The sequence below is a fragment of the Mycobacterium sp. NGS54 genome (assembly GCF_059812465.1).
On sequence record NZ_JCALCS010000008.1, the window covers coordinates 395406 to 446538 of the forward strand.

The window sequence follows — 51133 nt, forward strand, 5'->3', positions numbered from 1 at the left end:
TCACCGGCGACCAGTTCACCTCGAAAAGCCGGTCCGGGCCCGCGCCGGACACCGCCGCGCGCAGCTGCTGCTCGCTGACCGGACGGGCCGCCATCGCCCGCACCGAAAGCACCGGCAACCCCAGGCCGTCGGCCAGCTCGATGGACACCGATGAAGCGCCCGCCGGCGCGATGCGCGCGCGCACCGACGACGCGCCCGCAGCGTGCAGCGACACGCCCTCCCAGGAGAACGGCAACACGACTTCGTCTGTGCGGCCGGCGATTTGGTGGGCCATCACCAGCGCGTGCATCGCCGCATCGAGTAACGCGGGGTGCACACCGAACCCGTTGACGCCGCCGGCGGCGTCGGGCAGCCGCACCTCGGCGAACACCTCGTCGCCGCGGAGCCACGCCGCGGTCAGGCCCCGGAACGCCGGGCCGTAGCCGTAGCCACGCGCCGCCAACCGTTCGTAGCCGTCGGCCGGGTCGGCCGCGACGGCCCCCGCCGGCGGCCACACCGAAAGGTCCGCGGCCGGCTCGACCGACCCCTTGCCGAGGATGCCCTCGGCGTGGCACACCCAGCCGGAGCCGGTGTCGTGCCGCGAGAAGATCGACACGCCGCGCCGGCCGCTCTCGTCCTCGGCCCCCACCACCACCTGCACGGCGACCGAGCCCGAGCCGGAATCCTTGGCGGGCAACATCAGTGGGGCCTGCAGCGTCAGTTCGTCGACCGTCGAGCAGCCGACCTCGTCACCGGCACGGATCGCCAACTCGACGAACCCCGCGCCGGGGAACACCGCCACACCGGAGAGCGCGTGGTCGGCCAGCCATCCCTGCAGGCCGGGTGACAGCCGGCCCGTCAGCAGCACTCCGCCGGCGGACGGCAGCTCCACGACCGCGCTCAGCAGCGCGTGCTCGCTGGTGCCCAGCCCCAGGCCGGTGGCGTCGGCCGCGACGCCTTCCCCGGACAGCCAAAACCGGCGCCGGTCAAAGGCGTAGGTCGGCAACTCCACGAAGCCCGCCCCGTCCAGCGCGCCGCGCCAGTCCACACTCACTCCCGCGACGAAAGCGGTGGCGGCCGACGTCAGGAACCTCGCGAGCCCGCCGTCGTCGCGGCCCAGCGTTGGAACTACGATCGCCTCGCCGTCGCCGCCGCAGCTGTTGGCGGTGTCTTCGATCCCGGCGATCAACGCGGGGTGCGGGCTGGATTCGATGAACGTTCGGAACCCGTGCTCGCACGCGCTGCGCACCGCCTGGTCGAACTGAACGGTCTGCCGGATGTTGCGGTACCAGTAGTCGGCGTCCAATCCCGCCGTGTCCAACCGGTTTCCGGTCACCGTCGAGAAGAAGGCGGTGCGAGAAGACCGCGGTTCAAGCCCGGTCAGCACCCCGGCGAGCTCCCCCCGGATCACCTCGACCTCAACCGAATGCGAGGCGTAGTCGACGTCGATCCGCCGGGTGCGCAGCTCCAGGTCGGCGCAGAATCCGACGAGTTCGTCCAGCGCGGCCCCGTCGCCGGATACCACGACGGCGGAGCGGCCGTTGACGGCGGCGATGCTGACGCGATTCCCGTAGGGCGCCAACAGTTCCCGGGCCCGTTCGGTGCTGCACGCGATGGACAGCATGCCGCCGGGGCCGGCCAGTGAACGCAGCAGCTTGCTGCGCAACGTGACCACCCGCGCGGCGTCGGCCAACGACAGCGCACCGGCGACGTAGGCGGCCGCGATCTCGCCCTGCGAGTGCCCGATCACCGCGTCGGGGCTGACCCCGACCGACTTCCACAGTTCGGCCAGCGACACCATCACCGCAAACAGCACCGGCTGCACCACGTCCACGCGGTCCATGCCCGGGGCGTCGGGCGCACCGCGCAGGACATCGGTCAGCGACCAGTCGACGAACTCGGCGAAGGCCTCCTCGCACGCCCGGATGTGTTGCGCGAATACCGGTGCGGTGTCCAGTAATTCGACGCCCATGCCCAGCCATTGCGAACCCTGGCCGGGGAAGACGAAGACGGTCTTGCCCGCGGCAGACGCGGTGCCGCGGACCACTGACATGGGCTCGTCACGGGCCAGTTCGTCCAGCCCGGCCAGCAACCGGTCCCGATCGCCGCCCACGATGACCGCGCGATGCTCGAACGTCGAGCGGCCGGCCAGCGACCACCCCACGTCGGCGACGTCGAGCTCCGGGTGCGCACCGAGATGCTCGGCCAACCGGGAGGCCTGTAGCTGCAACGCCCTTGCGGACTTCGCCGAGACCACCCACGGCACCACGGCCGGTGTCGGGCCGACCTCCCGCGGCTCGGCGGCGGGCACCGCCTCCACGATCACGTGCGCGTTGGTGCCGCTGATCCCGAACGACGACACGCCCGCGCGGCGCGCGCGACTCGCCGGCCACGGCTTGGCCTCGGTGAGCAGTGACACCGAGCCCGCCGACCAATCCACGTGTGGGCTGGGCACATCGACATGCAGCGTCGCGGGCAGCGTCTCGTGGCGCATCGCCTGCACCATCTTGATCACCCCGGCGACGCCGGCGCCGGCCTGTGTGTGGCCCATGTTCGACTTGATCGAGCCCAGCCACAGCGGCTCGTCGCGGTCTTGGCCGTAGGTGGCCAACAACGCCTGCGCCTCAATCGGATCGCCCAGCGTGGTCCCGGTGCCGTGGCCCTCGACGACGTCCACGTCGGCGGCGGCGAGCCCGGCATTGGCCAGCGCGGCGCGCACCACCCGCTGCTGCGACGGGCCGTTGGGCGCGGTCAGCCCGTTCGACGCACCGTCCTGATTGACGGCCGAACCGCGCACCACCGCCAGCACCGGATGCCCCAGCCGTCGCGCATCCGACAACCGCTCGACGACCAGCATGGCCCCGCCCTCGGACCAGCCGACGCCATCGGCGGCGCCCGCATAGGCCTTGCAGCGGCCGTCCGGTGCCAGCCCGCGGTGCCGGCTGAACTCGACGAAGACCGTGGGCGTGGCGTTGACGGTCGCGCCGCCGGCCAGGGCCAGGTCGCACTCGCCCGAGCGCAGCGACTGCACCGCCATGTGCAGGGCCACCAACGACGACGAGCACGCCGTGTCCACCGACACCGCCGGGCCCTCCAGCCCGAGCACGTACGACACCCGGCCGGACGCGACGCTGGAGGTCATGCCGGTGAGCCGGTAACCCTCGATCTCCTCGGCCAACATGCCGTAGCCCTGAACGATAAGCCCGGCGAAGACGCCGGTGGCGCTGCCGCGAAGGCCGCCGGGATCGATACCCGCCCGCTCCAGCGCCTCCCAGGACAGCTCCAGCAGCATCCGGTGCTGGGGGTCCATCGCCAGCGCCTCACTGGGCGCGATGCCGAAGAACGCGGCGTCGAAATCCGCCACGCCCTCGACGAAGCCGCCGGTGCGGGCGTAAGTCTTGTGGCGCGCGTCGGGATCGGGGTCGAACAGCCCCGCCACGTCCCAGCCGCGATCGGCGGGAAAGTCCGTGATCACGTCGCGGCCGTCGGCCGCCATCCGCCAGAGGTCCTCGGGGGTCTCGACCCCGCCGGGGAAGCGGCACGACATCCCGACGATGGCGATCGGCTCGCTCGACCGCTCCAGCAACGCACGGTTGGTGCGCTTCAGGCGTTCCACCTGGACCAGCGCTTTGCGCAGCGCTTCGGTCGCATGCTGGAGTTGATCCATCACTAACCTCGCCTAACCCTCACCTGGCAGGTGGGCCGTCTGGTAGCCGCCGGATGCGGCATTTGCCGAGCGCCCTTGCCGGTCACAGGAGTTGCTGCACGAATCGGTCTCGTGGATTTTTCGACCAGCCCCGACAAGCTTCGCGCTGCTCTCCGACCCAAGAATGTCGCTCGTGAGTATGGCCAACTCCGGCAGGATTTCAAAACGTCCGATGCTCCCGGCTGCGAAAACAGCATCGGCGCCGGGGTGTACACCCGAGTACGAATGGCCCGCCGCCCATGGCGCGACTGTACTCGGCAACCCATCGCTGGTGGTCAAAGCCGGGTTAGACGCCCGCCCGGCGCCAGCCGTCGGCGGCGCGGGCGGCCCGGATCAGCACGTCGCACAGTTCCCGTAGTTCGGCCGCGGCGGCCCCCTCGTCGAGCGCCGTGGCGACGTCCTCCGCTGCGCATCGCACCTGGTAAACGCGATCCGAGAGGTCGGCGGCGTCCTCGGCCGACAGCACCACCGCGTCGGCCGGCAAGGCTATTGCATCCCCCCGATTCAAAGAGGCGCGTTGCTCGTAGGCGCGTTGCCGGCAGGACTGCCGGCAGTACTGGCGGCGACGGCCCATCCCGGCGTCGGTCACGTCCCGACCGCACCACCGGCACGGCTGGGGGCGGGCGCGGCGGGTCACGCCTGCCGAGGATAGTCGGCCGTGATCGGCAATCCCGTATCATTGAATGTCGCGTCGCGTATGCCGCGTGTCGGCCTGGGAACTACGCGGGCCGTCGTTACGTTTGCTAAGCGGAAATTGCACCACAGCCCACAGGATCTATAAGGAGTAGCACCCATGGCCGATCGCGTCCTGAGAGGCAGTCGCCTTGGAGCCGTGAGCTACGAGACCGACCGCAACCACGACCTCGCACCGCGTCAGATCGCGCGGTACCGCACCGAGAACGGCGAGGAGTTCGAGGTCCCCTTCGCCGACGACGCCGACATCCCCGGCACCTGGCTGTGCCGCAACGGCATGGAGGGCACCCTCATCGAGGGCGACCTGCCCGAGCCGAAGAAGGTCAAGCCGCCGCGCACGCACTGGGACATGTTGCTGGAGCGCCGCTCGGTCGAAGAGCTCGAAGAGCTGCTCAAGGAGCGACTCGACCTGATCCGGTCGCGCCGCCGCGGCTAACCGCGATTATTGGCCCGGATCGCGCGGGGGCGCGACGATCGCCCCTCGATGCCCCACCGGGTGACTTTGACCAGCGCCTCGCGGATGTTGGATCCGCTCATCTTGGAGACGCCGAGTTCGCGCTCCGTGAAGGTGATCGGCACCTCGGCGATGGTGAACCCGTTGCAGACGGTGCGCCAGGTCAAGTCGATCTGGAAGCAATAGCCCTTGGAGTCCACGCCGTCCAGGCCGATCGTCTCGAGCACTTCGCGGCGGTAGGCCCGGTAGCCGGCGGTGATGTCGTGCACGCCGACACCGAGGGCGACCCGCGCGTAGGTGTTGGCCGTCCACGACAGCGCCCAGCGCCGCCACGGCCAATTCCGAACCGCTCCCCCCTCGACATAGCGCGAACCGATCGCCAGATCGGCGCCGGCGTCGACCGCGTCGAGCAGCAGGTGCAGCTGTTCGGGCGCGTGGCTGCCGTCGGCGTCCATTTCGACGAGCACCGAATAGTCCCGGCTCAGACCCCAGGCGAAACCGGCCAGGTAGGCCGCGCCCAGCCCGTCCTTGGCGGTGCGGTGCATCACGTGGACGCGGTCGGGGTCGGCCGCCGCGAGCTCGTCGGCGAGCTGTCCGGTGCCGTCTGGGCTGTTGTCGTCGACGATCAGCAGGTGCGCGTTGGGGCACGCGGCCGTCAACCGCCGGTGAATCACCGGCAGGTTCTCCCGCTCGTTGAACGTCGGGATGATCACCAGGACGCGCTCGCTGGGACGCTCGCCCGGGACCCGGGGCGCCGACTTGCCGGTGGTCATGTAGCTCCTCTGTCTCGCCCGAAATCAGGTGGGCCGCCCTGCTCGGGCGGTGTGTCGTCATCGCCGCCCTCGGCCGGCGCAGTGTGTTGCGCTCTCTCCGCGTCGCCCTCGTCGGGCGGGGGTTCGCCCAGGGGCGTACCGGCGTCTTCCGATTCATCGAGAGGCCTGGACCTCCGACGAATCGGACGCGCGAACCATCCATTGTGCCGTATCCCGACCAGAATGGCCGCTCCGGCCGCTGCGACCAAAACCCACTGCAGGATCGGGCCCCACCGGGTCGCCGGCGTCAGCTTGGTCTTGAGTCGCACCTGCATGTCCAGGTAGGCGGGCTCGAAGAAATCGGTGCGGACCAGGTCGGCGCCGTCGGGGGCGACCACCGCGCTGATCCCGGTGGTTCCGGCGACGACGACGTAGCGGTCGTGCTCCACCGCCCGGACCTTGGCGAACGCCAGCTGTTGTTCGCTCATCGTCTTGTTGAAGGTCGCGTTGTTGGCGGGCACGGCCAGCAGCTGGGCGCCGCTCAGCACCGCCTTTCGCGGCGCCCGGTCGAAGATGACTTCCCAGCACGTGGACACCCCGAGGGGTACCCCGGCGATGTGCACGACCCCACTGCTTCGGCCGGGCACCATGTGTCCGGCCCGATTGGCGTAGCCGGAGAGGTGCTTGAACAGCCACGGCATCGGCAGGTACTCCCCGAACGGCTGCACGATTTCCTTGTCGTGGCGGTCGGCCGGCCCGCTGACCGGATTCCACACGATCACCGTGTTGGTGTACTGCGCATTGTCCGGGGCGCGGCCGGGCACATCGAGCACCGTGCCGACCAATATCGGCGCGCCGATCGCCGCGACGGCCCGCGCGACCTGCTCGGCGGCGTCGGGATTGGCCAGCGGGTCGATGTCCGAGGAGTCCTCCGGCCAGATCACGAACTGCGGTTGTGGGGCCAGCCCCGCGCGCACGTCCTCGGCCAGCTGCTGGGTCTCGCGGACGTGGTTGTCCAGCACCGCCCGGCGTTGCGCGTTGAAGTCCAGACCCAGCCGCGGCACGTTGCCCTGCACGACGGCGACGGTGACCGAGGGTTCGCCGCCCGCTCCCGCGCCGGCGTGCCGCACCTGCGGCCAGATGATGACGGCGGCGAACAACACCAGGCAGATGCAGACGCCCGGCAGCACGACGGCCGGCGGCGGTGCGGGCTCATTCGTGGCTGCTGCGCCGGCCGGGTGCCCGGTTTTCCACCACTTCGCGATCTCCAGCGCGATCGCGGTCGCGCTGAACCCCACCAGCACGACGGCCATGGACAGCAGCGCGACCCCGCCGATTTGGACCAACGGCAGCAACGGACCCTGGGCTTGGCCGAAGGCGACCGCGCCCCAGGGAAAGCCGCCGAACGGGAAGATCGACTTCAGCCACTCCTGGGCCGCCCACAGCAGCGCGAACCAGATCGGCCAGCCCGGCAGCCGTCGCACGATGACGGCGCACAGGCCGAAGATCCCGGGAAACAGCGCGCAGGTGGCCGCCAGCACCAGCCAGGGCGCGGCGCCCACCAGCGAGCTGATCCACGGCAACAGCGGCACGTAGAAGGCCAGCCCGAACAGGAACCCGTAGCCGAACCCGCCTACCGGTGTCGTCGCCGGATGCTGCAGCACCCAGGCCAGCAACGCGGCGGCGACGACGGCGGCCCACCACCAGTTCACGGCGGGGAAGCTGGCGAACAGCAGCAAGCCGCCCGCGATGGCGAGCGCCAGTCGCGCCAACCGTGGCAGCAGCGCGGCCCAAACGCCCGGGAGCCGTGCGAGCGCCGCCGCGCCAAGCCCGGCGAGCGCGCCGCGCGTCGCGGCGCCCGGCTGGGCGGGCGGGCCGGCCGCGTCTTCCGGCTCCGGTTCGGGTTCCGCTTCCAGTGCCGGCTCGTCGGCGGTCGGGGGCTCGTCGGCGCGGATCTCGGCGGCGTCTTCGTCCCGCTCCGATTCGGCTTCGTCGCTTATCGGGTCCTGGTCGGGGGGCTGCAGGCCGCCGAACCACTCCCTAGCCATGGATGACAGCGCCTCGATGCACGGTTCGGCGGCAACTCGGCAGCGGGTCGTTGGGGCCCAGGGGCGGCAGCGCGGGCACCCGGGAGCGGGGATCGGTGGACCAGCGCTGAACGGCGTCGCGCGGCGCCTGGACGTCGAGGGCCCCGGCGTCCCACACGGCGTAGGAAGCGGGCGCGCCCGGCACCAGCGTTCCCGCCTGGCCGTCACGCGCGCCACCCGCCCGCCAACCGCCGCGGGTGGCGGCCGCGAACGCGGCCCGCGCCGACACCGCGCTGCCCGGGGTGTGGTGATTGACCGCAGCGCGCACGCTCGCCCACGGGTCGATGCCCGTGACGGGGGCGTCGGAACCGAGCGCGAGGGGCACGCCTTGGGATGCTAACAGCGCAAGGGGGTTCAGTCGGCTGCCTCGTTCGGCGCCGAGCCGCCGGGCGTACATGCCGTCGGCACCACCCCACAGCGCATCGAAATTGGGCTGCACGCTGGCGATGACGCCCCACGCGCCCAGTTTGGCGGCCTGGTCGGCGGTGACCATCTCCAGGTGCTCCAGGCGGTGCCCGCAGCGGGCGACGGCGGCCACCCCAAGGTCCGCGACGACCCGTTCCAACGCCGCGACCGCCGCCGAGACCGCGGCGTCGCCGATGACGTGGAAACCGGCCGTCACCTCCGCCTCGGTGCACGCCCGCAGGTGGGCTTGGATGGCGCCGGGATCCAGGTAGCAGGTTCCGGCGCGGTCCGGGGCGTCGGCGTACGGCTCGTGCAGCCAGGCGGTGCGCGACCCGAGCGCCCCGTCGACGAACAGGTCGCCGGCCAGCCCGCGGGCGCCCGTCTGGTCCCGCAACGCCCGCGCCTCGGCGGCCTTCGTGACGGCCTGGCCCCAGTAGCCGACGATCTCGACGCCTTCATCGATGTCCCGGAGCCGCAGCCAGTCTTCGAGCCCGCCGATCTCGGGACCCGCGCATTCGTGCACCGCGACGATGCCGGCCGCGGCGGCGGCCCGCAGCGCGGCCGCCCGGGCCTCGGCCAGCTGCTGGGGTGTCAGCAGGTCGCGGGCGACGGCGCGCACCAGGTGATGGGCGTCGCCGACCAGTGGCCGCTCCGGGTCGAAACCGGCCGCCGCGGGCAGCTCCGCGACCTGCCGACGCAGCGCCGTGGAGGCCAGCGCGGAGTGGACGTCGACGCGGGTCAGGTAGGCGGGCCGGTCACCCACGACGGCATCCAGGTCGGCGGTGCTCGGCGGCGCGTTCTCGGGCCACGACGATTCGTCCCAGCCGTGCCCCCACACCGGCCGGCCCGGGTGGGCGGCCGCGTGGTCGGCGATCATCCGCAGACACTCGGCGCGCGACGCGGCGGGTTGCAGGTTCAGGCCGCTGAGCGTCAGGCCGGTCGCGGTGAGGTGGATGTGGCTGTCCACGAACCCCGGCGCCACGAAGCCGCCGTCCAGGTCCTCGACCAGGGCGTCGGGGAATTGGCTTCGCCCGACGTCGTCGCTACCCAGCCAGGCGACGACGCCGCCGCGGACCGCCATGGCGGTGGCTTCGGGATGGCTCGGGCTGTGCACCCGCCCGTTGACCAGCAGCGTGGTGGGCATGTCGGTCACAGGCCAAAACTACGTGTGGCGGCCTTCAGATCAATCCCAGGCGGGGTTTCCGGGATATCCGCCCCGCATCTCGCTGGGCAGGGCGGGCGCCCGGAAGTCCCGCACGTCCACGACCTCGCCGTCGATGTAGTCACGGCCGTCGGTTTCGGCCCCGAAAAGCGTCGCCTCGGCGATCAGCGGCACCCGCCGCCGAAAGGCGCGCATCAGTCCTGCGCCGGCGACCCTTCGTATCGGGGGGACCAGCAGCAACAGCCCCAAAGCCGTGGTGACCAGGCCCGGGACGAGGACCAGCGCGATGGCCAAGGTGACCAGCGCCCCGTCGCCCGCCGCGTTGCGCGGCTCGGCCAGCCCGGAGCGCAATTGCCCGATCTGCCGGATGAGCTGCGAACCGGCCATCGGCGCCAGCACGACCCACCCGATCACGAATGTGGCCAGCAGCGCCAGCAGCGTCCAGCCCCACCCGACCGACGAGACCAGCGCGATGACCGCCGCGAGCTCGACGACGGCGTAGATGAGGAACAGCCGCGACATCATGTGAGGCCAACGTCCGCGGGCCACCATGGAGTTCCCCTGGTGTCGCCCGACACGGCTGCAGTTAGATGACGCTATGGCAACGATTCAGATCGACACCCCGGACGGATCGATTGACGCGCTGTTGAACGTTCCCGACGGTCAGGGCCCGTGGCCCGGCGTGGTGGTGATCCACGACGCGTTCGGCTACGGGCGGGACAAGCAGGCGACCAACGAGCGCATCGCGCGGGGCGGGTACGTGGCGCTCACGCCGAACATGTACGCCCGCGGCGGCCGGGTCCGCTGCATCACCCGGGTCATGCGCGAGATGCAGACGCAGCGGGGGCGCGCCCTCGACGACATTCTGGCGACGCGCGATCACCTCAAGGCCATGCCGGAGTGTTCCGGGCAGGTCGGCATCGCGGGGTTCTGCATGGGCGGCCACTTTGCGCTCGTCATGTCGCCCAAGGGTTTTGGCGCTTCGGCGCCGTTCTACGGGACTCCCCTGCCGCGCAACCTCGACAAGACCCTGGACGGGGCGTGCCCGATCGTGGCGAGCTTCGGCGGCCGTGACCCGCTGGGCCGGGGCGCGCCCGAGAAATTCCGAGCCGTGACCGAGGCCAAGCAGATCACCACGGACACCAAGGTCTACCCCGGCGTCGGGCACAGCTTCGCGAACACCCTTCCCGCCCAGCCGCTGCTTCGCATCACCGGTTTCGGCTACGACGAGGCCGCCACCGACGACGCGTGGAACCGCGTCTTCTCCTTCTTCGGCGAGCACCTGAAGGCGGGCTGAAACCCGTTGTATCACTTCAGCTTCCGTGACACGACCGTCGCGAACGTGTGCGTGTCGCCGGGCCAGCGCGCCGACACGTAGCTGCCGTCGTCGACGACGAACGCGGGCCGCGAATCGGTGGCGGTGTCGCGCACCATCCCCGACGACTTCAGCAACCGGTGCGGCGTGTCGCTGCCGACGTCTTGGAAATCCGTCGGATCCTTAAGGGCGCGAGTGACTTCCGACTGCACGGACATGTAGCCGGTGGGCTGTCCGGGCTGCTCGGTATAGGTTCGGTAGTAATCGCGATCCCATAATCGGGTCATCCGGGTGAGCCGCCAGGCCAGGCCTTCCATCGCCCATGTCAGCGCCGTGGTCTTGCGCCCGTAGAGCACCGAGCGACCGGTGGCGGGATCAACGCTGCGCGCGGCGAGCAGCACGCCGTGACAGATCGCGCCCACGAGCAACCCTCGGCCGAAGGCGTCCACGACGAGCCGCTGCAGGATGTCGCTGTCGACGTAACTGCGCATTCCCCGGGCGCGATGGCCGCCGGGCAGCAGCAGCGCGTCGATGCCGTCGAGGCTCGCCTGCGACCAGCTGACCGGATGCTGAAATTCCGCCGAGCGCAGCATGTCCCGATACGCCTGGCGGCCGTCCTTGTTGGCCCGCAGCATCAGCCCGAGGACCGGGACGCTGCCCAGCAGCGGCAGCGCGGACCAGATGTCCAACCCGCGGCCGGTCACCATGATGTCGTCGGCGATGCCGGGTCCGCCGCTTTCGGTGGCGAACACCACCCGGTGCCCGTTGTGCGTCAGGACCCGCCAGCTGACGGCGACCTCGGTCGGGTCGAAGTCGCGGTCCGGGATCGGGATGAGGACTGTCCCCATTGGCCTTAGCCTGGCGCCACTTTCAGCTCGAGGCCGACGTTGTTGTCCATGCCGCCGCGCAGCTTGCTGAAGAAGTTGAAGACCTTGCCGACAATGCCGTACCGGCCGCCGATGGCGTCGTAGACGGCGGCGGTCTGCGACTTGTCGAGGATCGCCGCGGTGCCCTCGACCGCCTCGCTGGTCGGCCGGCCCTGCATGGTGCAGGTGGCCAGCGTGACGCGCGGGGTGTTGCGGATCCGCTTGACCTTCCACGACTTTTCCTGGGTGATGACCAGCAGCCGGTCGCCGTCGGCCGCGGCCCAGATCGGCACCGGCTTGGGCCGCCCGTCCTTGGTGAAGGTGGTCAACAGGAGGTATTGCGCCTTGGCGAGGTCGGCAAAGGTCGGGGTCACGGTGTCAACCTACGCCCGTAGACCCGCTCGTGCCGAGTGTGCGGCCAGCCGCACGTTGGGTGCCGAGTGTGCGGCCAGCCGCACGCTCGCGCAGGCTGTTAGCCCTCCAGGTCGCCCTCGGTTTCGAGTAGCGCCTGGCGCAGCCCGTCGACGGTGTCCGGCTGCGGTTCCGCCCACATGCCGCGGCCGGCGGCCTCCAGCAGGCGTTCGGCCATGCCGTGCAGCGCCCACGGGTTGGATTCGGCCATGAACTTGCGGTTCTCGGGGTCCAGCACGTAGCGCTCGGTCAGTTGCTCGTACATCCAGTCGGCCATCACGCCCGCGGTGGCGTCGTAGCCGAACAGGTAGTCCACGGTCGCCGCCATCTCGAACGCGCCCTTGTAGCCGTGCCGGCGCATCGCCGCCATCCAGCGTGGGTTGACCACGCGGGCGCGAAAGACCCGGGTGGTCTCCTCCGACAGGGTCCGAGTGCGGATCGCGTCGGGCCGGGTGTTGTCGCCGATGTAGGCGGCGGGCGCCTGCCCGGTCAGCGCGCGCACCGTGGCGACCATGCCGCCGTGGTACTGGAAGTAGTCGTCGGAGTCGGCGATGTCGTGCTCGCGGGTGTCGGTGTTCTTGGCGGCCACCGCGATGCGCCGGTACTGGCGCTTCATGTCGTCGGTCGCGGGGCGTCCGTCCAGACCGCGCCCGTAGGCGAACCCGCCCCAGGCCGTGTACACCTGCGCAAGATCGGCGTCGTCGCGCCAGTTGCGGCTGTCGATCAGCTGCAGCAGCCCGGCGCCGTAAGTTCCCGGTTTGGATCCGAAAATCCTTGTGGTGGAACGGCGCTCGTCGCCGTGCTGGGCCAGGTCGGCGCGGGCGTGGGCGCGCACGTAGTTGTCGTCGGCCGGCTCGTCGAGGTCGGCGACCAACCGGACCGCGTCGTCGAGCATGGTCACGACGTGCGGGAAGGCATCCCGGAAGAACCCGGAGATCCGCACCGTCACGTCGATGCGGGGCCGGCCCAGCTCGGCCAGCGGAATCGGCGTCAGGCCGACGACGCGGCGCGACGCATCGTCCCAGACCGGTCGAACGCCCAACAGCGCGAGGACTTCGCCGATGTCGTCGCCGGCGGTGCGCATCGCCGAGGTTCCCCACACCGACAGCCCGACCGATTGCGGCCACTGCCCGTGGTCGGACCGGTACCGGGTCAACAGCGAATCCGCCAGCGCCACACCGGCTTCCCACGCCAGCCGGGACGGCACCGCTTTCGGGTCGACGGAGTAGAAGTTGCGCCCGGTGGGGAGCACGTTGACGAGGCCGCGCAGCGGCGATCCGGACGGGCCGGAGGAAATGAACCGGCCGTCCAACGCCCTGAGCACCTGGTCGATTTCGGACGACGTGCCCGCCAGCCGGGGCACCACCTCGGTGGCCGCGAACCGCAGCACCGCCGCGACGTCGGCGTTATCGGTCAGCGTTTCGGCAGCGTCGGGGTCCCAGCCGCCGGCCTGCAACGCCGCCACCAATTCGCGTGCCGCAGCCTCGGTTTGGTCGACCGCTACGCGATCGTCGGTGCCGTCCTCGGCCAAGCCCAGCGCCTGGCGCAGGCCTGGGATGGCGTGCTCGCCGCCGAACAGCTGGCGTGCGCGCAGGATGGCCAGCACCAGGTCGAGTTCGGCCTCGCCGGTGGGCCGTTGGCCCAGGACGTGCAGCCCGTCGCGGATCTGGACGTCCTTGATCTCGCAGAGCCACCCGTCGACGTGCAGGATCATGTCGTCGAACGCGTCCTCGGCGGGCCGTTCGGTCAGCCCCAGGTCGTGGTCCATCTTGGCGGCCCGGATCAGCGTCCAGATCTGCTGGCGGATGGCGGGCAGCTTGCCGGGATCCAGCGCCGCGACGTTGGCGTGCTCGTCGAGCAGCTGCTCCAAACGCGCGATGTCGCCGTAGGTTTCGGCGCGAGCCATCGGCGGGATGAGATGGTCGACGAGGACGGCGTGCGCCCGCCGTTTGGCCTGGGTGCCCTCGCCGGGGTCGTTGACGAGGAACGGGTAGATCAGCGGCAGGTTGCCCAGCGCGGCATCGGATCCGCAGGCCGCCGACATGCCAAGGGTCTTGCCCGGCAGCCATTCCAGGTTGCCGTGCTTGCCGAGATGCACCACCGCGTCGGCTTTGAAACCGGTGTCCAGCCAGCGGTAGGCGGCCAGGTAGTGATGGCTCGGCGGCAGGTCCGGGTCGTGATAGATGGCGACCGGGTTCTCCCCGAACCCGCGGGGCGGCTGGACCATCAGGACGAGGTTGCCCGCTTGCATTGCGGCGATGACGATTTCGCCGTCGGGGTCTGCCGTGCGGTCGACGAAGAGGTCGCCGGGCGGCGGGCCCCAGTGCTCGACGACGGCGTCGGCGAGGTCGGCGGGCAGGGTCGCGAACCAATCGCGATAGTCGTTGGCGGACACCCGAATCGGGTTGCCGGCCAGCTGCCCTTCGGTGAGCCAGTCGGCGTCTTGTCCCCCGCGTTCGATCAGCGCGTGGATCAGGGCATCGCCGTCGTCGGCCTCGACGCCGGGCAGATCGCCCACCCGATACCCGCGTTCGCGCATCGCGCGCAGCAGGGCGACCGCGCTGGCCGGCGTATCCAGCCCGACCGCGTTGCCGATGCGGGCGTGCTTGGTCGGGTAGGCCGAAAACACCAGCGCCACCCGCTTATCGGCCACCGGGACGTGGCGCAGCCGCGCGTGCCGGATGGCCAGGCCAGCGACCCGCGCGCAGCGTTCGGGATCGGCGACATAGGAGATCAGCCCGTCGTCGTCGATCTCCTTGAACGAGAACGGGACCGTGATGATGCGGCCGTCGAACTCGGGCACCGCGACCTGGGTGGCCACGTCGAGGGGGCTCAGGCCGTCGTCGTTGTCGCGCCATTGGTCGCGGGGGCTGGTCAGGCACAAGCCCTGCAGGATCGGGATGTCCAGCGCGGCCAGGTGTTCGACGTTCCAGCTGTCATCGTCACCGCCGGCGGACACCGTGGCGGGCTTGAGGCCCCCGGCGGCCAGCACGGTAACCACCATGGCGTCGGCGTCGCCGAGCCGTTGCAGCAGTTCGGGTTCGGCGGTGCGCAGCGAGGCGCAGTAGACGGGAAGCGCTCGCCCGCCCGCGTCTTCGATGGCCCGGCACAGCGATTCGACGTAAGCGGTGTTGCCGGCCAGCTGCTGCGCGCGGTAGTAGAGCACCGCGATGGTGGGGCCGTCGTTGTCGGCGGCGGCCGGCCGCGGCAGCTCGCCCCAGGTCGGCGTCACCACCGGCGGGGCGAAGCCGAAGCCGGTCATCAGCACCGTGTCGGAGAGGAAGGCGTGCAGCTGGCGCAGGTTCTCCACGCCGCCGTGCGCCAGGTAGATGTGGGCCTGCACCGCGATGCCGGCAGCCAGCGTGGACAGGCCGGTCAGCTCGGCGTCGGCGGCCTGCTCGCCGCTGACGAGCACTGTCGGGACGCCGCTGGCGAGCACGGCGTCGATGCCGTCCTGCCAGGCGCGATAGCCACCGAGGATCCGGACCACGACGATCGCGGCGTCGTTCAGCAGGTCCGGCAACTCTGTGTCGGACAGCCGCGACGGGTTGGCCCACCGATAGTTCTTCCCGCTGGACCGCGCGCTGATCAGGTCCGTGTCGGACGTCGACAGCAGCAGGATCCTCGGCTCAGCCACCCGTCATTCGTACCGCAGCGTCGCCGCGATGCGCGCGGCGACCTCGCCGGCCACCTCGAGAGCCGGTCCGCCCGTCGCCGGCACGTAGCGATCCGCGACCGGGTCGTAGTCGGCGCCCGCGATCGACCCGTGATCGGCCGCCAGCTCCACCAGCTCCACCGGCCAACCGGCCCGGTGCAGGTTGGCGGCGAACGTCCTGCTCGCCGAGACCGGAACCGCGTCGTCGGCGAGCCCGTGCAGCAGCGTGAACGGCGACCGGGCGCCGTCGGCCGACAACATCTCGGTCGGCGTCCGGCCGGAGATCGGGTCCGGGACCATGAAGGCACCCGCCAGGCACACCGTGTGCGCGAGGGCGACGTCGAAGCCCCCAACCGTCACGCCCGCGGCGGCGCAGCCCCCCAGGGACCACCCGACGAGCACCAGGGCACCATGCGCGCGCTCCCGCGTGAATTCGAGCGACCGCAGCAGATCCGCCCGCCCGCCGTCGTCGCCGTGGGAGTTCCAATCCGGCGCCACCACCGCGGCGCCGCGCTCGGCGAGCATGCCGGCCAGCGGCCGCACGGCGGCGCGGGCGTCGGTCTGCATGCCGTGCCACAGCAGGACCGCGGGTTGCGCCGAATCGCCGAAGACGTCGGCCAGGCGTCCCGGCGCGTACTCCACCGTCCTCACGGGCAACAGAGTGCCCACACCAGGCCCGCGCCGAACCTGCGCGAAACGGAGACGCGGAGTCGTACCGTAGGCGGATGGTCCGAGCGCGCGACACCGACGCCTGCCCGGGCGCGCTGCAGGTGCATCAGGCCGCCGACGGCGCGCTGGTGCGGGTGCGCTTGCCCGGCGGCCGGATCAGCGCCGCCCAGCTGGCGACGCTGGCCGCCGTCGCGGGTGAGCGCGGCTCGGGAACCCTCGAGCTGACCGCCCGGGGCAACGTTCAGCTGCGCGCGATCACCGACGTGGCCGCGGCCGCCGAGGCGCTCACCCAAGCCGGGCTGCTGCCGTCGCCGACCCATGAGCGGGTCCGCAACATCGTCGCGTCGCCGCTGTCGGGCCGCGTGGGTGGCCTCGCCGACGTCAGTGGGTGGGTGAGCGAGCTGGACGCGGCGATTTGCGCCGAACCCAGGCTCGCGGAGCTGGGGGGCCGATTCTGGTTCGGTCTCGACGACGGCCGCGCCGACGTGTCCGGGTTGGGCGCCGACGTCGGCGTGCACGCCTTGGACGACGGCGTCGCGCTGGTGTTGGCGGGGCGTGACACCGGCGTCCGGCTGGCCGTCGCCGACGTGGCGCAGTCACTGGTCACGCTCGCGGTGCGGTTCCTCGAGGTACGCGGGAAGGCTTGGCGCGTCAGCGAATTGGCCGACATTGCGGAGCTGTGGCCCGGGGCCGAACTCGGCGCGGCTTTCCCGCCCGTGGCCAGGCCGCCGGTGGGCTGGGTCGGCCAGGACGACGGCCGGGTGGCGCTGGGCGCCGCGGTGCCGTTGGGCGTGCTGCCCGCCAGGGTCGCGGAATACCTGGCCGCCATCGAGGCCCCGCTGGTGGTCACGCCGTGGCGATCGGTGCTGGTGTGCGATCTCGATGAAGAGGTGGCCGACGTCGCGCTGCGCGTGCTGGCGCCGTTGGGCCTGGTTTTCGACGAGCACTCGCCCTGGCTGAGCGTCAGCTCCTGCACCGGGAGCCCCGGCTGCCAGCATTCGGCCGCCGACGTGCGAGCCGACGCGGCGATGTCGTTGGACGCGCGGGACGCCGATGCCGGGGTGCACCGTCACTTCGTCGGCTGCGAGCGTGCGTGCGGCAGCCAGCCCTTCGGGCAGGTCCTGCTCGCCAGCGGACAGGGTTATCGGCTGCTGCGCGACCAGCGCCTAAGGTGAGCGGGTGCTCGACTACATCCGCGACGCGGCCGAGATCTATCGCCAGTCGTTCGCGGCCATCCGCGCCGAGGCCGACCTGACAAGGTTCCCCGACGACGTGGCACGCGTCGTGGTCCGGTTGATCCACACCTGCGGTCAGGTCGACGTCGCCGAGCACGTCGCCTACACCGACGACGTGGTCGCGCGCGCGGGCGCCGCGCTGCGCCGCGGCGCACCGGTGCTGTGCGACTCGTCGATGGTGGCCGCCGGGATCACCGCCGCGCGGCTCCCCGCGGGCAACGAGGTCGCATCGCTCGTCGCCGATCCCCGCGCGCCCGAACTGGCCGCGCGCCGGCAGACCACCCGCTCGGCGGCCGGCGTGGAGCTGTGGGCGGGCCGGCTGGCCGGCGCGGTGCTGGCGATCGGCAACGCGCCGACCGCCCTGTTCCGGCTGCTGGAGCTGATCGACGAGGGGGCCTCCCCGCCGGCCGCCGTGCTCGGCGGCCCGGTCGGATTCGTCGGGTCCGCGCAATCCAAGCAGGAGCTCATCGAGCGTCCGCGCGGCATGTCCTACCTGGTGGTGCGGGGCCGTCGTGGCGGCAGCGCGATGGCCGCCGCCGCCGTCAACGCGATCGCGAGCGACGCCGAATGAGCGCGCGCGGCACCCTCTGGGGGGTGGGGTTGGGGCCCGGCGATCCGGAGTTGGTGACGGTGAAGGCCGCCCGGGTGATCGGCGAGGCCGACGTGGTGGCCTACCACAGCGCCCGGCACGGCCGCAGCATCGCCCGCGGGATCGCCGAACCGTATCTCCGGCCCGGCCAGATCGAGGAGCACCTCGTCTACCCGGTGACCACCGAGGCGACCGACCATCCGGGCGGCTACGCCGGTGCGATCGAAGACTTCTATGCGGATTCGACGCGGCGCATCGCCGCGCACCTGGATGCCGGTCGCGATGTCGCGCTGCTCGCCGAGGGCGACCCGCTGTTCTACAGCTCGTACATGCATTTGCACACCCGGCTGACGCAGCGGTTCGACGCCGTCATCGTGCCGGGCGTGACGTCGGTGAGCGCCGCCTCGGCGGCCATCGCGACCCCGCTGGTGGCCGGCGACGAGGTGCTGTCGGTGCTGCCCGGCACCCTGCCGGTGGCAGAGCTGACGCGCCGCCTCGCCGACGCCGACGCCGCGGTGGTGCTCAAGCTTGGCCGTTCGTATCACGCTGTGCGGGAGGCGCTTTCGGCGTCTGGGCAGCTCGACGACGCGTTCTACGTCGAGCGGGCCAGCACGTCTGGGCAGCGGATCTTGCCCGCCGCGGACGTCGACGAGGCCGGCGTACCCTACTTTTCGCTGGCCATGCTGCCCGGCGGCCGCCGTCGCGAAACGCTTTCGGGCACGGTCGCGGTAGTCGGCCTGGGGCCCGGCGACGTCGACTGGATGACGCCGCAGAGCCGACGGGAGCTGGCCGCCGCGACCGATCTGATCGGCTATGCCGGCTATTTGGACCGCGTCCCGGTCCGCGACGGCCAGCGGCGCCACCCCAGCGACAACACCGACGAACCGGCGCGGGCGAGGCTGGCCTGCGCGCTGGCCGAGCAGGGGCACGCCGTCGCCGTGGTGTCGTCGGGCGATCCCGGCGTGTTCGCGATGGCGACCGCGGTGCTGGAAGAGGCCAAACAGTGGCCGGGAGTGCGGATCCGGGTCATTCCGGCGATGACGGCGGCCCAGGCCGTCGCCAGCCGGGTCGGCGCTCCGCTGGGCCATGACTACGCGGTGATCTCGTTGTCCGACCGGCTCAAACCCTGGGACGTGATTTCCGAGCGCTTGGCCGCCGCCGCGGCCGCCGACCTGGTGCTGGCCATCTACAACCCGGCGTCCAAGGCGCGGACCTGGCAGGTCGGCGCGATGCGCGACGTGCTGATGGCCCACCGCGAACCCGGCACGCCGGTGGTGATCGGCCGCAACGTGTCCGGCCCCGACGAAGACGTACGCGTGGTGCGACTGGCCGATCTCGACCCCGCAGACGTCGACATGCGCTGCCTGCTGATCGTCGGCTCCTCGCAAACCCAGTGGCACTCAGACGATTTCGGTGACCGTGTATTCACCCCTCGTCGTTACCCGGGGTGAGGGCGCGGATTCGGTGGCCGGTTACGGCCGGCCCGCGACTCCGGAATAGGTCGGCGCGTTTCCGTCGTGTGGTCGCGCACCCGTCTGGCCATCACCCGCCGGCGTGTTGATCCTGGCGGTGTCGGCCTCCTCCCCGAGCAGCAGAGAGCGGACCAGGCGACGCGGCCCGAAGGGCCGGAGCATGGAGCTGGCCGGGCGCGGCCGCACCCGTATCGGCCACCAGAACCAGCGTCCGAGCAGCGCCGCGATCGACGGCGTCATCAAGGAGCGCACGACCAGGGTGTCGAACAGCAGGCCGAGTCCAATCGTGCTCCCGGCCTGGCCAATCGAGCGCAGGTCACTGGCAACCATAGACATCATGGTGAAGGCGAACACCAGCCCGGCCGCGGTGACGACGCCGCCGGTCTCCCCCATCGAGCGGATGATGCCGGTCCGCAGCCCCGCCCCGATTTCCTCCTGGAACCGCGACACCAACAGCAGGTTGTAGTCGGATCCCACGGCCAGCAGGATGATCAAGCCGAACACCGGCGCGATCCAGTTCAATTCCAGACCGAAGAGGTGTTGCCACACCAGCACCGACAGCCCGAACGCGGCGCCCAGTGACAACAGCACCGTCCCGACGATCACCAGGGACGCGACCAGCGCTCGTGTGATGATCACCATGACCGCGAAAATCAGTGTCAGGGCGGCAAGTCCGACGATCAGCAGGTCGTATTGTGAGCCGGCCTGGATGTCGCGGTATATCGCCGCCGTCCCCGTGAGGTAGAACTTGGCGCCGGTGAGGGTCGTTCCCTTCACCGCTTGATGCGCGGCATTCAGCGCGGGCTTGACCGCGGCAATGCCCGCCGGGGTCGCCGGGTCCGCGTCGTGGGTGATGATGAAGCGCGCGGCCTTGCCGTCCGGTGAGAGGAAGAGTTTCAGACCACGCTGAAAGTCGGCATTCTGGAAGGCTTCCGGCGGCAGGTAGAAGTAGTCACCACTCCTGGAGGCGTCGAAGGCCTGACCCATCGCGCTCGCCGTATCGGTCATCTGGGCCATCTGCGTCACCAGACCCGAGAAGCTGCTGTGCATCGTGAGCAGGGTGCCCTGCATGGACTTCGCGACGGCGATCATCGGCGGGAACTGGGCCATCATCTGGGGCATGATCGCGTCGACGTTGTTCATGTCCTTGATCAACGTGCTCATGTTCGCGCTGAACTTGTCCACGCCGTCGATCGCCTCGAACACCGACCTCGATGCCCAGCAGACCGGGATGTCGAAACAATGTGGTTCCCAATACAAATAGCTGCGGAACGGCCTCGCGAAGTCGTCGAAGTCCGCCAAGTGGTCCCGCATCTCGTTCAGCGTGGTTTGCATGTCGCCCATATCGCCGACCATGCGATGAGTCGCGCTGCTCATCTGACCCAGCAGGCCCTGCATCCGCTCCATCGAGCCGATCATGGCGCCCAGATTGTCGCTCATCTTGAGCATGTCGGCCGTGCGGTCCTTCATAAATTGAAGGTTCTGCTGGATCGGGATCGCTTGGGCGCTGATTTGGAACGGTATCGACGTGTGCTCGATCGGCCCGCCCAGCGGCCGGGTGATGCTCTGCACCATCGCGATTCCCGGCGATCGAAAGATGTCCTTTGCGAGCCGGTCGAGAATGATCATGTCGCCGCTGTTGCGCATGTCGTGATCGCTCTCGATCATGAGGATGTCGGGATTCATTGTCGCGGCGCTGAAATGGCGCTCAGCGGCCGCGTATCCGACATTGGACGGCACGCTGGCGGGTGTGTAGTAGCGGTCGTTGAAGCTGATCTTCATGCTGGGCATGACGAGGATGCCGACGATCGCGATGGCCAGCGAGGCCGCGAACACCGGACCCGGCCAGCGCACGGTGGCCGTGCCGATGCGCCGCCACCCGCGCGTCTTGATCATTCGCCTCGGGTCGAGCAAACCGAACCGGGTGGCCACCGCGACAACGGCCGGCGCCGCGGTCATCGCCCCCGCGACGACGACGAGCAGCCCCAGGGCGGACGGGATGCCCAGCGCCTTGAAATACGACAGCCGCGCCAGGTGGAGGCAGAAGGTGGCCCCGGCGATGGTAAGCCCCGAGCCCATGATGATGTGGGAGGTACCACGGAACATCGTGTACCAGGCCGTTTCTCGATCCTGACCCGCCTGGCGGGCCTCCTGGTACCGACCGATGAGAAAGATCGCGTAGTCGGTTCCCGCCGCGATGGCCAGGGACGACAACATGGCGACCACGAACGTGGAAAATCCCAGCAGTTCGTTGTTGCCGAGGAGCGCGACAAGCCCTCTGGCCGTGCCCATCTCGAAACCGACCATAACGAGCACCAGCAGCACCGTGCTGATCGAGCGATAGGCGATGAACAGCATGATCATGATGACCACGCCCGTGACGCCCATCATTTTGAACATGCTCTTGTCGGCGGCTTCGTTCATGTCCGTCGTCAGCGGCGCCGGGCCCGTGACGTAGACCTTGAGCCCCTTGGGCGGCTCCGACTTGTCGACGATCTTCCGCACCGCGTCCACGGACTGGTTGCCCAGCGTGCTGCCCTGGTTGCCGGCCAGATTGAGTTGGACGTAAGCCGCTTTGCCGTCGCGGCTCTGGACACCGGCGGCGGTCAGCGGGTCTCCCCACACGTTCTGCACGTGCTGCACGTGCTTCGGATCGGCCTGCAGCTTCTGGACCAAGCCGTCGTAGTAGCGGTGCGCCGCGTCGCCGAGTTGCTGATCGCCCTCGAGGACGATCATCGCGATGCTGTCGGAGTCCGACTCGTGGAAGGTCGCGCCGATGCGCTTGGCCGCGATCATCGCGGGCGCGTCTTGGGGCGACATGGTAACCGCATGCTTGCGGGCGACCGACTCGATCGGCGGCACAAGCACATTCAGGGCGACGGTCAGCAGGAGCCAGCCGATGATGATGGGCCACGCAAACGTGCGGACGAACCGCATGTACCTCGGACGGGCGTCGTTGTCGGTGTTCATGCGGCCTTCACCAAACAAGACGTTTGTGCGTGATGGCCGGCGGCGGAACTTTGGTCCTTGATCTCACCGTTGACCGTGATGCGGCACCCGAGGTTGTCGCTGTTGCCCTGTGCGACCACGCTGGCGATCACGGCCGGCACCGTCGTCGTGATGGTGATGGTCCAGGGCAGGCTGGTGAAGTTCGCCTGTTCCGGCTGGGCCTTGGTGTCGAGGTAGCTGACGCTTCCCGCGGTGTCGCTCGGCCCGTAGACCTCGTAGGTCACCCGCTTGAGGTGCGACGGCTCAAGTGGTTCGGCGCTGCTGCCGGTTGCGGTAAAGATGGCGTCGGAACCGAAAACGCCGCGAAGCCGGTCGACGGCGATACCGCCCAGGGCAACCGCCACCACGACGACGAGGGGCACCCATGCCTTCTTGAGAAAGGCCAACACCGCCGCTTCCTTTCGCTCGTGACCAGGTCCTTCGAACGCAGTGTCACCACCACACGGGGACGCCCGATAGGGCCCTTCGACCCCGGACCGGGGGTCATCTGACTCGAACACCCCGATGGGACGCTCCCCAACTAGATATACCATACCCCATGGGGTATTTTCCAGGCGCGAGTTCAGAGGCCACATCGTAGGGTGTGCACCGTAGATCTGCGATCGGAAATTCGCCGTGTGACCGCACGCGATGACCGGCGGTCATGCGCAATTTGAGTGAATTACATTGGGGTGGCAGTGCGATTCGGTGGCGGCGGCTTCGTCGCCAGAGTGTTCACACCACGCCGCCGCCCTGCCTAATCCGCCGGATCTTCCTTCAGCGTCACCGCCACGAAGTCGAGGCGCCACAGCGACTCGAACAGCCTGCGACCGAACTCCTCCAGGTCACGTTTGCTGGCGCCGAGCGACTCCCCGCCCTTGGCGACCCGATCAGCGATCTGACGAATCGTGAGCCGGCCATTGACGTGCTGTAGGAAACGCATATGAGACGGCGTGACCTTCGTGCGCCAATTCGGCCGAAAAATCTCGTCCCCCTCGATACCGCAGCGCATCCGCATCCGCGGAACGTATCCGAGGCTCTCGGGAGTGGAGAAACTGATTTCGTAGCTCTTCTTCGGCCGGTCGGAACGGCATGCCATGAAGAAATGGGCGCCGTTCATCACGTGAAGACGCTCTACTACCGACCAGAGCTTAGCCTCGGGCAACGCGCTCACCGCCTGATGGAGCGAAGTCCCGGGTCTGAACCAATCATGCGGGTAGTAGGGCGCCTTGATGAACCATCCCTGGAATGCCAACCCAGCTGACGTCACGAGGTCGATGCAGTCATCGACGCTGTAACTGCGCTCGGGGCCATGCAGGAAGGTATCTGCCAGGGCGGCGTCGGACTGGGCGGAAACCGGCGCCATCTTGAAGTAACGGTGGACGGGGTGTTCTAGCGGGAGCGCCGAGATCACTTCTTTGACCATTTGGACCGACGCGTCGTCCGGACCCATGCCCAAGTCACGGAAGGCCGATTGCAGCATTTCGACGCCGATTCGGCCGGCCTTCGCGTAAAGCATCACGCCCAGAGCGCCATCTCGCCGCAGACAAGCCCTCAGGGCCTTCATGCCCGCTGCTGGGTCTGGCAAGAGATGCAAGACGCCGGTTGACACGATGAGGTCGAAGTTGCGCTTGAGCGTTGGCAACTCTTCTATCGGAAGCCGATGCAACTCCAAGTTCCGCAGCTCATACTTGTCTTTCAGATATTGCGCATGGTCCAGCGACGGCTGACTGATATCGACCGCCACCACCTTCGCGGAACGGTTGTTGTATGCGAAAACCGCGGCCTGATTGGTACCGCAGCCAGCGATCAAAATATCGAGGTCGGGCTTGTAGTCGCGGTCGGGCCACAAAGTCGAGTGAGCGTGGGCGGGGTCGAACCACTCCCAATTGCTATCCGTCCATGCCTCGAGGTCTTGTATAGGTTCTGGATACGCCTCGAAACGGCGAGCGACGACTGCTGTTTTCAGATCCTCGTTCATAGCGGAGGTTGGCCCTTCCGGTTGAGTCTTGATCGAGGATCCGGATCCGTGGTCAGCCGGGAGCTGTATCACGGGGCGGGCCCCCATCGTGGCGATTATCGGTTACCGCCGGTTCTGCCCGCAAGCGAACGGTGTGATTCCATCTGGGTCAGTTCGGGGTGGTCCATCGTCGGACCGCCGTTGCACGGACGAAAAGACTGGTTTTCGGACCGAGGCCCTAGCGTTGTCAAGTAGGAGAAACCGGCGACTCGCCAAGCGGCGGACACGTTTTCGACTGAGGCGCTGAGTTCGTTGATCAACGACGCGATGAAGTCGGCGACGCCGATCGACGGTGCGGACCACTTGTTAAATTGGTTGACCAAGGCGGCGTTAGAGCGTTCGTTGCAGCCGAGATGACCCAAAATCGGCTATGAGTCGGGGGATCCGGCCGGGGCGCGGGAACGGGAATTCTCGTAATAGTTCGACGTCGAAGACGGTGACCACGGGTCAATGCTGGGCATCAACTTCGCCGAGGGATTAACGACCGGCGAGATCGCTGAGCACTTCGCCGACGTCCGTCGGCAGCGCCTCGATGTGTGCACCCTGAAGCTCTCGCCCGCAGATCGCCTGGAACCCAGCGACTTGGCCCCGGTTGGCGAACCCGTTGTCTAGCGGGGTGAACCCGATCCCCGCCTTGTTCCCCTGCCGCTGTGCCCTATGGTTCCCGTTGACGATCAGCTGGGCGTTGAATCGGAAAACAGCTGCACCACCCCGCCCGCTCCTGCGCGATCCTCACGTACAACACGCTGTCGCCCCAACATGGCCGGCCAGACACTTCTGGGTCACGGCGTCCTTGCCTTGCCCGGTGTCGAACCGTTCCCGCGCCAGTTGATGAGGATCGACGTGATGTTCGACCTCGGCCACATAGTTCTGTCATGGGCACGATCAACGCCCTCGAGGCGAACCGCCCAGCCGCGATGGCGGACAAAGGGAGTCGCCGGACATCTCGGAGCGGTTCACGTATGCTGTCCTTGCCCTTACAGACGTCGGGAGCCTGCATCGAGTAATGAATGATGACCTCTCTGGCCTGAAGTCCTCTGCATCCCGCCTCATTCTCGCAGGGGATTCCCATCTCGCTGCCATCGTCGGAGGACAGATTTTTTCCGGGCCGTTGGAGGTTATCGCCGGCCCGCGCGGGGACGGCACGGCTTTTTTGGCGGGCGGCACGTGGCCGCGGGACATGACCTACTGGGATACCCTCGCCGATCTTGGAATGGGCGCGGATGTCGGCATCATCTGGGGCGGTAACGAGCACAATGTTTGCTATTTCTTCGAGGCGGAAACGCCGTTCGACTTCCTTTCGGCGCATGTGCGCATAATGAACCCGTCGGCGCAGATCATGTCGAGGGCCGCCATCCGACACCGCTTCCAGCAGCTCAGTTTCAATGATCTCGACTCGACTTTGAAGCGGCTGGCGACCGGCGGGTTGAATCGTATCGCGCTTATCGGCACACCGCCGCCGAAGGGCGACAATGAGGCGCTGCGCGCCTTATTGAAGACTGAAGAATTCTTCGTCAGTAAGGCGGCGCTGCTTGGACAGTCCGTGGAGACGATTCCCATCACCGATCCCTATGTGCGACTTAAGCTTTGGTATCTGCTGCAGGACATGCTGGCCGAAGAAGCCCGCATCCGGGGGGTGATGTTCATTCCTGTCCCTAAGGAAGTTCAGGACCCCGACGGCTTCCTGAAGCGTGAGTTTTGGGCATCGGATGTGAGCCATGCAAACCAAGCCTATGGCAACCTGATTTACGAGACCGTAGTACGGGCCTTCAAATAGGACGAACACATGGCGCAGCACCCCTACAACGACCAACCAGACCAAGCCTTTTGGTCACGCTCCGTCGCACGCAACTGGTCGCCGGTGGATCTGATAACAGCCGATGAACCGATCCTGCGGGCCGACAGTCGGGTTATGTCAGCGGGAAGCTGCTTCGCCGCTAACATCGTCCCGCATCTGGAAGCAGCGGGCTATCGCTACGTGCGGACTGAGACGGCCCAGGCGAGCGACCGGTTTGGCTACGAACTTTATTCGGCAGCCTACGGAAACATCTACACGGCAAGGCAATGGCTTCAGCTCATCGACCGGGCCGAGGGGCGCTTCCACCCGCGCGAAGATCGCTGGGCGACGCCGGACGCCGTCATCGATCCGTTCCGGCCAGGGTTGCCCTATCCGGCCGAATCAGCGGAGGAATTCGATCTCCTGACCCGCTCCCATCTGGATCGGGTGCTGGCTGCGATCGGTGAATGCAACGTTTTCATCTTCACCCTGGGGCTGACGGAAAGCTGGGTCTCGACCCTCGACGGCGCGGTCTTTCCGTCGTGCCCCGGGACAATCGCCGGCACGTTCGCTCCCGAAAGACACCGGTTCGTCAACTTCACCGTCGGCGAGGTCCTCGCCGACATCCTGGGCTTCATCGACCGGATGCGGGCCATCCAGGCGGGACTGAAGATCGTGTTAACGGTATCGCCAGTGCCGCTGGTGGCGACCGCCACCGCCCAACACGTCTATACCGCAACGGTGTACAGCAAGTCCGTGCTGCGGGCCGCCGCCGGGGAGGCGGTCGCCGCACGGCCGGATGTGCTCTATTTTCCCGCCTATGAAATCGTCACCGGCCCCGGGGCCGAAAACCATTTCGCTGATGACCGCCGTACGGTGACGGTCGACGTTGTCAAGACGGTAGTGGATGCAATTCTGAGCCACAGCGAACCTGCCGCGTCCGGCGGCGACGGCACTCAGGACCGCAGCCGTGCGCTGGAGCAATTGGCCCGTCAACTTGCCGAGCGCGAATGCGAGGAGGCGATGAATGAAACCAAATAGCTGCACTGTGCCTGTGGCTCGTAGTCACCCCGGTCCAAGTCAACATCCCCACCCGCGGAAGTGTCGGGGAGTCGCTATCAACGGGAAAAAATAAACGCCTGATTCTCGAAATGCTCACCCAGATTGCCACACCACTTCTTGTACCGCAGCTTGAACCCGAGCCGGGCGGCGGTTGACTCGAGATCATCGTCGGTGATGCCCCACTGCCAAATGGAATGCACGTCGCGCCACGGCCTGTCGGCATGTGGATGCTTCTGATCGAGCTTTTTAAAGAGATTTTTGTATGGTTCTTCCTTCGGGTTGGCAGGGACGGTGCGGAAATATTCCGTTTCGCCTAGATCCGGCAGCCTGATTGTGGTGTCCGAACCTATCCATTGCCGATTGTAGATCGCGAAGATGCGCACATTCTTTGCGTACATCTCCAGGAGAGTGTCCCAATCGGGTGCCACTTGGTGCAGCAACACATCAAACAGAAAGATTGCATCGACTCCACCGGCTTCGTCAACAACGGCTTGGCTGCAGAAGTTTCCATTGATTACGCGAAGCTGGGGATATTTCTTTGCGCGGTCGATAACAGTCGGGGTTATGTCCGTATCGACCAAAACGGCGTGCTGCGGCGAGTACTTGTCCAGCGCATAGAATGTATACGCACCGTCCGGTGGCCAAACGGCGCCAAGATCCGCGAACGACTGGACACCAAAAGATGAGAAGGCCTGATCTATGATGTCGACTTTGTCTCTGTCGATGCTCATGGTGTGGAGATTATCGCCTCCGATCGGCCGATGCATAGTCGAGCCTTGGCTAATCGCAGTCTCGGCTTGTCGCGTTCAAAGGCCGCGACCGCCAAGGGAAACCCGCCAGCATCTGCCAACAACCCCTAGAGTGATCTGCGGGTCCAGCCGTCTTTCCTGGGAGAATCCGGTTTGCGGAGCCCGTCACCGGTATCGGTTTCGAAGTGCAAGGCACGTCATAGAGCACCAGACTGGCCGGCCCCGGTTGCGCGCGGGCAGCGCATGCGGTCGAAAGCGCTTGCCGGAAAGCGGGTTTGGCGAACACCGGCCGACGGCGGTTCACCGAACGGCGGCGGCCTTCAAGGCCGCGACTCCGGCCTCGTCACGGGCTGAACCCGGATGCTCAATCGGGCGTGAACCGCGCCGCGACGACCACACGACCCGCACCGCCGTTGCCCCCGACGACGTCTTCACGGTGCATTTAGGCCTCCCAGGCACCCCACGGGACGCCGGCTAGTGCACAAATCCGCACCAGCACGCCCCCGAGCACCGAGGTCGCAGCCTGCGACCAGCTCGCCCCGGAAGTGGAAACCCAGAACCGCCTCCGCTGACACCGGCAATGGTGAAAACCCACATCGAGGTAGGCGACCGGCTTCAACGATCAAAGCAGCACACATCATCTGCGCAAACTAATCCGAAGGAGCGACCAGGAAAGACGCCACTTTGGCTACACGAGATCAACGTTGGTCGATCTGGCTTGTGACTAGCTCGTCAGAAGTTCGGCGAACCAGATGTCCTTGTGGGGGAAGTAGTCCAGTCGCACCTTGTCGATAGCGCCATTGACGGTGGACAGGGTGTTTTTCCCGTTGGCCCACTTGACATTTGACGGCCAAGTGACCGAACAGGCGGCACCTGATGCAGGCTGGTGGAAAAGGATTTCCATACTGCGCGACGTCACGTAGGGCGCGCCGTGAAAACCGGCTATGGTGACATTGGTATTCGGCAGAATGAACTCCTGCACATCTCCGTTCTGCGGGACAATGGTGAAACGGGAAGAAATGTTAGCAGCCCCGACGACATATGCTTTCCGTTGAGTGCCACCCTGGAAATTAGCACAATCTTCGAAACTCATCATGCCCAGCACTGATTCGGAGATACGGCCAGACACCGCAAGTATGGAGCCGGCAGCTATCGACGCAGGCTGGAAAGGGTATGGAACCCCGGCAGTGAAGGCGGGGATGAAATTCAGCACGCCTGTGCCGGAGAGTTCGCCGAGATTGTTACTTTCCATGCGTATCGACTGGTGGGTACGAAGGCCCACGTCGGCATCCGCTTCGACGGAGATGAGGAATTCGCAGTCTCTGAGCGTGCTTTGGTTCGATGGGGCACCGACGTCCATGCCAATCACCCAGCCGGAATTATTGTTGCTGGTCGTGGCGACGCCCCCGACGATGGACATTCTGCTGCTGCGGACCACTGCATTGTTTTGTAGCGTCAGGATCTTTTGATTCTCGTTGGCTACGATGGAGAACTCGTACTCCGCGTAGCTAAACGAACCTTCACCCACCCCGCAGTTGCCGTCGAACACCACGTGATTGGCGTTCTCGATCAGGTCTATATTCCAACGCATTCTATCGGCCACGGGACTGCTGCCATAGTTCTTGAATAACACGCCAATGGCGCCGGTAGCGAGGAAGTTCTGTATTTCGAGATCGTGGCCGCGAGAATGAAACAGGTTGCCAATCTGTATTCCGATGGCACCAGTACCAGCACCAGTGCCATCAATGGTGAAGCCCTCGAAACGGCAAGGGGCCGGAAAGCCCCTCATGCGGCCGGCGTGCGAGGCCGAAATGCACGGCCCCGTTCCGGCGTAAACGAGGCTGGTGAGGGACTTGCCATCGCCCCGTAGGTTTTGAAACTGGGTGAAATTCAGCGTGCTGGTGATCTTGTAGTGGCCAGTCGGTGCGTACACCCAGCCTCCACCCGTCGGCAAATCCAAAGAACCGCCGACGGCCGGCAGCGCAGCGATAGCGTTGGTGAATGCCTTGGTCGAATCGCTCACGCCGGTCGGATCGGCCCCGTAGTCCAGAACGTTTACCCCCCGCCATCGCCTGTTCGGCCCGCTGGAACAGCCGGCGATGAGTGCGGTGGGGGTCGCGGTCGCCGCGACGAGCGCTAATGGTCGCATCACCTGGCGCCGGGTCAGCAGGCCGTCGACCTGACGGGCTCGAGCCGCCTCGGAAGTGTCCCGCCGCGATGCCACGGTGCCAAGTATGCGGCAACGTGCTCGCCGAGGCACGAGTTCGTTTGGGCGATCTGCATGCGCCGGTCGGGAGCCACCTTCGGATGCGTCCAGACCGGGTTGTCAAACAACCTCCTCTCGCACCAGCTTGAGCGCAGGTAGTGCCTCGGCGGAAACACCTCGGCTGGGGCAGGCGGGTGGTGGCATGAATCCGCATCTACGCGGTCTGGGTACACCACAGCTGCGCACGAGCCAGGCAGTCGCCCGGACTCTGGAAGTGTTCTCGGGCAACAAAATTCGAACGCGCATACTGCGGCATGCGTTCCACCCGCCGGCTAATCTTTGGGACTGCGGACTCGCGCAGGGCCGGCCCCCACCCGGGGGCCACAGGACTCTAAAACAAAAGCGGACTCATTTACCGCGGACACGCCCCTATCTCGCCGCAGAGGATCCCGGCTTTCTCATGTGTCTGAACCCGAGTTCCTCGAAGACGCGCCAGTTAGGATCTGGCTCGAGGCATGTGACCCGCAATGGAGAGCGGTACTTAGTCAGCAGGTTTGGGGATATTGATGGCGGAACCGGTACGGCTGGTCGTTTGGGACCTCGACGAGACGTTCTGGCGCGGGACGCTGGTCGAAGGGGGCATCCGCGAGTACGTGCAGGCGCATCACGAGATCGTCGTTGAGCTCGCCCGGCGCGGAATCCTCAGCTCGATCTGCTCGAAGAACGACGAGCAGAGCGTTGTCAAAATCCTCGAGGAGCGCAAGATCCTCGACTACTTTGTGTTTCCCGACATCTCCTGGGATCCGAAGGGCCCGAGGTTGGCGGCGCTGATCGAGGCTGTCCAGCTCAGGCCCGCCACCGTGATGTTCATCGACGACAATCCTCACAATCTCGCCGAAGCCAAGGCGTTGATCCCGGACCTGCAAGTCGAGACTGAGGAATTCATTCCGAAGCTGCTCGCTGATCCTCGTTTCGTCGGCAAGGACGACAGCGAACTGTCGAGGCTGAGGCAATACAAGTTGCTCGAAACCCGACGTGAGGCTCAGCGGTCAGCGGGCGGCGGCGGGCACCAGTTTCTCAGGGATTCGGACATCCGCGTGTGCTTCGATCACGATCTGGAGGATGTTGCCAATCTCGATCGCGCGATCGAATTGATCAATCGGACCAATCAGTTGAACTATACGAAGCGCCGCCTGCCGGAGGATGTTGAGGCGGCGCGCGCGATTCTGCGCCGGGACACCGCTCGCATGGAGGTGCAGGCCGGCCTGATCCGGGTGGTCGACAGGTACGGCGATTACGGAGACGTTGGCTTCTTCATGATGAGAGTCAATATGCAGGCGCACGAGTCAGCGCATAGGGAGCTTATTCATTTCTGCTTCTCGTGCCGCATCTTGGGAATGTTGGTCGAGCGATGGGTCTACGACTATCTCGAGCGACCGAAGCTGGAGGTAGTCGGCGAGGTGGTCACGGATCTGTCCCGGCCGGATGTGGTGGATTGGGTTCGCCTGGTGTCGTCTTCCGAATTATTTTCCGATCGGGAGGCCGAGATCGCAGCGATCGCTCCGGAACTACGGTTGTGGGGCGGTTGCGAGATGTACCCGATCGGACTTTATCTGAAGCAATATGCCCAGGAAGTGAAGGTGCGAGGAAGCTTCGTCGCCAACAACAAATTCATTCTTCTCAACAGCTGTGCCGTCGCCGTATCAGCCTTCGAGCGAACGGAATCGGAATTTTCCGACGAAGCAAAGGCCCTGGGTGTCCCAGCGGATGTTCTTGCCGGTGACTACTTCGCCGACGCGCCACCGGGAACCGCGATCGTCTTCAGCGGCGCGCTGGATGGTGGCCGTTTTTCGGACCACCATTCGTACTACCAGCATGCGCAGCATGGGTGGGAATTGACATTCCAGCTGGCGAATCTCTGGGACGTGACGACTTTGCCGGAGGGGGCGTTCGAGCGCCTCGTGGAAGAGCAGGAAGGGTGCGATGAGGAAACACGCCTCCATCTCACCGAGGTCGCTCGCCACGTGCGGCGAAATTATCGCACTGCGCGTCCGATGTCCGACGGGAGGAGGGCGGCGACCCTATGGGCGTTGCTGGAACACGTTCCGGTCGGTGCCAAGCTCATCGTGCTGTTGGACCATGATCGCCATCGCGTGCAGGGCGTCGTTCGGCCCGAGCCGCGAACGGCGCATTACAACGAATTGGTCAGAAGCATCGTGCGCGCGTACCCATATGCAGAGACCGTCTGTTTCAGCGACTTCGTGGACGATGATGAGCAGGTACAGGAGCTTGGTAACCACTATCACCGCGTCGTGTACCTGAAACTGGCGGAGCGATTGGCCCAGCTGATCGAGCGACTGCCGCGAAAGAGCGCATCAGACGCGCGGGGCCAGGAGATTGTCGACGCCGAGGCAACCGTTCGCGGACTTTACCGAGACCTGTTGGGTGACAAGCCCACGGAAATCGAACTGAAGGTCTGGTCTTCTTACGCGCGCGAGGGAGCGCGCGAGGGATTGACGGTGCCGGACCTGGTGGAACAGTTCGTATCGTCAGAGGACTACAAAAGCCGGTCGCGCGCCGCTCCGGACGCACAAACAATGCCGCGCATGAGCCCCGCTGCGGCCGAGGAATATATCGCCAGCCTCTACACCACGCTCCTGAAGCGAGATCCCACACCGGAGGAGTTCGCTCACTGGGTGAGCACCACCGCCGCCTTGCCACCCGAGCAGGTCTATTTTGCCTTCGTCAACGCGAAAGAGTACAAGCTTCGGCAGAAGTATTCACCCATCGTGGATCCCTCGACCATCGCCGAATACGTCGAGAAGCAGTACCTGCAGGAACCTGGCGATATCAAGGGAATTCATTTCGATGAAGACGCCATGGTGCGGTTCTGGATAGAAAACGCAGAATTCATAAAGAACACGCCGTTCAACGAGCATGACGACGGCAAGAACCGCTTCTACTACGACAACGGCATGTATCTATATCCGTACGGCGACGCGATGATGCTGCGCGCGATGATTGCTCATTTTAAGCCGACGAACGTCATCGAGGTCGGATCAGGGTTCTCGTCGGCCTGCATGCTCGACGCTGCGGACCATGTCGGTCTCGGCGACTTCACGATGACGTGCATCGATCCAGACGCCGCTCGCCTGCGCAGCAGGCTTCGCGAAGAAGACCATTTCCGGGTCGATATCATCGAGGGGCCGATTCAGGATGTGCCAGTGTCAGTGTTCTCCACACTCAAAGAGAACGACATTCTGTTCATCGACTCCACCCACGTCCTCAAGACCGCCAGCGATGTGCACTACGCACTGTTTTCCATCCTGCCCAACCTCAACAAGGGCGTGCTGGTACATTTTCAGGCCATTCCGTACCCGTTCGAGTATCCACGGCAATGGCTATTCGGGAACAATAAATCATGGAACGAAATCTATGCTCTGCGGGCCTTCCTAACGTATAATTCGGCGTTCGAGATAGTATTCTGGAACAGCTTGTTCGCGCACCGACAACGTGCGTTAGTTCACGAGACCAACCCGCTGTTCCTCAACAATCCAGGCGGCTCGATCTGGCTGCGAGCCCGGCCTGTCGACATTCCCCAGACGCAACATGCTCAGATTGGTGTCGCGGGCGGCCAGCAGGCGGAGACGCAATTTAAGAAGTGGATTTCCTTTGAAGAAAGCGGCCATAGCCGGGAGGTAATTGGCCCGGGCTGGTCCTTCCAAGAACCTGCTTGCCGCTGGATGACCGGCAGATTCACCGTGCTCGCCTTGCCGATGCCGCCGGAGAGCAACACTGCCGACTCCATTCTTATGTTGCGGGTCACGCCGTACGCTGCAAATGGTCAGCTTGACGGTCAGCGCTGCACTGTCGTTTGCGGGGCTGAGACGGTTGCCGAGGTGAAGCTCGTAACGTCTAGCTGGATCGGCTTTCGTATCCCGGCGCAGGCGGTGATCTCGGAGAAGCTAGAGATATTATTCGTCCATCCGGATGCGGCGAACCCCCAGGGCTTTGGAATCGCGCCAGATTCTGGCGAGCTGGCGATCGCGGTGCACGAAGCGGTCTTGCTGCCGGCGACAGAGGCCGATGAATTGACGGGCTGGCGCGGACAGACCGGCCAATTTGTGTCGAGCGATTGGCGCGCACAAGCCTTAGTCCCCGACTGGAAAAAGGTCGCCTCCACGTTCCAAAGCATGGGACAGGACTGTGAATTTGGATTGGTACAAAGGCAGTGCGAGGCCGAGCCTCTAGGATTGTTCAGATTCGCTAATATTCCGGTTCGCGGATTGATTCAATGTCTTCTCAGCGAGTTCTCGGAACTCACCGACGAAGAGAAATTGAGCATTTACGTATGCTCGACCGGGGAATATCACGGCCAGTACAGAAGTCTTGATATGGTTTATCACACGCTGGTTCTGGCTGATCAGAATCCGAATGTCGAGGCCTTGCGCCGCAAGGAATCGACCAGATTGAAAATGTTGGTGCGACTCTTCCGAGAAGATCTCGAAGATGGAGAAAAGGTGTTCGTTCTCCTGAGAAAGTTCGCTCCGCTGAACGAGTTCGAAGTGTTACCTCTCATCAGCTTGATGCGCCGTTATAACCCGAAGGCGGCGCTGCTCTGGGTTACCGTCGCCGGACCGGATGAGAGACACCTTGTCGGGCAGTGCGAGATAATCGGAAACAATCTAGTGAAGGGTTACATAGACGGATTTTCTGGGTGGAACGACGATTGGAGCACCCTTTCGATTGGATGCTGGAAAAACATTCTGGTTTCCGCCCTGGAGGCGCTCGACAGACCCATTCCAACTCACGCTGAGGGCTTGCCGCCCGAGCAAGAGCGGCCTGAGATGAGTTGAGAAGACCCAGGATCGGCTCTAGGCACAGAACTCGAAGCCCGGCAACGGAGTGCGATGAGGAAATGTTGCGCCCGGGCTGCATTCGGCTCGAAGATTCCAAGCAGGCACTCACGGGGTAACTCGCCCCTCGACGCATTCAATCGGCAGCATCGCCGCTGCCAGCGAACAAGCTTCCAACTCAATCATGCTGAAGTCGCACGATACTTCCGCGAAGACCTATTGGTCGTCTAACCACAAGGGCCGAACTGCGGTCGAGGCAACCACCTCAGGTGCTCTACGCCGACTTCGCCTTGCGAATGAGCGCCACGAGGTCACCAACGTTTTCCATCTCGTCGAGCTCCTTAGACTTCACCTTCAATCCAAAATGGCTTTCGACCGCTATGATGATTTCTATCATTTTGAACGAATTCCATCCGTCGACTTCCGTCGCTGTGAGATCGGGTCTCAACACCAAATCAAAGTTCATGAGCACGTCACGGATGATCTCCGTCAGCTGCTCGTAAATCTCTCCGTCCGTCATGTTTGATGTCTTTCGATTGTGATGTGCGTCTTGATCGGAACAAAATCGTCAAGCATTAGGGCGTATTTGCAATGGTCGGCTAGGTCCTCGGCGAGGGAGGCGAAGCCCAATTTTGGATAGAGATCGCTGACCATACTGTTCTTTGCAGTTGGGTGGTACTCACCGACGATACGCCGGGCGCCGAGCCGCCGAGCCTCTTCGCTGACCACATTGAGCGTTGCCTGTTCGACTTGGCGACCAAGAACGCGACAGCTCATCAGCCAGGTATCAAGCAGTACCGCATCGCCAACGCGCTTGCCGATCACGATGCTGATAATGCCATTGTCGCCGAAGCGATCGAGCAAGCGCAGGTAGATTCCGAAGGCCTCGGGGTCCTCCATGATTGCGAGTATTTCATCTTCGGAATAGCGTTTGGTGGTCAAGTTGAACTGATTCGTTTTGTTGATCAACTGAACAGTGCGCTGCAGGTTGATTTTGTCGAAGTTCCGCCACTGTAAGCGCATCTCCAAGCTACGCAAGTAGCCCTCCATGTCGGTCGCGCCATCCTGCAGCTCGGATCGTTCACGGTTATTAAAGTATTGCCGGGTCCGTTCGCGGTCTTCCGGAGTGATAGCAAGAGATTCGAAATATCCGGCATCCGCGATGCATCGTGGGACCAGTGCGGGATCCTCGGGGAGCTCCGGGACGGCGACCATCGGCAGTTCCTGCCGGACCAAACTGCGCTCGAACGGGTTGTCGTCGACGAACACTAGTGAATCCAGACCGATGTTGAGTTCCGCTGCAATACGGCGCAAGTTGGCCGCCTTGTCGTCCCAATTGGCAACAAAGCTCGCCACCTGCTTGCGAGTCAGAATCATCTCAGGGTGGCGCTCGAAAGCATCGATTGCAACATGCTCGTCATTCTTGGAACACACCGCGAGAATCACTCCGCGTTCGGAGAGTTCCACTGCGTAGCTTTGCAGGCTGAGAAAGGCCTCCCCCAAGGCGCTCCCTTGGCCCAACACGATCCCTTCCAATCCGTCGTCGCCGACGACGCCACCCCAGATCGTATTGTCGAGATCTAGCACCAAGCATTTTGAGGAAAGCCCCAGCTGTGCGCCGAGGACACGCGCTACCGATTCTCCATAGCGTGGAACCGCGGACAATTTGATTTCCTGTTTGCTTCGGTGCCAAAGTGCCACATCATGCCAGGCATCAAGACCATCCTGCCGGACGCGGCGGTCGACTGCGACAAGGTGCGTACCGCCGGCATCCGCAGCGGCCTGCAAATGAAGATTCAATTGATCTAGGAAGTGCGCTCGTGAACCCGGCAGCCGGTGCTCGTTACTGCCCATGAGGTCATGCCAGATGGGGAGCGCTGTTTGCTGAAGGACGCTGCAGTTGAAGGCTCCTTTTGCCAAAGCCCAGCATTCTCGGATAGACGCGAGAACCTGATCTAACACGCCAGCAGCCTGCGGTCCGTCGAGCCCGGGCCGCAGTCCCTGCGTGAGATGGTAAGCGTCGAGTGCGAAGAGAACGATCTGAGGGCGGAAGCGATGAAGACGCGACTCGACGTCCAGCAATTCTTGCCGGTACTGACCGTACTCGGCCTCATATGTGAGCACGTGTAGGCCGCGTCGGAGGGCGGCCACCCGAAGACCCGCGTGCAGCTGGGTTACGGTCGAAGAGCCGAGTATGGCCACCCGCAAGCTCTTGACCGAGGGAGGTGCGGCGCCCGCACCATAATGCTTTGCGAGAATCTGATCCACCGTATTGGTCTGGACGAAATCCAGATCATGGTTGGCGAACGCTACCAAATCCGCCCAGGTAGGCGGTACTTCGGCAACTAGCAGTGACCGCGCCCGTGCGCGAAAGTCCTTACATTCAGGCAGCCAGTAGAGCGTCGTTTCTCTCATTCAACAGAAACTCCTGACGTTATCCGCGAATCATATTGGCCCATCAGCTTCGCCAATCAGAGAACGGCAATCGACCGCGCAATTCTCCCCAGCTCAAGGGTTTTCTCCTACCTCATTTGCTGCACGCGTCATCTCCGTTCTGGAGAATTAATCGCCAGCAGCTTGCAGCTCAAATCGAAGCCCGCGCACTCCACTAGGGTGGAGCATAGCGTTCGCGTCCCGGGTCCGCCGACGATTGCGACGTGTACGCCGCGATCGAGCAAAGATCGATCAGGTCGGCGTAGTGGGCCATTGACCACACCTTCAGTTCGTTGCCCGAGCCAGGATGGATCGCAACCACCCGCCGCTTGAAAGGAGGTCCTAGCTTCTTAGGCAGTTTGGGCTCGCTACACAAACGGAACGTGCCGGGCCCGCAAGCTCGATCCGAAGTGAGCCAACTGGCGTCGGCTGCCGCGAGCGCGGAAACGCTTGTTGGACAAAAGCTTTCACCAGGATGTGGAACGCGACTGCAGCCGAAGGCCACACCGGCCAGATCGGTAGTGATGCGCACCTGACCCGTCATCGCCTGCAGCGGTTCCTGGCCTGGTGCATCGACTCACCAACCCCGTACTGCTCACCCTGGCCCACCCACGCCGTCAAACGGATGTCTGAGTTTTTCGACGTATTGCGATCGGAGTTCTACTCCGACGGCGTGTACGGCGCGCGGACCTTGGCCGATTTGCGTGCCGCCGGGGCGGCGATGTCGCGAGAGACGGTGGCGGCGCAGTGCGGTCAAAGTCTGGCGGGGATCTGCCCACGCCGCTTCGCGTCGGCCACCACCATCGTCGACCTTGGAGCGCCGGTACCGAAGGACTAGGGCCTCGGTTCGACACCGGCAAGCTAGACCGGGTCTGGGTCAGTGACATCACATACTTGCGTACCGGTGAGGGCTGGCTATACCTGTGCGCCGTCCGGGACGGCTGCAGTCCGCGGTTACTCGGCTGAGTATAGAAAATGCGGCATCGGGCTTCGGGACGCGTTGCACTACGGCACGTGGTGCGGCCGAATGAACGCTATGAGCTGGCAGGACGTCGTGGTCGCGGTCGAGGCCGCGAGCAGGAATCGCCTAGCCCAAGGAGTGAGTATGACTGACATCGAACGGCCCAAGGGGTCGACCAAACATCCGCTCGTCCCGCTTTCGGCCGAGAACATCGCCTCCACCGAGGCCATGGGCGTCAATCCTGCCACTACACCCTTGTCAGGAGCATCTGAAAGAATACTGCGCATGGGCCCCGCTGCCGCCGAGAAATATATCGCGAGCCTCTACACCACGCTCCTGAAGCGAGATCCCACACCGGCCGAGTTTGCTCACTGGGTGAGGACCGCCGCTGCCTTGCCGCCCGAGCAAGTCTATTTCGCCTTCGTCGAGTCGAAAGAGTACAGGCTTCGGCAGGAGGAAAAGTCAGTGCCGACCATGTTTTTGCCCGGTCACTACTATTCACCCATCGTGGATCCATCGACCATCGCCGAATACGTCAAGCAGCAGTATCTCCAAGAACCTGGCGACATCAAAGGCATCCATTTCGATGAAGACGCCATGGTGCGGTTCTGGAAGGAGAACGCAGAATTCATAAAGAACACGCCATTCAGTCGGCATGACGACGGCAAGAATCGCTACTACTATGACAACGACCAATATCCGTACGGCGACGCCATGATGCTGCGCACGATGATTGCCCATTTTAAGCCGAAGAACGTCATCGAGGTCGGATCAGGATTCTCCTCGGCCTGCATGCTCGACGCTGCTGACCATGTCGGTCTCAGCGACTTCACGATGACGTGCATCGATCCAGACGCCGCTCGCCTGCGCAGCAGGCTTCGCAAAGAAGACCATTTCCGGGTCGATATCATCGAGGGGCCGGTCCAGGATGTGCCAGTGTCAGTGTTCTCCACACTCAAAGAGAACGACATCCTGTTCATCGACTCCACCCACGTACTCAAGACCGCCAGCGATGTGCACTACGAGCTGTTTTCCATCCTGCCCAGCCTCAACAAGGGCGTGCTAATACATTTTCACGACGTTCAATACCCGTTCGAGTATCCACGGAAGTGGCTGTTTGAGGACAATTTGTCGTGGAACGAAATCTATGCTCTGCGCGCCTTCCTGATGTATAACTCGGCGTTCGAGATAGTATTCTGGAACGGCTTGTTCGCGCGCCGACAACGTGAGTTGGTTCATGAGACCAACCCGCTGTTCCTCAACAATCCAGGCGGCTCGATCTGGCTGCGGGCTCGTCCGTAAACATTTCTACAGACGCAGCAAGCTGGGCCACACGACGCGGCGATTTTCGAGCTGTTGTCGACATCGGCAATCCGCTTACCGGTCGGACTCCGATAGCGACGCTACGCGTTCACGCCAGGTCGCCCAAAAATCAAGACATCCTGATGGTTGTCCCAGCCTCGCTCGACGTAGCCAAGCAGCCTCAAGTCAGTGCGTTGTTCGAACAGGCGCAACACCCAGTGTGGCCGTACGAGCGCGATGCCGTACCCCTCCTCCTTATCGAAGATGTTCAAGATCTCGGGGGGATAGTCAACGTATCCGAACCCGGTTCGTCGTACACTCTCGGCGGCTACCTCGTAATATTGGTCCGGGAGGTAAAAATTCGGCCTGGTCTCCTGAATGTAATCGGAGAATCGCCCCTGGAGAGTGACCACTGCTATGCCGGAATCGGATAATGAACGACCAAGCAAATTGATCGTGTCTGTGAACGAATCCTCCGGCAGGTGCGTCAGTAGCGAGCCGCAGAATATCAAGTCGAACTTCTCTCCGAAGTCCATCTTACTTAAGTCGACCTGCGACAATCGACAGTCAATTTGAAACGCCTCGCGACAGAAATCTAAATGATCATCATAGAGGTCTGATGCGACGATCCTCGCCTCGGGGAAAAACGCGCGGAGATGGCGAGTCACCCGGCCTGAGCCGCTCGGAAAGTCCAGAATGGATTGCGGCGGCTGGCGAGAGTTGGCGAGAAGCGCATTGATGATGACGCGCATCGCGTCGGCCCCGACACTGTAGTAACGCCGGATCGACTCAGCCGAACGGTCAATGAGTTCTTGGTCGTTCGGGTTCAGATTCCGACTGATGCCTCGATCGCGGTATGCCGCGAACAAATCCTGATATGAGGTTGCCAGCGCGAAATAAGCGTCAAGTATTTCAGCCGATTCCATGTTGATCTCCCTAAGAGTCGACGCCAAGGATCGTCCTGCCACGGCGATGTCTGCCGCAACGCTCTCGAATGGTGGGCTGCTATCGAGTTCCTCGAGTAACCCTTCAAACGCTTCGTCGCAGATCTTTTGCAGCCGTGGTTCAAGGTCCCGCTTCCACCGGCCGATCGATGACGAACCATCGCGCGACGTTCGATGCGCATTCACATCAGCGGTGGCTTCATTCCCAGCTTTTACCATTGAGTCGACGATATCCGCCGACGAGTCCAGCTCGAGGGCGTCGAGCATGGCGCGTATGTGTTCGGTGGGTGAACGTACGAGGTCCTCGTAACGGACGAGCGCGCTGTACTGCGATCTGCGCTTCCACAGTTCGACAAATGACTCCATGCTCCTGCGGACGACGTCGACGTATTCTTCATCCGTTTCAACCGGATCGCGACCAAAGCCGTCGAAGCCGGTCAACAGTGCCGGTCCGAGCCGTCCGCGGACGCGAGCATTGAACGCCAGTACGGAGGCCAGGAAGTCGCGGGGGTCCCGGACGAGGAATATCTGCCGCGCGCGCGGGTACAGCTGCTGCATTGTCCAGTAGTGGCCTGCGGGGACGACCTTTTCCGCGAAGAAGGCAGGCGTTGTGCGTTTTTTCTCGCCGGCGTAGTCGCGGTAGAACGACTCGACGGCGGACTGCGCGACGCGGGCGAATTCCTCGACCTGATCGGAGTACCAGCGGTCGAGGGTTGCTTGCGCTCCCGTGGGATCGGTCGTGTGGCTCGCGTCGACAAAGAAATACGGGAACGGAGGTAGCCGTCTCGGATCCCTCCAGAACTGCAACGATTCCACCTGCAAGTTGTCCCCGGGTGCGGCTAGCACTTGTATGAAGTGCATCCAATAGCTGCAGACAAACGTCTCGTAGGGAAATTGCTCATGGACGATGACGTCCGGATGCTCCGCGAGCATCCTCATCAGCCAGGTGCTGCCAGATCGGCCAGGACTGGTAACCATGATTGGCTGCATGGAGGGGGTGAACGCCGAGGTCAGCTGCTGCGTGCCACGTATTTCCGCGATCTGGCTTGAGCTTCCATCCTTGAAGAGGACCCACACCTCAATGGTGAAGGCCGGTGCGAGGCCCACCGTTCCGATCGCCTTCCAGAACCCCATTGGCGACGAATCGGCATACATGCTGGCCACATCGGGCCGCGAAATAGTTAGCTCGCAGCGCGCAACCACGATTCCCTCGTGGAGGAACTGCACCTCGGCTACGGGCGCCTTGCTTGCGACCCAGCCGATGACCTCGACCGCGTATTTGTCGACGACCGGACCCGTCTGCGGGTAGTCGAGATAAGCAGCGGTGATCAGATCATCGCCAGGGCACAGGGTGACCCCAGTTATCTCCACCGCCATGCGGCGAACCCGTCCCTCCTCGCCCAAGGCGCCGCCACATCTGCGGGCGATCCGCTCGTCAACAAAACCTTCGCCCCCGTCCCCCGCCGCTGCAGCGCAGTCTGCGAAGCTGGCCAGTGCCCAGGAGTCCTGACATTAACACCAATTTCGCCAGTCACGGTGTCAACAGCCGCACTTCGCGCTGACTTTGCGTGAGGCACGGCCAGGCAGGCCGTATTACGGTATTTTGCACCCATGCGGTTCGCCGTCGCGGTTGTGTTACCGCCCGACCATCATGACATCAGCGGCGGAGCTTTTAACGAGGTCGCCGAGTCATTGCACCATGGTCTTGTGGCGCTTGGCCATGACTCGGTGCTGACCAATCGTCTCGACCTCGACGATCGCCGCACCATCGTGCTGGGCTCAAACCTCCTTGTCCAGTACGCGTTGAAGCCGCCCAAAAACCCCATCTTCTACAACCTCGAGCAATTGGGTGACGACTTGCCGTGGATGACGATGACTGAATTCGTCGACCTTTTCCGGCGCTACCCGCATTGGGACTACAGTCAAGCCAACGTCGAGTACCTCGCTGCTATGGGACTGCCCCGGCCCGCCTACGTTCCGATCGGATACGTCCCCGAGCTGACACGGATCACCCCGGTCCCCGAGGACATCGACGTCCTGTTCTACGGCGCGCTCAACGGGCGCCGGTACGCCGTGCTCAGGGAACTGCACGAGCGCGGTCTTCGGGTCAAATGGCTACCCGGCACTTATGGGGCGAGCCGCGATGCCTGGATCGCACGCTCGAAGATCGTCCTCAACTTGCACTACTTTGAAGCGAAAATCTTTGCGATCGTGCGTGTTTCCTATCTGCTCGCCAACAGGCGCGCGGTGGTCTCCGAGCATAGCGCCGATCCGACATTGGAGCGCGACCTGGCGTCGGGCATCGCGTTCGCGGACTACGACGAACTGGTCGATCGCTGTGTGGAGCTCGTCGGCGACGAGCGCGCGCGGCGCGAGCTCGCCGAGCGGGGCTACCAGGCCTTCTCCGCTCGCGACCAGGCCGCCATCCTGCAGCGCGCGCTCTCGGAAGGAATCGAGGGTGTCACCCACCAGACGGCTGCACAGGACGACCCGGGCGTCGACGGCAGAGACCACAGCGCAGATCTCCGCGACCGTCAACTGTTCACCCGCAAACTGTTCAAGCATAAGGCTGCGCAGGAGCGCGATTGGTTGCTGGCCAAGGTCAAACGCAACCCCGAGGATGCGCGGTCGGTCTTTTTCGTAGCCGAGACCTACTTCCGTATGGAGGATTTCGTCAACGCGCGGAAGTGGTATGCGCGGCGGGTCGAGATGGGCGGCTGCGACGAGGAGGCCTACTGGGCGATGTACCGGCTCGCGCAATCGACACAGCAACTCGGTACGCCGTGGCCAGAATGTGAAGATGCGTACCTGCGCGCCTGGCACATCCGACCGACCCGCGCCGAGCCGCTGTTTGCCGTCGCCGCTGCGTACCACGCCATGCAGCGCTACCGGGTGGGCTACCTGATTGCCCAGCGCGCCGCCCAAATCCCTTTTCCCGAAGAGGACCTCTTTGTCCCCGGAGAGATCGCACACGTCTACGCTTGGCGCGCAATCGATGAGCTGGCGGTGTGCGCATCTCAGATCGGCAAGCACACCGAGGCGTTCACGCTGTGCCGGGACCTGCTGACTCGCACCGAACTCCCCGATCCCGACCGGCAACGGATAGCGACCAACCGTGATTTTTCGGTGCCGACCATGCTCGACGCGGCCGCACCCTACCCCGAAGCCCTCGTGCAGTCCCTGACCGCAGGTCCGCGTCAAGCCGAAGTCACCGTCAGCCTGATCGCCGGACCAGACCCGCAGACCACCGAGCAGACCATCAACTCATTTCTGACCTGCTGCCTCGATGTGTCACGAGTCGGGCGCTTTGTAGTACTCGATACCGGCCTGTCCGCCCCCGACCGCGCCAAGCTGCAGAAACGCTACGGGTTTCTCGAGTTCGCCCGTCGCAAATCCCGCAACGGGTCAGCCCCCCAGCTGCCGCAGCTGCGCGCTCTGATCGACGGACGGTTCTGGCTGCACCTGGGCGACGGCTGGCGGTTTTTCGCCCCCGAGAACTTCATCACCCGCCTGACCGCGGTGCTTGAAGCCGAGCCACAGGTGTTTCAGGTGGGCATCAACTTCGAAGATGCGGTCAAACTGACCGGCGCCAGTGCAGCAGAGGACGCGGTGCGCCGAGCCCCCGACGCCGGCCGCTACCTGCTCACCGATGTAATGGCAAGCGGCCCAGCGATGTTCGACACCGCACGGCTGGATCGGGCCGGCCGTGTGCAGCCCGGCACCGACCCCGATGCGACCGCCCAACGTCGACGACCGCCAGCCGGCGGCCGGCGACTGCCGGCCGGCGCCGAGCTGCGCACCGCCAGCCTCGACGAAGTGCTCTGCATCTCAGGTCTGGCCCCGTAATGACACCCCTAATGACAATTGCCCGAAGCCGCCTCGGTCGCGGATATTCGAGAGTCTCGGTCCGGCGTCTACGCCCGCGCCTAGGCCTCGCGACCAGTGCGACCCGCGACGTCTGCTCACGGATAACCGCGCCGGCGGTCCATGCCAGCGCGGGGGAACGGCGCTCGCAGTGACACCGAAACGGATAGAAACGAAACGACCCAAGCTGAGCGTGGTGACGACCACACACAACCAGGAAGCCTACGTCCGCGACGCTTTCGACAGCTTTGTCGCGCAGCAGATCGACTTCCCGATGGAGATCGTCGTGGCCGACGATGCCTCGACCGACTCCACGCGAGCGATCATCCGGGAGTATGTGGATCGGTACCCGCACCTGTTCCGGTCGATCCTCAGGCCCAAGAATCTCGGCCTCAACAGGAACCTGGTCGACGCCCTGTCGAAGGCTCGCGGCACGTACATCGCACTGTGTGAGGGCGATGACTACTGGATTGATCCGCTGAAGCTGAGCAGACAGGTGGCGTTCCTCGATCAGCATCCAGAGACAGCGGTGTGCTTCCATCCCGTGCGGACGATCTGGGAAGACGGCCGGGTCGAGGAGGAAGACTTCCCGCCGGTCGTCTGGCGCGACGACTTTAGCTTGGACACCTTGATCAGGCGGAACTTCATCCAGACCAATTCGGTCGTGTACCGCCGCCTCCCGCACTACCGTGGCATCCCGGCCGATGTCATGCCGCTGGACCATTACCTTATGGTGCGCCATGCGTTCAGCGGCGACATCGCTATGCTGCCGGAGACGATGGCCGTCTACCGCCGCCACTCGCAAGGCATGTGGAACAACCGGGTCGTAGATCCTCCAAAGTTCTGGCTGTCGTTCGGTGGCGGGCATGCCGCGTTGTACGACGCGATGATCGACCTGGCCGCAGGCGACCCCGAGCGCGAGGATGTCATCGGCGGGATGGCTGACTGGATTTTCAGCGAGATCGCGAACGTTCCGGGCCCAGAAGGTCGCGCCGCGCTGCTGGACTCGCTCGCGCAGCATCCTCGGTGCGCGATGCTGGCCCTGCAGCACCGATGGGCCAACGATCCCGATCTGTTGTTGGCAAGGGTCGAGAGCGACCCCGAAGATGGACCGTCGGTCTTGCGCCTTGCCCAGCGTTATTTCGATCTCAGCGATTTCTCAAAGGCGCGCCACTGGTATGCGCGGCGGGTTGAGATGGGTGGCGACGACGAGCAGGTCTACTACGCGATGTACCGGCTCGCGGAGTCGATGTCGAATCTCGGTGAGCCGTGGCCGGACGTTGAGGACGCCTATTTGCGCGCCTGGCAGTTTCGCCCGACCCGCGCCGAGCCGCTATTCGCCATTGCCTTTCGGTGTCGCGTCGAGCAGCGCTACGGTTTCGCATACCTGTTTGCCGAGAGCGCCGCCAAAATCCCGCTTCCCGAAGAGGACAGAATATTTGTCAGCGCGGACGTCTACGCTTGGCGCGCAACCGATGAGCAGGCGGTGTGCGCGTCCTGGATCGGCAGGTATGCCGAGGCGTTCACGTTGTATCGGCGCCTGCTGGGCCGCCCCGACCTCCCCCGCCCTGATCGGCAACGGATTGCGACCAACCGCGACTTGTTGGTGCCGGCCATGCTCGAGGCGGCCTCACCGTACCCCGAAGCCTTGGTGCAGTCCCTGACCGCCGGGCCCGGTCAGGCCGAGGTCACCGTCACCCTGGTGGCCGGACCGGACCGCCAGACCACCGAGCAGACCTTGAACTCGTTTCTGAACTGCTGCCTCGATGTGTCACGAGTCGGGCGCTTTCTGGTGCTCGATGCCGGCCTGTCCGCCCCCGACCGCGCCACGCTACGGAAACGTTACGGGTTCCTTGAGTTCGCCCGTCGCCGAGCCGGCGACAAGCCCGCGCCCCTACTGGCGCAGCTGCGCGCCCAGATCGACAGCCGGTTCTGGCTGCACCTCGGCGAAGGCTGGCGGTTTTTCGCCCCCGAGAACTACATCACCCGCCTGACCGCGGTGCTCGACGCCGAACCACACGTCTTTCAAGCGGGCATCAACTTCGACGACGCGGCCAAACTCACCGGCGCCAGCGCCGCCGAGCAGGCGGTGCGCCGGGCCCCCGAGGCCGGCCGCTACCTGCTCACCGACGGAATGGCCAGCGGCCCAGCGATGTTCGACACCGCACGCCTCGATCAAGCCCGCAGCGTCCAGCACACCAACCTCGATCCGCCCGCCCCACGCAGCCAACCGGTCGCCGGCGCCGGGCCGCGCACCGCCACCCTCGACGAAGTGCTCTGCATCTCAGGTCTGTACCTCTAGCCCTGATCTGCTCAAGCGGGATTTCACCGCCCGAGCTGGTGAACTCTGCTACGTCCGGGATATCACCGTCGGCGGCGATCGGTACCTTGGCCGGTGATCGGCTGCTGCTCGCGGCGGGTCGCGGGGTGGACGATCGCCGAGCACATGCGCACCGAACTGGTCGAAGACGCCCTCAAAGCCGCCGCGTTGCGGGCACTTTGGCGGCTGAACCAGGGCGATTCAGTCTTCGTCTTGCAGCCTGTCTGGGTATACCGTTTACTAGCTTGACACGGGCCACATACCACAGAACGAAAGGGCGATCCAATTGAGCGACGAAGAAATGCTCCTGGAGGCTCGGCGCACGGTAATCAAAATCGTTCAAATCGCAGCGCACCATACCCTGGCAGCAATGGCTGACCGGCCCGAGGGTGCGTGGACGGGCCAAATCTCGGAGCTCGCCTACGCCGTCGCATGCTTGGAAGCGGCACACGGCGGCCTGCCCGGCACCCCGCCGCCGAAGGATACCGCTCCGCCGGCAATACCACCAAGCCAGCCAATCAGCTCACCACACCCAAGCCGGAAATGGCCGCCCTTTGGCGACGCGACCCGCACGAACCGCTGACGGCCGCGCACCGCGACTTTGACGTGCTCATCGCCGCAGCCGAGCGGGGATTCTGATTCGCCGGCCGCCGCATTCGGTGTAGTCCAAATGCAGAGGCGAAGCCACCGGTCCCGCAAGACGCGGTGACTCTGGAGAAGAACGGTCGGAGCGCGGACGCTGTACGGGCCGCTGTCCTGGAGGTCGGGGCCAAGGACGTCAGCGGCTTGGACGAGAGCTTTGAAGTCGTCTCCGAGCCAACCGATTTGGTGGCGGTGCGCAGAACTCGCAGGACGTCGGCGTCAACTGCGCCGGTCGACGCCTACGGCACGCGCAAAGTGTTCAATCTCGTGGATGCCTTGGACGACGCCGACACAGGTCGGTACGACCTGGCAAGCTGATGACGTCTCGGTTTGTGGTCCCCGAATCGGCGCCCTTCGACAAGTTCAGGATCAACGGCTCAGAGATTTGACATTCATGACCAGCCCGTCGAACCACGTTTTCGCAAACCGATCGGAATACGGCAGATACCTCGAGTGGTTGACCTGCCCATGATTTCACGTCGAGACTTTCTCTGGAAATTCACCCCGGCCGGCCTTGCCATCTACCTCGGCCACCGATTGCTACCCGAGGCCAGGTCTTCGAATCCAATCATCGCGGGGGCCATTCGCTGGGATGCGTGGTATAGGCGATCGGATAGCTCGATTCCCGCGCAGTTCAGCCTTTCGTCCAAGAAGTACTCCAGTCGTGCCCCGGCGCATTGCCTGATCGCGCCGACTGACGAATCTGTCCATTGCGAGGGATCACAGCAAGTCATGGACGAGGAAATCAGCGCCGCCGCTGAGGCCGGGCTCAAGTACTGGGCCTTCGACTGGTACGGCAGCGAATCCAGCTTGCGGAAGGCGTGGAATCTATACCAGAGCAGCGGCAAGAAGTATTTGATCAACTGGTGTGGCATCGCCAAGCTGGACGCCCTCGGTTCTGTACCCTCCAGTAAAGACGCATGGTGGACCAACATCGACCAATGGGCGGAATACATGCTCCAGCCCACCTATCAGAAAGTGCGTGACGGCGAGTCGGAACGCGCGCGACCACTCCTGTACGTCCTCTGGAACAAGGACCATTTCCACCGATACTTCGGGAGCAGTTTCGGCAACCTGAGAGTTGCGTTGCGCCGACTCGGCGATGCATGCCAGGCCGCGCATCTCGGCGATCCCTATGTCGTCATACTGACTGGTTCCGACGGTGCCTCGCTGGTGCGAGACTCCGGTGCCGACGCGATCGGGAGCTATATCTCAAGTTTAAAGAACGTACCCGCGGGATCGTTCCGCGAACTGGACATGCAAACCCGAGCCTACTGGGAAAAACTAGCGCGCACGGGATTGCCCATGGTGCCGACGGCGATGATCGGCTGGGATACCCGGCCGCGCCAGGAGCGGCCCGTGCCTTGGGATCATGGGCGGCAGTCGAATCCCAACCCGACCGAATACTTCAGCATGGCGACTCCCGGTGAGTTCGCCGCGCATTTGCAGGCGGCGGCGAACTACATCCAGGACCACCCGGCCATCTGTCCTACACGCACGCTGCTGATCTACTCGTGGGACGAGTGCGACGAAGGTGGCTGCATGATGCCGACGCTGGGAGATGCGACCGGACGTTACCTGCAGGCGATCGCACCTATCATCCGCTGAACACCCGTTCCTCATGCTCCGGCACGGTCCTCGTCGAAGCCCACGACGAAAGCCCGGCACCCAACTGCACCAGCGCGGATGGCAAGTCGCCGACAAGCGCTACCTCTCCGAGAACAACCTGGCCCTACTCGTCACTAGAGGCGAGGACCCCACCCCCACAGTTGCCGCCACAGCAGCACTCACGGCATAGTGACCAACACAGAGCCTAACGCGAACACGCGACCGCTCATATACCACCTCCCGGGAGGTCACCCGCATGTGTTGCCGATGAGTTGGTTTGGTAAGCTGTCGGCGCGCCGTTCGCCCTGTCCCGGGACTGCGAAGCGGACAGAACAGCACCCGACATGATGTCCAGCGGAGTGGCTCCTCCCCCGATTCTCGTCATCGGCATGCACCGATCAGGGACGTCGGCGACGACTGGCCTCTTGGCCCACCTCGGCGTTCATCTGGGGGCTCCGGAGCGATTGCAACCTGGAGACGTCCACAATCCCGAGGGGTACCACGAGCTGCAGGATGCCGTAGCCCTCAACGATCGCCTGCTCGACTGGTGCGGCTCGGCCTGGGACCTTCCACCCGAATTGGGCGATCCGCATCTCGGACAGTTGCAGCCCCCACCCGACGTGGTCGCGTGGCTGAAGTCACTCGTCGCCTCGATGGACGCCGAAGCCGCCGCCGTTGGGCGGCCCTGGGCAGTGAAGGATCCTCGACTCAGTGTGCTGTGGCCCTTCTGGTTGCAGGCGAAGCCGACCGCCCGCGTGGTGCTTTGTGTGCGCAACCCGGCGGCGGTCGCGCAGTCGCTCGAGACCCGCAACGGATTGTCGCTGCGATTCGGGCTCAAGCTCTGCGAGCAGTACTTCGAGCACCTGCTCAGCATTCCCAAGGAGCGAATCGAAGCGCAGGTTCGTTACGAGGAGCTGGTTTCCGATCCGGAAAAGGTGGCGCGAGACCTAGTGTGCAACCTGCGCCTCGAGTCGGACATCGACCGAACGAGGATGGCCATTTCCAGCGTCAAAGCCGAGCTGGCCCGGAATCGAGGACACCTCGAATCAATGCCAGCCTCGATCGATTCTCACAGCATCTCGCGGGCGTACGCGCGAATGCTCGCGCACGGCCCGGCTCCGGTGGTCGAACCGGTGAACCCGCCCACACTCGTCATCGCCCCTACGCCGTCGTCAGTCGGCGTGGCGTTCGAGAACGAAGGTCATTGCCCGATCTGTGATCGACGCAGGCGCTTCGTGGCCGTCGAGTTGCCGATGCGCGACCACTACCGGTGCGAGGAATGCGGCAGCCTCCCGCGCGAACGCGCGCTGATGCTCGTGATCGAGCGTGAATACCCGAATTGGCGATCGCTGAGGATCCACGAGTTCGGCTCGGTGGGCCGTCCGGTCAGCCAGCGCCTGCAACGGGAGTGCGAGGGCTACTACGCGACTCATTGGCTGGACGACACTGGCGGCGGCCGCCGCTACGGGATGCGCATAGCCGAGCGGCTCGAATGCCTGTCATTCAAGCCCGAGACCTTCGATCTGCACATCACGCAGGAAGTGCTGAAGCACCTCGAGTCTCCTGCCGCTGCGTTCGCCGAGATCGCGCGGACGCTCAAGCCCGGCGGGGCGCACATCTTCACCGTGCCGCTGGTGCGGGGCGACCAGCCCTCGCGCCAGCGGGTGAGGCGCACAGCGGAAGGCCGGGTCGAGTTCCTCGAGCCCGCGGTACACCATGGGAATCCCGAGCAACGCGGGACGCTGGTCACCATGGATTGGGGTCGCGACATCGATGCCTTGATCCGCGACGCCAGCGGGCTGGAAACGCGGATCATCGACATCGACGACCTCGAACACGGGGTGCGTGGCGAGTACGGCCACGTGTTGATGAGCACTAAGCCTCCTCTGAAAGGATCAAAACGGAGGCGAGTCGCTGCCGCCCGCCTGAGGCTCAGGTTTTTTCCAGCAGC

Annotated in this window: 30 protein-coding genes and 6 pseudogenes (1 of these 36 running past the window's edge); 18 read left to right on the forward strand and 18 right to left on the reverse strand. The window is 64.9% G+C overall.

The features are described 5' to 3' along the window. Positions 1-3649, reverse strand: partial view of a type I polyketide synthase gene (locus tag AC5Y5E_RS26530; protein WP_499906320.1) — the 5' end (the start) only. It extends 8816 nt beyond the left edge of the window; 3649 of the gene's 12465 nt are visible here — the first part of the coding sequence; it begins with the start codon at positions 3647-3649; its stop codon lies beyond the left edge, outside the window. 322 nt (positions 3650-3971) lie between these two features. Further along, on the reverse strand, positions 3972-4322 hold the full coding sequence (locus AC5Y5E_RS26535) for a hypothetical protein (RefSeq protein WP_499906322.1): 351 nt from the start codon (positions 4320-4322) through the stop codon (positions 3972-3974). A gap of 156 nt (positions 4323-4478) precedes the next feature. Between AC5Y5E_RS26535 and rbpA the strand changes: the two genes are divergently transcribed. After that, positions 4479-4814 carry an RNA polymerase-binding protein RbpA gene (gene rbpA / locus AC5Y5E_RS26540; RefSeq protein ID WP_066913172.1) on the forward strand — a complete coding sequence of 112 codons (336 nt, stop codon included), beginning with the start codon at positions 4479-4481 and terminating at the stop codon, positions 4812-4814. On the opposite strand, the pseudogene lnt reads toward rbpA, so the two are convergent. From lnt to AC5Y5E_RS26555, 3 genes and pseudogenes are all read right to left on the reverse strand, one after another. Continuing rightward, positions 4811-7632 (reverse strand): annotated as a pseudogene (gene lnt, locus AC5Y5E_RS26545) (apolipoprotein N-acyltransferase). The gene rbpA and the pseudogene lnt overlap by 4 nt on opposite strands. Then, positions 7625-9220, reverse strand: a complete 1596-nt coding sequence (locus AC5Y5E_RS26550; protein ID WP_499906419.1) for an amidohydrolase — start codon at positions 9218-9220, stop codon at positions 7625-7627. The pseudogene lnt and the gene AC5Y5E_RS26550 overlap by 8 nt, the downstream one beginning before the upstream one ends. Before the next feature lie 39 nt (positions 9221-9259). Next, on the reverse strand, positions 9260-9763 hold the full coding sequence (locus AC5Y5E_RS26555) for an FxsA family protein (RefSeq protein ID WP_499906324.1): 504 nt from the start codon (positions 9761-9763) through the stop codon (positions 9260-9262). Between the two features lie 73 nt (positions 9764-9836). On the opposite strand from AC5Y5E_RS26555, the gene AC5Y5E_RS26560 reads away from it, so the two are divergent. Further along, the gene (locus tag AC5Y5E_RS26560) at positions 9837-10535 is read left to right on the forward strand and encodes a dienelactone hydrolase family protein (protein ID WP_499906326.1); all 699 of its coding nucleotides are present in this window, start codon (positions 9837-9839) and stop codon (positions 10533-10535) included. Positions 10536-10546: 11 nt separating this feature from the next. Here the strand turns inward: AC5Y5E_RS26560 and AC5Y5E_RS26565 are convergent, their stop codons facing one another. The 4 genes from AC5Y5E_RS26565 to AC5Y5E_RS26580 all read right to left on the reverse strand — a co-directional run bounded on the left by AC5Y5E_RS26565 (position 10547) and on the right by AC5Y5E_RS26580 (position 16136). Then, positions 10547-11401 (reverse strand): type 1 glutamine amidotransferase domain-containing protein, encoded by an 855-nt coding sequence (locus AC5Y5E_RS26565; protein ID WP_499906328.1) that lies wholly within the window; start codon positions 11399-11401, stop codon positions 10547-10549. 5 nt (positions 11402-11406) lie between these two features. After that, on the reverse strand, positions 11407-11793 hold the full coding sequence (locus AC5Y5E_RS26570; RefSeq protein WP_499906330.1) for a PPOX class F420-dependent oxidoreductase: 387 nt from the start codon (positions 11791-11793) through the stop codon (positions 11407-11409). Between the two features lie 98 nt (positions 11794-11891). After that, positions 11892-15467, reverse strand: coding sequence for a cobaltochelatase subunit CobN (cobN, locus tag AC5Y5E_RS26575; protein WP_499906332.1), 3576 nt, complete (start codon positions 15465-15467; stop codon positions 11892-11894). Positions 15468-15470: 3 nt separating this feature from the next. After that, positions 15471-16136: an alpha/beta hydrolase family protein gene (locus AC5Y5E_RS26580; protein ID WP_499906333.1), complete on the reverse strand. Its 666-nt coding sequence runs from the start codon at positions 16134-16136 to the stop codon at positions 15471-15473. A 74-nt stretch (positions 16137-16210) separates the two neighbouring features. Between AC5Y5E_RS26580 and cobG the strand changes: the two genes are divergently transcribed. From cobG to AC5Y5E_RS26595, 3 genes are read left to right on the forward strand one after another with little or no spacing between them, the layout of a single operon-like run. Beyond that, a complete protein-coding gene (gene cobG, locus AC5Y5E_RS26585; RefSeq protein ID WP_499906335.1) occupies positions 16211-17329 on the forward strand; it encodes a precorrin-3B synthase in 1119 nt (372 codons plus the stop codon). 4 nt (positions 17330-17333) lie between these two features. Beyond that, positions 17334-17960, forward strand: a complete 627-nt coding sequence (locus tag AC5Y5E_RS26590; RefSeq protein WP_499906337.1) for a precorrin-8X methylmutase — start codon at positions 17334-17336, stop codon at positions 17958-17960. Then, on the forward strand, positions 17957-19429 hold the full coding sequence (locus AC5Y5E_RS26595) for a precorrin-2 C(20)-methyltransferase (RefSeq protein WP_499906339.1): 1473 nt from the start codon (positions 17957-17959) through the stop codon (positions 19427-19429). Before AC5Y5E_RS26590 ends, AC5Y5E_RS26595 begins: the two co-directional genes overlap by 4 nt. A gap of 21 nt (positions 19430-19450) precedes the next feature. Here the strand turns inward: AC5Y5E_RS26595 and AC5Y5E_RS26600 are convergent, their stop codons facing one another. The 3 genes from AC5Y5E_RS26600 to AC5Y5E_RS26610 form a co-directional block, all read right to left on the reverse strand. After that, positions 19451-22420, reverse strand: a complete 2970-nt coding sequence (locus AC5Y5E_RS26600; RefSeq protein ID WP_499906340.1) for an MMPL/RND family transporter — start codon at positions 22418-22420, stop codon at positions 19451-19453. Beyond that, positions 22417-22848, reverse strand: a complete 432-nt coding sequence (locus AC5Y5E_RS26605; protein WP_499906342.1) for an MmpS family transport accessory protein — start codon at positions 22846-22848, stop codon at positions 22417-22419. Before AC5Y5E_RS26605 ends, AC5Y5E_RS26600 begins: the two co-directional genes overlap by 4 nt. A 347-nt stretch (positions 22849-23195) precedes the next feature. Further along, complete coding sequence (locus AC5Y5E_RS26610; RefSeq protein ID WP_499906344.1) at positions 23196-24419, reverse strand: class I SAM-dependent methyltransferase; 1224 nt, start codon at positions 24417-24419, stop codon at positions 23196-23198. 489 nt (positions 24420-24908) lie between these two features. Between AC5Y5E_RS26610 and AC5Y5E_RS26615 the strand changes: the two genes are divergently transcribed. The 3 genes from AC5Y5E_RS26615 (at position 24909) to AC5Y5E_RS26625 (ending at position 27276) form a co-directional block, all read left to right on the forward strand. Then, positions 24909-25070 carry a hypothetical protein gene (locus AC5Y5E_RS26615; RefSeq protein WP_499906346.1) on the forward strand — a complete coding sequence of 54 codons (162 nt, stop codon included), beginning with the start codon at positions 24909-24911 and terminating at the stop codon, positions 25068-25070. 394 nt (positions 25071-25464) lie between these two features. After that, the gene (locus AC5Y5E_RS26620; protein WP_499906348.1) at positions 25465-26235 is read left to right on the forward strand and encodes a hypothetical protein; all 771 of its coding nucleotides are present in this window, start codon (positions 25465-25467) and stop codon (positions 26233-26235) included. Positions 26236-26244: 9 nt separating this feature from the next. Next, a complete protein-coding gene (locus AC5Y5E_RS26625; RefSeq protein ID WP_499906350.1) occupies positions 26245-27276 on the forward strand; it encodes a GSCFA domain-containing protein in 1032 nt (343 codons plus the stop codon). A 77-nt stretch (positions 27277-27353) separates the two neighbouring features. Here the strand turns inward: AC5Y5E_RS26625 and AC5Y5E_RS26630 are convergent, their stop codons facing one another. The 3 genes and pseudogenes from AC5Y5E_RS26630 to AC5Y5E_RS26640 form a co-directional block, all read right to left on the reverse strand. Next, complete coding sequence (locus AC5Y5E_RS26630; RefSeq protein ID WP_499906352.1) at positions 27354-28028, reverse strand: class I SAM-dependent methyltransferase; 675 nt, start codon at positions 28026-28028, stop codon at positions 27354-27356. A gap of 65 nt (positions 28029-28093) precedes the next feature. Continuing rightward, positions 28094-28505, reverse strand: a pseudogene (locus AC5Y5E_RS26635) (hypothetical protein); the annotation flags it as partial. A gap of 265 nt (positions 28506-28770) precedes the next feature. Further along, positions 28771-30270 (reverse strand): glycosyl hydrolase family 28-related protein, encoded by a 1500-nt coding sequence (locus AC5Y5E_RS26640; RefSeq protein ID WP_499906354.1) that lies wholly within the window; start codon positions 30268-30270, stop codon positions 28771-28773. A gap of 548 nt (positions 30271-30818) precedes the next feature. Between AC5Y5E_RS26640 and AC5Y5E_RS26645 the strand changes: the two genes are divergently transcribed. Further along, on the forward strand, positions 30819-35108 hold the full coding sequence (locus AC5Y5E_RS26645) for an HAD-IIIC family phosphatase (RefSeq protein WP_499906356.1): 4290 nt from the start codon (positions 30819-30821) through the stop codon (positions 35106-35108). Positions 35109-35382: 274 nt separating this feature from the next. On the opposite strand, the gene AC5Y5E_RS26650 is transcribed toward AC5Y5E_RS26645, so the two are convergent. Both AC5Y5E_RS26650 and AC5Y5E_RS26655 read right to left on the reverse strand, forming a co-directional pair. Next, entirely contained in the window at positions 35383-35628 is a 246-nt protein-coding gene (locus tag AC5Y5E_RS26650; RefSeq protein ID WP_499906358.1) for an acyl carrier protein, read from the reverse strand. Further along, a complete protein-coding gene (locus AC5Y5E_RS26655; protein WP_499906360.1) occupies positions 35625-37523 on the reverse strand; it encodes an HAD-IIIC family phosphatase in 1899 nt (632 codons plus the stop codon). The genes AC5Y5E_RS26650 and AC5Y5E_RS26655 overlap by 4 nt, the downstream gene beginning before the upstream one ends. Positions 37524-38016: 493 nt before the next feature. Between AC5Y5E_RS26655 and AC5Y5E_RS26660 the strand changes: the two genes are divergently transcribed. The 3 genes and pseudogenes from AC5Y5E_RS26660 (at position 38017) to AC5Y5E_RS26670 (ending at position 39804) form a co-directional block, all read left to right on the forward strand. Beyond that, complete coding sequence (locus AC5Y5E_RS26660) at positions 38017-38379, forward strand: hypothetical protein (protein ID WP_499906421.1); 363 nt, start codon at positions 38017-38019, stop codon at positions 38377-38379. A 5-nt stretch (positions 38380-38384) separates the two neighbouring features. Further along, positions 38385-38504 (forward strand): annotated as a pseudogene (locus tag AC5Y5E_RS26665) (IS3-like element ISBvi3 family transposase); the annotation flags it as partial. Between the two features lie 142 nt (positions 38505-38646). Continuing rightward, on the forward strand, positions 38647-39804 hold the full coding sequence (locus AC5Y5E_RS26670) for a class I SAM-dependent methyltransferase (protein ID WP_499906361.1): 1158 nt from the start codon (positions 38647-38649) through the stop codon (positions 39802-39804). A 101-nt stretch (positions 39805-39905) separates the two neighbouring features. Here the strand turns inward: AC5Y5E_RS26670 and AC5Y5E_RS26675 are convergent, their stop codons facing one another. After that, positions 39906-42125: a sulfotransferase gene (locus AC5Y5E_RS26675; RefSeq protein ID WP_499906363.1), complete on the reverse strand. Its 2220-nt coding sequence runs from the start codon at positions 42123-42125 to the stop codon at positions 39906-39908. Between the two features lie 234 nt (positions 42126-42359). On the opposite strand from AC5Y5E_RS26675, the gene AC5Y5E_RS26680 reads away from it, so the two are divergent. The 6 genes and pseudogenes from AC5Y5E_RS26680 to AC5Y5E_RS26705 all read left to right on the forward strand — a co-directional run. Continuing rightward, on the forward strand, positions 42360-44594 hold the full coding sequence (locus AC5Y5E_RS26680; RefSeq protein WP_499906365.1) for a hypothetical protein: 2235 nt from the start codon (positions 42360-42362) through the stop codon (positions 44592-44594). Positions 44595-44799: 205 nt separating this feature from the next. After that, positions 44800-45672: pseudogene (locus tag AC5Y5E_RS26685) on the forward strand (glycosyltransferase); the annotation flags it as partial. A gap of 1243 nt (positions 45673-46915) precedes the next feature. Next, positions 46916-47100: pseudogene (locus tag AC5Y5E_RS26690) on the forward strand (IS3-like element ISTesp3 family transposase); the annotation flags it as partial. A 537-nt stretch (positions 47101-47637) separates the two neighbouring features. Next, a pseudogene (locus AC5Y5E_RS26695) lies at positions 47638-47865 on the forward strand (YebC/PmpR family DNA-binding transcriptional regulator); the annotation flags it as partial. A 162-nt stretch (positions 47866-48027) separates the two neighbouring features. Then, a complete protein-coding gene (locus tag AC5Y5E_RS26700) occupies positions 48028-49182 on the forward strand; it encodes a hypothetical protein (protein WP_499906367.1) in 1155 nt (384 codons plus the stop codon). A 359-nt stretch (positions 49183-49541) separates the two neighbouring features. Further along, the coding region (locus AC5Y5E_RS26705; protein ID WP_499906368.1) for a sulfotransferase at positions 49542-51133 on the forward strand (1592 nt) is incomplete at its 3' end.

Bases quoted from the DNA above. Each gene is read 5' to 3' on its own strand.
- AC5Y5E_RS26655 (WP_499906360.1), bottom strand. From the start codon at position 37,523: ATGAGAGAAACGACGCTCTACTGGCTGCCTGAATGTAAGGACTTTCGC.
- AC5Y5E_RS26555 (WP_499906324.1), bottom strand. From the start codon at position 9,763: ATGATGTCGCGGCTGTTCCTCATCTACGCCGTCGTCGAGCTCGCGGCG.
- AC5Y5E_RS26645 (WP_499906356.1), top strand. From the start codon at position 30,819: ATGGCGGAACCGGTACGGCTGGTCGTTTGGGACCTCGACGAGACGTTC.
- AC5Y5E_RS26595 (WP_499906339.1), top strand. From the start codon at position 17,957: ATGAGCGCGCGCGGCACCCTCTGGGGGGTGGGGTTGGGGCCCGGCGAT.
- AC5Y5E_RS26625 (WP_499906350.1), top strand. From the start codon at position 26,245: ATGGCGCAGCACCCCTACAACGACCAACCAGACCAAGCCTTTTGGTCA.
- AC5Y5E_RS26650 (WP_499906358.1), bottom strand. From the start codon at position 35,628: ATGACGGACGGAGAGATTTACGAGCAGCTGACGGAGATCATCCGTGAC.
- AC5Y5E_RS26600 (WP_499906340.1), bottom strand. From the start codon at position 22,420: ATGAACACCGACAACGACGCCCGTCCGAGGTACATGCGGTTCGTCCGC.
- AC5Y5E_RS26565 (WP_499906328.1), bottom strand. From the start codon at position 11,401: ATGGGGACAGTCCTCATCCCGATCCCGGACCGCGACTTCGACCCGACC.
- AC5Y5E_RS26630 (WP_499906352.1), bottom strand. From the start codon at position 28,028: ATGAGCATCGACAGAGACAAAGTCGACATCATAGATCAGGCCTTCTCA.
- AC5Y5E_RS26620 (WP_499906348.1), top strand. From the start codon at position 25,465: ATGAATGATGACCTCTCTGGCCTGAAGTCCTCTGCATCCCGCCTCATT.
- rbpA (WP_066913172.1), top strand. From the start codon at position 4,479: ATGGCCGATCGCGTCCTGAGAGGCAGTCGCCTTGGAGCCGTGAGCTAC.
- AC5Y5E_RS26675 (WP_499906363.1), bottom strand. From the start codon at position 42,125: ATGGCGGTGGAGATAACTGGGGTCACCCTGTGCCCTGGCGATGATCTG.
- AC5Y5E_RS26550 (WP_499906419.1), bottom strand. From the start codon at position 9,220: ATGCCCACCACGCTGCTGGTCAACGGGCGGGTGCACAGCCCGAGCCAT.
- AC5Y5E_RS26660 (WP_499906421.1), top strand. From the start codon at position 38,017: ATGTGGAACGCGACTGCAGCCGAAGGCCACACCGGCCAGATCGGTAGT.
- cobG (WP_499906335.1), top strand. From the start codon at position 16,211: ATGGTCCGAGCGCGCGACACCGACGCCTGCCCGGGCGCGCTGCAGGTG.
- AC5Y5E_RS26610 (WP_499906344.1), bottom strand. From the start codon at position 24,419: ATGAACGAGGATCTGAAAACAGCAGTCGTCGCTCGCCGTTTCGAGGCG.
- AC5Y5E_RS26560 (WP_499906326.1), top strand. From the start codon at position 9,837: ATGGCAACGATTCAGATCGACACCCCGGACGGATCGATTGACGCGCTG.
- AC5Y5E_RS26680 (WP_499906365.1), top strand. From the start codon at position 42,360: ATGCGGTTCGCCGTCGCGGTTGTGTTACCGCCCGACCATCATGACATC.
- AC5Y5E_RS26670 (WP_499906361.1), top strand. From the start codon at position 38,647: ATGACTGACATCGAACGGCCCAAGGGGTCGACCAAACATCCGCTCGTC.
- AC5Y5E_RS26615 (WP_499906346.1), top strand. From the start codon at position 24,909: ATGCTGGGCATCAACTTCGCCGAGGGATTAACGACCGGCGAGATCGCT.